Origin of the sequence: Bradyrhizobium sp. LB8.2 (assembly GCF_040548035.1) — a bacterium.
Taxonomy (GTDB): domain Bacteria; phylum Pseudomonadota; class Alphaproteobacteria; order Rhizobiales; family Xanthobacteraceae; genus Bradyrhizobium.
Window position 1 is genome coordinate 1 of record NZ_JBEPQV010000024.1, and the last position, 55454, is coordinate 55454.

Below are 55454 nucleotides of genomic sequence, written 5' to 3' on the forward strand. Positions count from 1 at the left end.
CGCCCATTGGGCGTCAGTCAAAACGAATCGGTCCATCCCAAGCTTGAATCACAACCAAGCCCCGATGAGAATCCTGAATCCCAACAGACCCTAGAGCATGATCCGGAGAAGTGTGCAGCGGTTCTCCGAAAAGATCATGCTCAGACGGTAGAGGCAAACGAAAACGGCGGGACGTGAGTCCCGCCGCTGTTGCATGTTGTTGCAAATCGTTACTTCGCGCCGTCAGACGGCTTCTGGGTATCCGGGGCCGGCTTGCTCGGCGCGGCGCCCGTGGTCACGCCAGGCCCGGTGTTGGTGCGCGGCGGCGTCACGTCGCGCATGCCGGGAGGTGCCGCCGGATTGGCCGACGGCGCCTGCTGCGCAGTCTGCGTCGCCGGCGCGTTGCTCGCCTCGTTGCCGGTGTGTGTGTTGTTCAGGCCGTAGAATACGGCACCCAGCACCAGCGCAATTGCTACTGCAAACATCGCAACCTTGCCGCTGGAGGCAGGGCCTTCACCAAGCTCGGGATCGGCCTGAAGCTGGGCATCCCGTCGCGCCGCGTTGCGATACTCATCATCGGCGAGATTCGGGCGATACGGATCGTTGGTAAAACGGTCGTCAGCCATCGATTTGGTCTCCTCGATTATTGCCCTCGGACAACCCTCAGGTGCGAGATTCTGTTCCATTCCCCATTATGCTTTCGTCGCATGTTTCGGGAACCTGTTCGCCTGGGAACCCGAAGCGTAAGTTCCGTGGCATAGGGAGGAACTGAACGATGTGGAGCTTGCCGCCGAGCGATAGCGTGCTGCACCTGCTGTCGCTGGTCGCGGTTGCAGCGCAAGGCATGAGCGCCGCGCTCGCAGCCGGCCGCCGCAGCATGGACTGGCTCGGCGTCTGCTTCCTCGGCTGCATCACGGCGCTCGGCGGCGGCACCTTGCGCGATCTCTTCCTGGGTCACTATCCGCTGGCCTGGGTGCAAAACCCAATCTACCTCGCGCTGGCTGGCGGCGCCGCTTTCCTCACCATCCTGATGGCGCGCCTCGTGCACCGGCTGAAGGTGGCCTTCATCGTGCTCGATGCCATCGGCCTCGTCGTCTTCACCATGACGGGCTGCGATATCGCCTGGCAGATGGACGCCACGCTGCCGATCGTCATCGTCTCCGGCATGGTGACCGGCTGCGCCGGCGGCGTGTTGCGCGACGTGCTCTGCAATGACGTGCCGCTGCTGTTCCGCTCCGAGCTCTACGCCAGCGTCTCGGTCGTTACCGGCTTGTTCTATGCGACCGCCTTCGGCCTCAAGCTCAACACCGAGCTCTGGACCATTTTGACCTTTATCCTCGGCATCAGCTTCCGCCTGCTGGCGGTGCGCTACAAATGGGAGATGCCGAAATTCGTCTTCACGGACGATGAGGAGCGAAAGCCCTGACTACGGCTCCTGCTTTCGCGCCTTGGCGACCTGTGACGCCGTCACCAGCGGCGCGGCATTGCCCCAGGAATTGCGGATGTAGTTCGTCACCGCCGCGATCTCTTCGTCGGACAATTGCTTGCCATAGGCCGGCATCTCGCCGGTGTTGGGCGCGCGCCGCGTTGTCACAGTGTGGGCGCCGTCGAGGATGATGCGCAAGGTCGAGGACGGATTGACCGATTGCAGCAGCGCGTTGCCAGGCAGCGGCGGATAGATGCGCGGCGCGCCGGAGCCGTCGGCCTCGTGGCAGGCAATGCAGAGTTTGGCGTAGACCGCCTGGCCGGCCTTCATCTCGGCATCGTCAGGCGGCGTCACGATCGTCTCGCGCCGTGCCGGCGGCAGGCCCTTCAGGTAAACCGCGATCGCACGCACATCGGCATCGCTCATCTTCGAGGTCGAGTTGACGACCACCTCCGCCATCAGCCCGCCGGCATGGCTCCTGGCGTTGCGCCCGCTCTGAAGATATTCGGTGATGTCCTCGACGCTCCACGACTTCAGCCCGGCGCGGGGAGCGCCATCGAGCCTTGGTGCGTACCAGCCGCCGACCTTGTTGCCCGAGAGTGCTTGCGCCTGCTTGTCCGCGCCAAAATAGTTCTTCGGCGTATGGCAGGCGCCGCAATGGCCGAGCCCGGTGACGAGATAGCCGCCCCGATTCCACGCCGCGCTCTGGCTCTGGTCCGGCTCGAACAAGCCGGGTTTGAAATACACCATGTTCCAGATCCGCATCAGGCCGCGATAGCCAAACGGCCAGCGTAGCTCAGGCGGCTTGTTCCGGCTCGTGACGGCCGCGAGCGTTCCGAGATAGGCCCGGATCGCCAGCGTGTCGTCTTTCGTCATCCGCGTGAAATAGGGATAGGGGAACGCCGGATAATAGTTCGAGCCGTCGGGTGCGACGCCGGTGCGCACAGCGCGGGTAAAATCGGCATCCGTCCAGGCGCCGATGCCGGTGTCGCGGTCCGGGGTCAGGTTCGGCGCGTAGATTGCGCCAAAGGGCGTGTCGATGCGCTTTCCGCCCGCGAACGGTTTTGCGGGATCGGCGGTGTGGCAGCCCGCACAATCGCCGGCCTCAACCAGCACTTTGCCGTAGGCGATCAGCTCCGGCGACGGCTCTGAAGCGAGGGCCGCGCTCGTAACCGCACTGCACAACGCCAGACCCACGAGAGCCAAGCCAGCCAGAATCGTCCGCATCGAAAGCCTCTCCTGCGACCCATCGACGCCGTCCCGCGTGACCGGGGCGTCAATTCGTTTCGCGACGGCGGGGGTATCGTGACACAAATTGACAATCGCCGATGCCATTGCAGCCACGAAATTGCGATTATCACCCGGCGCCGTCTCTGGGCCAGATTTGTGATGCGGAGCGTGAAATATCCGACATAGAGTGGCAAAGATGGTCGGCGCGCCCTAGCTAAAAACAACGGGCAGGCAACGGCTTAAGCAGCCAAGCGCTCAAAAGGGCGGAAGAGGACATAATGGGCATCAACCAGGGTCCGATCAGTCTCGATCAGAAATACACCCAGGACACGGGGCATATTTTCACAACCGGCATTCAGGCGCTGGTCCGCCTGCCGATGGCCCAGATCCGGCGCGACCGTGCCGCGGGGCTGAACACCGCGGGCTTCATCTCCGGCTATCGCGGCTCGCCGCTCGGCGGCTATGACCAGCAGCTCTTCGCCGCGCGCAAGCATCTCGAGCAGTACAACATCAAGTTCCAGCCCGGCGTGAACGAGGATCTGGCCGCGACCGCGGTCTGGGGCTCGCAGCAGCTCAACCTCTCGCCCGGCGCCAAGTATGACGGCGTGGTCGGCATCTGGTACGGCAAGGGCCCCGGCGTCGATCGCTGCGGCGACGTGTTCCGTCACGGCAATGCCGCTGGCTCCGCCAAGAACGGTGGCGTGCTGTGTCTCGCCGGCGACGACCACGGTGCAAAATCCTCCACCGTTCCGCATCAGTCCGACCACGCCTTCATGTCGGCGCTGATGCCCTATCTCTACCCCTCGAGCGTCCACGAGATGATCGAGATGGGCCTGCTTGGTATCGCGATGTCGCGCTACTCGGGCTGCTGGGTCGGCATGAAGGTGATCACGGAGACGGTGGAGACCACCGCCGAGATCGACCTCACGGACGAGATGACGCCGTTCGTGATCCCGACCGATTTCGAGATGCCCGAGGGTGGCCTCAATCTGCGCTGGCCCGACGACCGCTTTGCCCAGGACCGCCGGCTGCAGGACTACAAGGGCTTTGCCGCGATCGCCTTTGCGCGTGCCAACAAGGTCAACCGCATCACCATGGATTCGCCGAACGCCCGCTATGGCATCATGGCGTCCGGCAAGAGCTACGAGGATATCCGGCAGGCGCTGCGTGAGCTCGGCATCACACCCGAGGTCGCGGCCAAGATCGGACTTCGATTGTACAAGATCGGCATGCCCTGGCCTCTGGAGCCGGAAGGCGTCAGGCAATTCGCTGTAGGCCTCGAGGAAATCTTCATCATCGAAGAGCGCCGCGAGATCGTCGAGAATCAAGTGAAGCAGGAGCTGTTCAATTGGCGCGACGACGTCCGTCCCCGCATCATCGGCAAGATGGACGATCACGACAAGCGCTTCCTTCCCTTTGCCGAAGAGCTCAGCGTGGCCTCGTTGGCCAGTTCGCTGACCGAACGTCTGCTTCGACTTGATCTCAATCCCGAAATTGCAACGATGCTGCGTGCCAAGGCCGATTGGTTCAACGGCCGCCAGGCTTCGCAGATGCAGGCGACCGCGCCTGTCGCCCGCACCCCGTATTTCTGCTCCGGCTGCCCGCACAACACCTCGACCAAGGTGCCCGAAGGCAGTCGCGCCTTTGCCGGCATCGGCTGCCACTTCATGGCGTTGTGGATGGATCGCTCCACCGAGACCTTCACCCATATGGGCGGCGAGGGCGTGCCGTGGGTCGGCGTTGCCCCCTTTACCAAGGAAGAGCACGTGTTCGCCAATCTCGGCGACGGCACGTATTTCCACTCCGGCAGCCTCGCGATCCGCCAGGCGGTCGCCTCCGGCGCCAACATCACCTACAAGATCCTTTATAACGACGCGACCGCGATGACCGGCGGCCAGCATGTCGACGGCGAATTGTCGCCGCAGCAGATCACCTTCCAGCTCCACAGCGAAGGCATCCGCGAGATCTATCTGGTCTCGGAAAATCCCGACGCCTATCCCGCGAGCGAGATCGCGCCCGGCGTCAAGACCGCGCATCGTGACGAGCTCGACGCGGTCCAGAAAACGCTGCGCAAGGTCAAGGGCGCCTCCGCGATCGTCTTCGTGCAGACCTGCGCCGCCGAGAAGCGCCGCCGCCGCAAGCGCGGCACACTGGAGGATCCGGCGCGCCGTGTGCTCATCAATCCCGCGGTGTGCGAAGGCTGCGGCGACTGCTCGGTGCAATCGAACTGCATTTCGGTCGAGCCGCTGGAGACCGAGTTCGGCCGCAAGCGCGCCATCAACCAGTCGACCTGCAATAAGGATTATTCCTGCGTAAAGGGCTTTTGCCCGTCCTTCGTCACCGTCGATGGTGGCAAGATGCGCAAGCGCGCGCCGGCGCGCGTCGGCGATATCGGCGATCTGCCTGAGCCGGCGTCGCGCCCCAATTTGGACAAGCCGTACAACATTGCGGTCGGCGGCGTCGGCGGCACCGGCGTGCTGACGATCGGCGCGCTGCTCGGCATGGCCGCCCATATCGAGGGCAAGGCCTCGATGATCCTCGACATGTCCGGTCTCGCGCAGAAGGGCGGGGCGGTGCTCAGCCATGTGCGCCTGTCCGACCATCCGGCCGAGGTGACTTGCTCGCGCATCGTCACAGGCACGGCCGATGTCGTGCTCGCCGCCGATGAGGTGGTCGCGGTCGCCAAGGACACGATCTCGCTCTGCGACACCAGCCGCACCCGCGGCATCATCAACAGTCACGTCATTCCCACCGCCGACTTCGTCCTCAACCGCGACTTCAACTTCCAGACCCGCAAGTTGAATGGGTTGTTGGAAACGGCGCTGCACAAGGAGTCCGTGTTCTTCGACTTCACCAAGCCGGCAGAGCAGCTGCTCGGCGACAGCATCGCCACCAACATGATGATGATGGGCTACGCCTATCAGAAGGGGCTCTTGCCGTTGTCAGCGGAGTCGATCGAGCAGGCGATCGAGGTCAACGGCGTCTCGATCAAGATGAACAAGGAAGCTTTCCGCCTCGGCCGTCTCGCGGTCGCGGACCCCCAGCGTCTCGCCGATATGTTGAAGGGAACGGACGAGGTCATCGCGCCCAAGACCCTGGACGCAATGACGCTCGACGAGATCGTCGAGCACCGCGCCAAGCATATCACCGCCTATCAGAACGGCCGGATGGCCAAGCGCTACCGCAAGCTGGTGGACCAGGTCAGCGAAGCCGCCAGGCAGGGCGGCTATGACGAGGCGCTGACCCGCGCCGTCGCGGTCAACTATGCCAAGCTGCTGGCCTACAAGGACGAATACGAAGTCGCGCGCCTCTTCACCGACGGTGCTTTCGAAAAGCAGCTCCGCGACCAGTTCGAGGGCGACTTCAAGTTCAGCTTCAATCTGGCACCGCCGATCCTTAGCCGTGGCGTCGATGCGCTCGGCCGCCCGAAGAAGCGCGCGTTCGGCCCGTGGATGCTTCCGATGTTCCGCGTGCTTGCGAAATTCAAGGTGCTGCGCGGCACGCCGCTCGACATCTTCGGCCGCAGCGCCGACCGCAAGCTCGAACGCGACCTGATCACCGGCTACGAGAAGGACGTCGCCACTGTGCTCGGCCTGTTGTCGCCGCTCACGATCGACACCGCGGTGGAGCTGCTCTCGTTGCCCGACCGCATCCGCGGCTACGGCCTGGTCAAGGAGAAGGCCGTCGCGGACGCCAAGGCCCGCTACGCCCAGCTCGCCGCGGATCTTGCCAACCCGCCGCCCGCGCCGAGGCAGATCGCGGCGGAGTAGAACTTCGCAGGGTGGGTTCGCTTACCCACCCTGCGAAATCCTGTTTGAAATCAACCACCGTTCTACTGTGCATGGGGTTGTTTTCGATAAAAACAGGCTTTCGATAAAACGAAACCGCTTGTGCCGTCGGGCAAAACACCTTTACGACCTGGACCGAACGAAGCTCTCGTGCCCCGAGCGCGGCAACGTTGAGGCGTTGCAGCGCGTCCGGGACACCGGCGCATCATTTGCGCCAAGCCGCCACCCTCTCGCCCGACGGAATATTTCCGCGCTTGCCAATCAGGCCACCGCGGTTCAGAAAAACGGAGCAAGAAGAAACGCCAGCGGAGACCTGAAGTTTTGACCATCAAGGGCAAGGCCTACATTGCCGGGATTTTTGAACACCCGACCCGGCATGCGCCGGACAAATCCACCGCTCAGCTTCATGCCGAGGTCGCCAAGGGCGCGATCGAGGATGCCGGGCTCAGCAAGGACGATGTTGACGGCTATCTCTGCGCGGGCGACGCGCCCGGCGGCGCCTGGCCGATGGTCGATTATCTCGGCCTGAATACCAAGAAGCTCCGCCACGTCGATTCCACCGAAACCGGCGGCTGTTCCTACATCATCCATCTCGGCCACGCCGCCGAGGCGATCGCCGCGGGCAAGTGCTCGATCGCGCTGATCACGCTGGCAGGGAAACCGCGCACCGGGGCGATGCCGCCGCGTGCGGCCGGCGCCGAGGCCGATTTCGAGATGGCTTACGGCGCCACCACGCACAATGCCTACGGCATGTGTGCCATGCGCCACATGCACGACTATGGCACCACGAGCGAGCAGCTCGCCTGGATCAAGGTCGCGGCTTCGCATCACGCGCAATACAATCCGCATGCGATGCTCAAGGACGTCGTCACCGTCGAGGACGTGCTGAACTCGCCGATGATCTCAGATCCGCTGCATCGCATGGATTGCTGCGTCGTCTCAGATGGCGGCGGTGCGCTGATCGTGACCACGCCCGAGATCGCCAAGAGCCTGAAGAAACCGCTGGTCAGACTGATCGGACATGGCGAGGCCATGAAGGGCCCGCGCGGCGGCAAGGATCTCGACCTCACTTACTCCGCCGGGATCTGGTCCGGCCCGCGTGCGTTCGAGGAAGCCGGCATCACGCCGAAGGACATCAAGTACGCCTCGATCTACGACAGCTTCACCATCACCGTGCTGATGCAACTCGAAGACCTTGGCTTCTGCAAGAAAGGCGAGGGCGGCAAGTTCGTCGCCGACGGCAATCTGATCTCGGGCGTCGGCAAGCTGCCGTTCAACACCGACGGTGGCGGCCTCTGCAGCAATCATCCCGTCAACCGCGGCGGCATGACCAAGATCCTTGAGGCGGTCCGCCAGTTGCGCGGTGAGGCGCATCCGAAGGTGCAGGTTCAAAACTGCGATCTCGCGATCGCCCACGGCACCGGCGGATTGCTGGGCGTGCGCCACGCTGCCTCGACTGCTATTCTGGAGCGCGTGTGATGAACGAGACAAAGAAATATCCGGCCCCGGCGACGAACCCCGAGACCGCCGCGTTCTGGGACGCGGCCAAAGAGGGCAAGTTCATGATCAAGCGCTGCACCGCCTGCGGCGAAGCGCACTACTTCCCGCGCGCGATCTGCCCGTTCTGTTATTCGGACAAGACGGTGTGGGAGGAGAGTTCGGGCGAAGCCACGATCTACACTTACAGCTTGATGCGGAAGTCGCCGACCGGTCCTTACGCAATCGGTTACGTCACGCTGAAGGAGGGGCCTTCGCTCCAGACCAACTTCGTCGATTGCGATCTCGAGAAGCTGAAGATCGGCCAGAAGGTGAAGGTGGTGTTCAAGCCGACCGACGGCGCGCCGCTGCCGTTCTTTACGCCGGCGTAGGACGGTCCTCATCCTGAGGGCTTGCGAAGCAAGCGTCTCGAAGGATGGCCACGACAAAGAAAGCGTTTCGGGCATCCTCATGGTTCGAGACGGCGCAAGAGCGCCTCCTCACCATGGGAATGAGAACCATCCGGAAGGAAACACACAAAATGTCCGCCAGATACGAAGAGCTCAAAGGCCTGAAAAACATCGGCCAGAAATACGCCTACAGCGATCGCGAAGTCATGCTCTACGCCTACGGCATCGGCCTCGGCGCCGATCCGATGGACGAGAACGAGCTTGCCTTCGTCAACGAGGGCACGTTGACGCCGCGGCCGCTCAAGGTGGTGCCGACGTTCGCCTCCGTTGCGGCGTGGGGCGCAGGGCCCGGCGAAATGAGCCTCAATCGCGTGATGGTGGTCGATGGCGAGCGCGACATCACCTTCCACCAGCCGCTGCCGGTCGCCGCGCACATCACCGCCGATTCTTCCGTCGTCGAAGTCTACGACAAGGGCAAAGACAAGGGCGTAGTGATCAGTCACCAGACCGTGCTCAAGAACGAGAAGGGCGAGAAGCTGGCAACGCTGGTCGCCTCGCGCTTCGCCCGCGGCGATGGCGGCTTTGGCGGGCCGAATCTGACGCAGCCCGATCCGCACAAGATCCCGTCCCGCTCACCCGACAAGACCGTCGACATCGTCACGCGTCCCGACCAGGCGCTGGTCTATCGCCTCTGCGGTGACCGCAACCCGCTGCACTCCGATCCCGAATTTGCGAAGAAGGCCGGCTTCCCGCGCCCGATCCTGCACGGCATGTGCACCTACGGCATCACCTGCCGCGGCGTGCTCCAGACCTATGCCGATTACGACGCCTCCGCCTTCCGCGAGCACGTCGCGCGGTTCTCCTCGCCGGTCTATCCCGGCGAGACCGTGACAATGGACCTCTGGAAGGACGGCAACACGATCTCGTTCGAAGCCAAGGTGAAGTCGCGCGGCGTCACCGTGATCAAGAACGGCAAGACGGTGCTGGGTTAGGGCGGTCTCGTGCCCCGGACGCAGCGCAGCGCTTCTTCAGCGGTGCGCTGCAGAGCCGGGGGTCTAGCGAGCCCAAGCAAAGAAAGAGCTGGGTCCCGGCTCTGCGACGCAGCGTTGCACGCTGCATCGCGTCCGGGACACAAAAAAACAACAGGGAGACGCCACCATGGGACTACTCGACGGCAAGGTTGCGCTGATCACCGGCGCGGGCGGGGGGCTCGGTGAGGCCTATGCAAAGCTGTTCGCGCGGGAAGGGGCCTCCGTCGTCGTCAACGACCTCGGTGGCCCCCGTGACGGCTCCGGCGCCGACAAATCGATGGCGCAGCTCGTGGTGGATGCGATCAAGGCCGAAGGCGGCAAGGCCGTCGCCAACGGCGCCGACATCTCCACGATGGAGGGCGGCCAGTCGGTGTTCGACGACGCCATCAAGCATTTTGGCCGCGCCGACATCCTCGTCAACAATGCGGGCATTCTACGTGATCAGACCTTCTCCAAGGCCAGCGAGTCCGACTGGGACAGGGTCATCAAAGTGCATCTAAAGGGCACCTTTTGTTGCACCCTGCCGGTGTTTCGCTGGATGCGGGAAAACGGCGGCGGCGTCATCGTCAACACCTCCTCGACCTCGGGCCTGATCGGCAATTTCGGCCAGACCAATTACGGCGCGGCCAAGGGCGGCATCTGGGGCCTGTCCAACGTGCTGGCGATCGAGGGCCGGAAATACAACATCCGGATCTGGACGCTCGCGCCGGGCGCGCTGACCCGCATGACCGCAGACCTGCCCCGCTATAAGGAGAACCCCGGTGCGGCGCTGGGGCCGGACGGCATCGCGCCGGCCGTGCTATACATGGTCAGCGATTTGTCGGGCGATCAGACCGGCAAGGTGCTGGGCGTATCCGGGCCCCGCGGCGTGCGCGAAATGCGGATGATGGAAATGGACGGCTGGAAACCGCCGCACACGGGCTGGAACGCCCGGGACATCGCTGAGCATGCCAAGGAGATCTTCTTCTCCGAAGAGCAGATCAAGATGGGCGCGCGACGGTTTTAGGCCATGGTCTCCCGGAGCGCGCAACCCGCGAGCCCCGGGGATGACGAACAAAGGATACAGGGACTGATGAAACTTACTGCCGACGCCAAGGGCACCTTCGCAATCGCGCCGACGCCGTTCCACGACGACGGCCGGATCGACGAGCGTTCGATCGACCGCTTGACCGATTTCTACGAGGAGGTCGGCTGCGACGGCGTCACGGTGCTGGGCATCCTTGGTGAGGCGCCGAAGCTCGATGCCGCCGAGGCCGAGCAGGTGGCGGTGCGCTTCGTCAAGCGTGCCAAGAAGATGCAGGTGATCGTCGGCGTCTCCGCGCCGGGCTTTGCCACCATGCGCTCACTTGCGAAGGCTTCGATGGACGCCGGTGCGGCCGGCGTGATGATCGCGCCGCCGCCGTCGCTCCGCACCGACGACCAGATCGTCGGCTATTACAAGCAGGCGGCCGAGGCGATCGGTCCCGACGTGCCCTGGGTGCTCCAGGACTATCCGCTGACCTTGACGGTGGTGTTCACCCCCGCCGTGATCCGCAAGATCGTCATGGACAATCCAAACTGCGTGATGCTCAAGCACGAGGACTGGCCGGGCCTGGAAAAGATCTCGACGCTGCGCAGCTTCCAGAAGGACGGCTCGCTGCGACCGCTCTCGATCCTCTGCGGCAATGGCGGCACGTTCCTTGATTTCGAGATGGAGCGCGGCGCCGACGGCGCCATGACCGGCTACGCCTTCCCCGAGCTTCTGATCGATGTCGTGAACCTCTCGAAGGCCGGCAAGCGCGACGCCGCGCATGATCTGTTTGACGCGCATCTGCCGCTGATCCGCTACGAGCAGCAGCCGGGTGCAGGCCTTGCCGTGCGCAAATACGTGCTGCAGAAGCGCGGCATCATCGCCTCCAGCGCCCAGCGCAAGCCCGCCGCGACCATCACGCCGACGGCGAAGGCGGAGGTCGAGTACCTGCTGTCGCGCGTCGCCCGAATCGACAAGCGCGCCAATCTTGGGCCGCAATCCAGCGCCGCAGGTTAGTTGATGGTCGAGGCCTCAGCATCACGTCCCGCGTCGACGATCCTCCTGCTGCGCGACGGAGCAGCAGCGAAGGAAATCGAAGTCTTCATGATGGTCCGCCATCATCAGATCGAGTTCAATTCGGGCGCGCTGGTGTTTCCCGGCGGCAGCGTCGATGCCGGAGATCAGGAGATCGTCAAGCGCTCCGACCTGTATTCGGGCGGCGAGGGCCTGAGTGAATCGGACCGCGGATTTCGTATCGCCGCGATCCGCGAGACCTTTGAGGAGAGCGGCATTTTGCTGGCACGGTCCAAGGATTCGGGCACGCCTGTTGACGCCAGGCGCGCCGGCGAGATCGCCGATGCGCATCGCGTCGCGCTCAACGAGCACAAGGTCAGCTTCCTGAGCATTCTGGCCGACAACGGTCTCCAGCTCGCGCTCGATACGCTCTTGCCTTACGCGCACTGGATCACGCCCGAGGGCATGCCAAAACGTTTCGACACTTGGTTCTTCCTCGCCGCAGCCCCGCCCGACCAGCTCGGCGCGCATGACGGCCGGGAATCGACCGACTCGATCTGGGTCTCGCCGCGCGAGGCGGTGGAGGGCGGCGAGAGCGGCCGCTTCAAGCTGCCATTCCCGACCACACGTAATTTGATCCGGCTCGCCAAGCAGTCGAGCGTGAGCGCGGCGCTGGAGCACGCCCGCGGCATGTCCGTCGTGACGGTGATGCCTGTCATGACCAGGACCGAAACCGGCCGCCAGCTCCGCATCCCCCGCGAGGCCGGCTATGACGGCGAGGTGTTCGAGGTTGGGGCGGTCGGCTAGGACACTTCGATACACAACGAAGTATTGGCGAGGGCAGACGCGCTAGTTTCCGTCCCTGACAACGGAACGGAGCGCGCGACATGGACAACCGGCAGGACAACAATGTCGCCGTCGAGCTGGCGCTGCTGGTCGCGCTCGCAACGCTCTGGGGCGGCTCCTACACCTTCATCAAGCTCGGCGTTGCCACCATTCCGCCGATCACGCTGATCGCAGCGCGCACCACGATTGCGGGCCTGCTGCTGCTCGCGATCATGTGGGCGAGGGGCATCAGGATGCCGACAGACGGCGCGACCTGGCAGCGCTTTGCCTTCCAGGCCGTGCTCAACAGCGTCATTCCCTGGACGCTGATCGCCTGGGGCGAGCGCCATCTCGACGCGTCGCTCGCGACCATCCTCAACTCGGCCGCCCCGATCTTCACCTTCCTGCTCACAGCCATTGTGACCCGTCACGAGGCGACGACACCGCGAAAGCTGGTCGGTGTGGTCTCCGGCATGGCCGGCATCCTGTTGATCGTCGGCGTCGATGCGTTCCATGATATCGGCAGCGGTCTCGTCGCGGAGGCCGCGATCGTCGCCGCCACCATCTGTTATGCCTGCGCCGCGATCTTCGGCCGCAGCTTCAAGGACCTCGATCCCATGGCGCCCGCGGCCGGCTCGCTGCTGGCGGGGGCGGCTGCACTGATCCCGGCCTCGCTGATCATCGAACAGCCCTGGACGCTGTCTCCCTCCCAGAGCTCGGTGCTGGCGCTGCTCGCGCTTGCGACCTTCTCGACCGCCGCGGCCTTCGTGATCTATTTCCGCCTGATCCAGACCCTGGGCTCGGTCGGCACCACCGCGCAGGCCTATCTCCGCGTGCCCATCGGGGTTGCCATCAGCGTCGCCTTCCTCGGCGAGAGCCTGAGCCGGACCGCCTGGATCGGCCTTGCCTGCGTCGTCCTCGGCGTTGCCGCCATGACCATCCCGGCCCGGCGGCCGGCCAGCGTCAAAGCGTCATAAGCCGGGCCAACCGAGGCGGCAGGGGGCTGCAATATTAAGGATATTCCGCGGCTGACGCGTGTTCCCCCGGGGCCGCAATACGTCGTATATTGGGCCTCCAGCAGCCCGGTCCTCAAATCACGAATGTCCGCCGAATTGACGCCGACCCCTGAGAAAAAGCGAACATTCTCGCTCTCCATCGGCCAGCTCACCTTCGGCAGCTTCCTTCTGGTGCTGGCGGTGATCATCGTCACCTCGGCCGCGAGCGTGATCGCGATCCGGCACATCGACACGACCTTTGCCGAATTGCAGCGGCTCCAGAGCGTCGGCGACCTCGCCGAGGACATCGACCGCCGCATGAACGAGTTGCGGCTCGCCGCGCGCGATTTCGTCACCGACCCCGGCGCCGGCACCCAATTCAAGCAGGTGGGCGAGGCGGCCTCGACGCTCAGCGACATCCTGAAGAAGACCCGCATCGAGCTTGCGCCCGAGCAGCAGGACATGATCGACGGGGTCACCGAGCGGCTTGCGACCTATCGCAGCGGCCTGGAGCGGATCTCGACGCTGATTGATCGTCGCGCCCAGCTGCTCGCCGGCCTGCCGCCGCTGCGCGACCAATTCGATGTGGCGGTCGCGGGCACCGCCGACCGCGAGCTGGCCTCCCGCCTGTCGGAGGCGCAGAGCCGGATCGCGCTCGGACTGCTCGCGCGCAATCCGTCCGCGGCCGAGCAGGCGGCGCAGAGCATGCGGGCGATGGACATCGGCGATGCCAGGCTGAAATCGTCCGTCAATAATTATGCCGGTGCCATCATCGCGGTCGCCGTCCGTGAACGGCAGATCGCCGATATCGATCGCGAGGTGCTGGGAACCGAGGGCCGGCTGATCGGGCGCGTCACCGAATTGCTGCGCGAGGTCAGCGCCCGGCGCGGTCACGTGCTGTCGCGCGACTTCGCCCGGACGCTGACGGAGGCGCGCTGGCAGAGCATCGTGCTCGGCACCATCGGCGTGCTGATCGGCATTCTCGCGGCCGGCTTCGTGGTGCGGCGGACGGTCCGTCCGCTCGCCCAGATCGCACGGTCGATCCGCGCGCTCGCAGCAGGCGAGAAGAACACCTCGATCCCGTCCGCCGACCTCGACAACGAGATCGGCGACATCGCCCGCGCGGCCGAAGTGTTCCGCCGCGCGCTGGAGGAGGCCGACACGGCGCGCGAGGCAGCGGTGCGCGCGCTGACCGAGCAGCGCCTCGCCGAAGAGAGCTACCGAAAACTGTTCGAGGGCTCGGTCGACGGCATTTACGTGACGACACCGGCCGGTGATCTCCTCAACGCCAATCCGGCGCTGGCGCGGATGATGGGCTATGACAGCCCCAAGCAGCTCATCGACAGCATCGACGACATCGCCCACACCATCTACGTCAATCCCGAGGCGCGCGTCGAATATCAGCGGCTGATGGCCCGCGACGGCATCGTGCGCGAGTTCGAATACCAGGTACGCCAGCGCAGCGGTAACATCCTGTGGCTGTCCGACAGCGCCACCGGCGTCCCCGACGAGGCGGGCAACATCGTCCGCTACGAAGGCACGCTGCGCGACATCACCGACCAGAAGCGGGCGGAAGACGCCATCGCCGAAGGACGGCGCCTGCTCCAGCAGGTCATCGACACCGTGCCGGCAGTGATCAACGTCAAGGACCGCGACCTGCGCTACGTGCTGATGAACCGCTACATGGCCGGCATCTTCGGCATCGAGCCCGGCGATGCGCTCGGCCGCACCACGGCGGATCTGATGTCGCGCTACGGTGCAGCCAAGACCGACGAGAACGACAAGCGCGTGCTCACGCTTCGAAAAGGTCTCGGCTTCTACGAAGAGGAGTACAAGGATTCTTCCGGCCACATGCGCCAATGGCTGGTCAACAAGCTGCCGCTGCTCGATATCGAGGGCGAGATCGAGCGGATCGTCACCGTGGCGCTCGACATCGGCGAGCGCAAGCGCGGCGAGCAGGAGATGCGCAAAGCCAAGGAATCCGCGGAGACCGCGCTGCGCAATCTGCGCGAGACCCAGGCCTCGCTGATCGAGGCGGAAAAGCTGGCGGCGCTCGGGCGCCTCGTCGCCGGCGTCGCCCACGAGGTCAACAATCCCGTCGGCATCAGCCTCACGGTTGCCTCCGCGCTGGAGCGCAAGACCGCGATGTTCACCGCCGAGGTCGAGCGCGGCGAGTTGCGCCGCTCCACGCTCAACGACTTCCTTCACACCAGCCGCGACGCGTCCTCGCAGCTGGTCTCCAATCTCAACCGCGCCGCCGAGCTGATCCAGTCGTTCAAGCAGGTCGCCGCCGACCGCAACTATTCGGACCAGCGCAGCTTCGATCTCGGGGACCTCACCGAGCAGGTGGTGATGAGCCTGCGGCCCGGCCTGCGCAAGCACAATTTGACGCTCAATGTCGAGTGCCAGCCTGATCTGACCATGAACAGCTATCCCGGACCGTACGGCCAGGTGCTGACCAATCTGTTTCTCAACGCGGTGGCGCACGCCTTCCCGGACGGACGGCCGGGGACCATCGACATCCAGGTGCGCGAGTCCGGCAAGGACAATGTCGAGATCACCTTCTCCGACAATGGTTGCGGCATGTCGCTCGACGTTCGCCGACGTGCATTTGATCCGTTCTTCACGACGCGGCGCGACCAGGGCGGCACCGGTCTCGGGCTGCACATCGTCTACAGCATTGTCACGAACCGGCTCGGCGGACGGCTGGATCTCGATTCCGAGCCGGGCAGCGGCACACGCATCCAGATCATCCTGCCGCGCGTGGCGCCGCTCGAGCAGGCCGCGGAATAGCTGGAGCGCTTTCGGGCGAAGTGGATATCGGTTCGCGAAGAAAACGCTTCAAAACAAAATCTGGAGCTTCGGTTCTGATTCAATCAGAACCGATAATCCCCTAGTCGGCCTCTGCGAGCTTGTGCAGCGTCGCGCCGAAAATCTGGCTGGCCTTGCCGACCAGCGCGGTGCCGGTCATGTCCCCGCGCGTCTCCGTGAAGGTGCCGCTGACGCCGATGCCGACCGCGGCAGGGCCACCGAACAGCGGATTGTCGTCGCCCCGCGGCGAGGTGTGACGCTGGACCAGCACCTCGCCCTTGAAGGTGTTGTCCTTCACCGTGTAGCGGCCGGTGTAATAGAGGTAGGCATCGCCGCCAAGAATCTTGCCGTCGCGAAAAAGAATCACGCCGCTGCCCTTGCCGACTCGACCATCGAGCAGGTTCACGTGAATTGAATAGAGGCCGTTCTTCATAACGTCCCGAGGCCGGCCGCCATCGCCCAATGGCGTAACCGGTAGGGCATTTATGCCAAAGCGCATCCGCTCACGCAACGCGGGAGTTTGGCCGCCGGCCGTGCGGGCCTGCCCGTGAGCCGTAGTTGTCCCGGATTGTCTATGACACCGTCATGACGGTCTGATCATGAAGCGAGGCCTGTCGTTGCTAATCAGGTTGGCCCGCGAAATGCATAACTATCGTTGCACTGGCCGCGGGGTGCTGGAGCAAGACAAACGTGAGCAACTGGATCGATTCCGGCGGCGAATGAGCCGCGTCTGCACAGTGCGCGTCCCACGATTTGCGAAACACGACAACGGCGGATTGGCGGCGCGGCACGCTGGCGAAACGTGGCGAGCCTCCGCTTGCGCCTTGGCCCTGATTGCGCTCGCAGCCCCCTCCGCGCACGCGCGAGACCGCGACCAGTTCGTCAACACCAGTGCCGAATTGAAGGCCTGGTTCGACGGACTGCGCAGCGGCGAGGGGCCTTGCTGCTCCGATGCCGACGGCTCGGCGCTCTCGGACACCGACGCGCCGTTCAGATATATTTCTTGTCGCGCTCGAGCAGCTCGATGGAGATGCCTTCGGGGCCGCGGATGAAGCAGATGCGCACGCCGGGGCGGATCGTGGTCGGCTCGCGCGTGAAGGTGACGCCCTTGGCCTTGATCTCGGCCGCGACGGCGTCGATGTCCTTCACCGTGAGACCTAAATGGTCGAGGCCCTGGTGCGGGTGCGGCGGCGGGGGGTTGACCGCATTGTCGCCCTCGAGCGGTGCAATGAAGATTTTTGCGCCACCGAGATTCACGTCGATCCGTCCCGGTGCGTGCACGATCTCGCCACCGAGGATGTCCCGCAACCAGGCCGCCGTAGCCTCCGGATCGGGGCTGCGCAGATGGACGTGATCCCAAGTGACGACTGGCATGTCATGTTCTCCCGACGTGTCTTCGATGTTGCGGCGCATGTTAGCGGCCCCGGCCGGTGACCGCCACCGCTCTTGCCGATTCGATAGCTGCGCGGGAACCTTAGTTGGTCTTCCAGATTAAGGTAAACAGTGGCCGAGTCCGTCGTCGAACGTGCTTCCGCCGCTATCGGTGATGCAATCATGAATGCTGGGCTTGACCGCATCGGGTTGAGGCGTTTCGCCGGAACCGGCGAGCGACTGGCACGGGCCGTGACGATCGCGAGCGTCTCATTTGGGCGGGTCCTGCTGTGGACGTTGGCGGCCATGATCGTCGGTTGCGGCGTCTGGATGATGCTTCCACTCTCCAGAGGCAATAGTGCCGAGCCGGTGACGTCCGACGTGGCAGCGGTCGAGACGGCGCCTTCGGGCAAAGCGGCAGAAGCCGTGTCGCCGGCTTCCGAAGCTCAGATTCCGGCAATGGCAGAACTCGGTCGGATGAGGATTTCATCGCAGACCTGGCGCCGCGGCGGCCTTGGCTCGAAGGCGCTGGTGACGTTCACGTTGCGAAACGACAATGACTATGCCGTAAAGGATGTCGAGATCGTCTGCGCTTTTGCCCGGCGCGACGGCAGTCATCTCACCGACCGCAGCCGCGTTCTGGCGGACCCGGTCAGCATGAAGAGCCGCAAGACTTTTGCGCGCATTCCTGTCGGATTCGTCAACGTGAATGCCGATCAGGCGAAGTGTTCGGTTGTGGCAGCGCGTCGGGCGTGAGGGCGGCATTTTCTGATAGCGGAAAAGTTACTGGCCTTAGGCCTTGGACCAGAAACTTGGCGTCGCCATTTGAACCGAACGGCTGGGCCAGGAACCAATTGAATGATCGCCTGTTAAGACGGAGAGCCCTCGCGGGATGCGACGGGCGGAGCGCGGCCAATGCCCATCTTTCGGTATTTCATGTTTGTCGGTGGAGCTCTGCTCGCACTGCTGTTCACGGCGAACTACGTTCTGCCGGCTTCGCCTGTAGCTCAGGCCGTCGTAACCGCGAGCAACGAACAGCCATTGATCCGGATCCGGTCCGATCGCCACCTGCCAGAGCGCGTCGTGCTCGATACCAGTCAGCCGACGATTGCCGCGCCTGCGGTGGAGATCGCCGCTGTCGTGGCTCCCAAGCCGCCAGCGGAGGGCGTGTCGCCGGCTTTGGCCGAGATGTCGGCCAAGACACGGGTCCGCGAGACGTTCGCCCAATTTACGCCGGCCGGGAAGGCCGATACCCGCGGAGCCGGGAAGACCGATCCCAAGCTGCAGGCTCCAGCTCATCCCAGGCGCAAGGTCGCCAGAGCGCATCCGGCGCCGCAGCAGGGTCGGCCGATGATGGTAATGGCGCAGCAGCCGCATTTCGGTTTCTTCAACAGCACCTGGTAAGAGCCCGTCTGACCCGTCTCGAATCGGCACCGGAAGGGCTTTTTATTGGCCGGCCTCTCTGCTAATTCGAACTCATCCGAACGTCGTCCGGCCTGCTGGCTCGCAAGCAGCGGTCCTTGGCGTCTCGGTTGCGGCCCATTGCCTGGGCCAGGGCGCTCGTAGCTCAGCTGGATAGAGCATCGGATTTCGATTCCGAGGGCCGGGAGTTCGAATCTCTCCGAGCGCGCCACTTAAGCGACTGAGCGACGCGAGAACGCGCGTCAGTGAATTTTTGAAAGATCAGCGGTACAGGCCGCGGGTTCACGGCGATTACAGCCTGAATAGCCCGGTGGGCGTGACGAAGACGGATGCGGATCGCCTTTGGGCCTGAAGCGACAACCCGAAAATATGGTGACCCGCTTCACTTGGCGGTCCTAGCACTCCCGGCGCTCTGATCCGCAATTGAATCGGCAGCCGGGAGCATTGGGGCTGGAAAGCGAGCCGTGCCATGTTCGCCTCTTAACGACAATTGGTAGAAAGGCGGATTCCGGTAGTTGTACCGACTCCATTTTTGGAACGGGGTGTTCTACTGTGTGAACACCGGCGAGATTTAAGTACTCATCAATTTTCAGTTGTCCGGGATGGCCGCAGTGGGGGGCTGGAACCACCCTGCGGCCTTTCCCCATTGGTCCAAGCGTAACCCGGTGGCTTTTTTGTTCCAGAGCGGGAACTGAACTTACGTTCTTCCGTTTTGGAGTCGTCAATACGGCTCACGGAGTGCGACATGACTGAGCACCGCCGCAGAGTGAAGTAAACCCGCTCCCTGGAAGAACGAATGGCCGAACTGGCCGCCGAGCTGAAAGACCAAGCCAATCAATTGCCCGCTGGCGCGGAGCGCGAGCGCCTTCTCAGGAAGGCGCGGTTCGCGGAAACGGGCGCGCGCCTCAGTGATTGGGTTTCCTCGTCCGTTTGCGGCCTCCGGAGTAAGGCCGCATCTTCGGCGGCATGCCGGCTACGATCAATCTGCGGCTGTTGCGTCGTTCCTATTCTGGCATGGTTGGCGGCCTGTTTTGCGAGTGCAAGTTCAGGCTGGCGGGCCTATGACCACGTACTCGAACGCCACGCCCTCGGATCGTTCTCATCGAGCCAAGCCTTGGCGGCGTCCTCGGTCGAGAAGATTTTGATGTGCTCGACCTCGCCAACTTGCATGGCGGTGTTCACATAGACGAAGACGGTGGCATGACCCCGATACGGGTGAACAACGTCGTGCCGCCACCTTCCGCAATCAAGATCAGCGCCTCCATCGCGGCCTGCCACTCCGGCGCGGCGTGCTCTTTTGTTGGCAGATTGGCGATGTACTCGCCGGCGTCGACCAATGTCACGATCTGCCGGCCTTCGGGCAGCACGATCGCCGTGTCAAACGCGGCGGACCAGGTCATGCCTTCGCCAGCAAATCCTCGCCTGGCGTCAGAAGCCGCACATAGGTCCCGCTTTCGTGCAAATCTAACCAGCCCTTCTCGACCAGGTCTCTGAATTGGTGGCGATGAGGCCAAAGCGGTCTGCCGGTTCTTATACGATCTCTTAGTATCGGACGCGCCGGTGATGGATGCATTTGAACTGGCCATCGACGAGGCAATCGACTTCAATACTCAGCGGCCGAAGCTACTCAAAGAACGAGCTGACTTCATGGCGTACATGTTCAGCGATATACGAAATGCATTGCAGGTCCAGCATCAGGGGTGCGAGGCATATTCAATCATTCGTCCCCGAACCGGGGGCGATCTGGATGCGGTCGATTTTTCGCGCGCGAGGTCTTAGAGGGGGAGTCCCGCATCGTGAATTGGGCAGATCAAGATCAGAGGCAGAACTTTTTGTGAGAGCGGCGGCATGTAGCAGAAAGTTTAGAAGCCTATCATCTCGACCACGACGGCGCGCCGGCGATGGCTGGCGGCAGATCGTGCCCGCGCTCGTAGACAAGCCCCAAAGCGTACGTGCAACCATGTGGTCAGTTTGGGCCAGCTTCTTAGCGGCTTCATCGAAGTCGCTCCAAAAGGGCGGGTGCGACGGTATTATCCGATAGCCGCTGAGGCGGGGGCTGCGTCGGTGTAGCCATCGACGCATTGAGGCGAGTGCAGATATTGGAAGCTAATTCGTTAGCTCTGCGGGGGGCAACTTGGCGTCGTCTCGCAGCAATTGCGATATGATCCGCTCGATCCGGACGGCGTCCAATCTTATGTCAGCCATCGATTTCTCCGGTGCAACGTTCTGAACGTGCGAAATTCTCCAATGCCGTCAATGCGTGAACGGATCGGGAAAGTTCAGAACGTGCGTTGATTTTGCTGGTCGGCTGGGCGGAGTTCGATTCCGAGGGCCGGGAGTTCGAATCTCTCCGAGCGCGCGAATTCTCAGGCCAGAGTTTTTCGGATCTGGCCGCGGCCGGGAGCCGCCGCTACTTGCCCTGCGCATGGGGGCGCGGGGTGCATCGATACGCCTCGGGGCTGGCGGCGCACTGCGTTGACTGGGATAATGCTGGTTCCCCGTGCGGCTGGCGCCGCATGTGCAAGGCCGGAGCCGTGTCTGGTCAGTCTGCCGGCGAACCCGTGTGCCGGCCCCTTGCCAGCGTGTCCGAGGGCGACTCGCGAAATGTCGCGCGGTAAGCTGCGGCAAACTCGCCGAGGTGATGGAAACCCTGGGCGCGCGCGCATGAGGCGACGGTGGCGCCGCCGCCTTTGAGGAGCCGGGCGCGGGTGGCCCACAACCTTTTCAGGCGGATGTAGTGGTGCAGGCTCATGCCGCGTACCTTGCTGACGGCGCCGCCAAGCGTCCGGATCGAGACGCCAAATTCACCGGCAAGATCGGCTGTGTAGATCGGAGCAGTCGGATGTGCCGCGACGTAATCGTCGATCCGCTGCACGAGTTTGATCGATCGCTCGCCCTGGACCGAGGCACTCCGGTCGGAGAGCGGATCGATTCGAAACAGATCGTCGAGCGCGAGCAGCAGGCCTTCCTGGAGATGGCCGGCCACCTCGGTGGTCTCGAACAGCAACGGCTGCACCGACGCGGTTCGCAGAATGTCGAGCAGGAGTTGCCGTATGTGGAGCAAGGCGGGCCGGTTCGCGACATAGGCCCGCAAATCGTCGGCCTGATCGAACCAGCCCCGGTCTCTCAAGCCGGGTGAGAGGATGATCATCGCATGATGATTGGTCTGGGGCTCGACGAAATGGCATTCATCGTTGCCGCGGAGCGCAACGAAGAAGCGCGCGTCGAGATCCATTCCATTGGAATTGACCCGAAGGTCCTCCGTCATGGACAGGATCACCATCCCGCCGGGCATCCGATAGGCTGTGTCGAGGATGCGCGCGAACGAACGCATCAGGACGATGCGGCACGCCGGCAGGGAGACGACGGCACGGGCGGCGGCGAAGTTCGGGACGTCGAGCGGAATGCTTCTCGCATCCTCCATCGACTCGATCGGCCAAAATGCATCGACGTCGGCAAAGCCGATCAGTTGAAGCGCTGAGGATGGGGCAAGGCCGTCGAACAACATGTGTCTGGCCGGATGCTGCAATGTGACAATCAAATGAACGTCAGTACATCGCCATCAATGGCGAAACATCGCGCTTCAGTAAACCGGATTCCGGGCCGTAATATTGCGGACATCATGGCATGAAGCCCGGCAGATCGATGTCGTCGTCAACGGTCTCGGCTCATCGGCTGGCCGGAGGCGAGGTCGATGAAATGGAGCCGCGTGCAGGCGGGACAAGGTCCGGACCAACCGCGACCGCGACATCCATGATCTCGCAAAAGCGAAGGGGCCCGGAGGGCCCCTTTAAACTTACCAGCGGCGATAGCGTGGTCCGTAATAGCGCGGCCCACCATAATAGCGTGGCGCATATCGGCGACCGTAATAGGGGGCCGGCGCGCCGTAGTACCCATAGTAGTTCGGGCGCCAGAAACAGCGTCCCCAGGCGTCGCAGACCATGCGGACCTGCTCGACGTCCGAGACCTGCGGCGTCGCCGGAGCAGGCGCGATGGGCATGGCAGACGCCGCCGGTGATGCTGCCAAGGCACCCAACAAGGACGCGGCGACGAGGCCAATTCTAAGATTCATGATGTGTCTTCCTCCGCTTACGCAGTACAGGATATCGAAGTTTGTTTCTGATCAAATTGTGGCGGAACCAAAATGCAATGCTGATGAACAAGTCTTCAGCCAGTCCACCGCAGGCCAGACCGTTAGCTCCGCCAAGGCTATACGAGCCTCGAGCCCCCTAAATGTTGGGCTTGCATCGGCGCCGCCGCGACCTCGTCAAGCTGCCGGTCTACGAAATCGAGAAGCAATTGCTGCTGTCGAGCGCCGCCAAATAGCGGCACCCGCAGAGCACCTGCCGGGGCCCCTCAGAAGCAGGGATGCCGGCGGCGATCCTGGCCGACATAGGCGGCCGCGCTGCGGTAGCAATGGTTGGTCGACGGGCCGTCGTAAAAGGCGAAGGTACCGGGGGTGATGCCGGGCCCGTAATTGTGCAGGTAACTGATCGAGTAGGGCAGCGGGTTCGCGTGGTAGCGGTGATACCGGTGATGTCCCCGCGCCTCTGCGAGGCCAGGGGCAAGGATTGCGGCCGACAGGGCAGCAATCGCGGCTACAAGCTTCAACTTGCTCATCTCGAATCTCCGGAACCCGCACGAATAGGTCAGCCGTTTATAGCCATTTCGGGCCGCCGGAACACCCGTCAGGCACCCGGAAATCGAGGCTAACCCCACAGATTCCCGCGTGGGTGTGACACAATTGCCGGACATGGGGTCGAAGCCTGCCCATTTTTGGCCTTTTCGAGATGCTTAACGAATTTCCCACACAAGTATGACCAAAGAGAATTCGGTTAAGAATCTTGCCGCCGGCTCGAAGGATCATCATCTTTGGGATCCCACGAGGCCGGTCCCATTCCTGAAGGTTTTCGCCGTCACCTCGCCATGCGCATCACGCTTCTGAGCCTGCTGTTGCTCTCGGTCGTCGCCGCCACGCCGGCGCGCGCCGAGTTGCACATCACCCGCGACCACGGCGGCTATGTCGAGGAGTACAAGGCCAAGTACAAGCGCGTCCGCGAGAAGGGCGAGCGCGTCATCATCGACGGCATCTGCAACTCGGCCTGCACCCTGGTGCTCGGTATCGTGCCGATGAACAAGATCTGCGTGACGCCCCGCGCCAGCCTCGGCTTCCACCAGGCCTATTACGACAAGGCCTTCACCTTCGGGATCAAGGTCACCAGCGCGGAGGGGACGTCCGATCTGATGGCCTATTATCCCGACACGGTGAAGGACTGGATTCGCCGCAATGGCGGGCTCACCACCGACATGAAAAAGATCAAGAACGGTGTCGAGCTCTGGAAGATCATCGATCCCTGTCCCGAAGAATGGTGAGCGGCTGAGCCGTCACTGTCCGTCGCAGCGCAGCATCGTCCGTACGAAATTGGCCTAAATTCGCATTGCCGCATGGGCCGCCGGTGGGGCAATGAGGGCGGCAATGAATAACAATCAAGAAGCCCTGACCGCCCGCGCCGCGCCGATCCTGTTCGTCCTGCTCTGGAGCACCGGCTTCATCGGCACCAAATACGTCATCAACAACGCCGATCCCTTGACCTACCTCGCCATCCGCATGGCGATCGTGGTCGGCCTGATGGCGATCATCGCCGCAATCGCGCGACCGAAATGGCCGGACCGTATCGGCATCGCGCACAGCGCGGTTGCCGGCATTCTCGTCCATGGCTTCTATCTCGGAGGCACTGCGATCGCGATCGCGCACTCAATTCCGGCCGGGCTCTCTGCGCTGATTCCGGGCCTTCAGCCGATCCTGACCTCGACCATCGCCAACCGCTGGCTCGGCGAGAAGGTGACGCCGGTGCAATGGGCAGGCCTGATGCTAGGCCTCGGCGGCGTTGTGCTGATCCTGCACGGCCGTCCCATGACCGGCGAAGCCGGGCTCGGCTGGCTCGCCTCGGTGGTCTCGCTGATCAGCATCACGCTCGGCACGCTCTATCAACGCCGCTACTGCAACCACATCGACTGGCGTGCCGGCAATCTCGTGCAATATGTCGCCGTGACGATCTTCTTCGCGGCCGGTGCCTTCCTGTTCGAGGACCGCGTGGTGCATTGGACGCGGGAGTTCATGCTCGCGCTGGCCTGGCTCGCCGTGGCGCTCTCGATCGGGTCGATCGGGCTGCTGTACTGGCTGATCCGCAACGCCGCCGCTACGTCGGTTGCGAGCCTGTTCTACCTGGTGCCCGCCGTCACCGCGCTGATGGCCTATCTCCTGTTCGGAGAAAAGCTCGATGCGCTGGCGATCGCCGGCATGATGATGTGCGCGGCAGCGGTGTTCGTGGTCAACCGACGCTTCTAGCGCCGGCAGGCCGGGCCGCTGGAATACATCCCTGACGTGCGCGGCATGTTCGTGCTAGGGTCGGCGTATTTCAGTGTCCCTTTCACAGGTGGTTTTCCATGAAGAAGGCGAGACGCGCACTGCTCGGCAGGTCCCTGAAGCCGGTCCGGATTGCCTGCATCAACTACGCGGAGCCGACGATCAGCGGCCGCAAAATGGCCAAGCTCACTGCGGCGCTCCAGAAATGCTACGACAAGCACTTCCTGCCGGTGTGGGGCTATCCGGTCGACCTTTATGTCACCGAAAGGCCGAAGCCGAGCGATTGGCAGCTGGTCTATTTTGACGAGGCCTCCCACAAGAACATGCTCGGCCGCCATGAGCTGACGTATCGTCGTCAGCCGATCTCAAAGATCTTCGTCAAGGCGCTGGGCAGCGAGCCGGTCAGCGTGGCGGCCTCGCACGAGCTGTTCGAGATGGTGCTCGATCCTATGGCCAATCTCTGGGCCGACAAAAATCCGAACACCCAATATGCCTATGAGGTCTGTGACGCGGTGGAGGAGGATTCCTTCTTCGTCGCCGGCTTTGAGATGTCGAACTTCGTCTATCCGTCCTGGTTCGAACCGTTCAAGCATCCCCGGGGCACCAAGTTCGACCACAAGGGGACGCTGACCGAGCCGTTCTCGATGACCGAGGGCGGCTACGTCATCAAGCGGGTCAACGGCCGGAAGGTGATCAAGGCGTTCGGCTCGCCTGAGAAGCGGCGGAGCTTCGCCAAGGAGGACCGGCGCGGCCATCGCAGCGAATTTCGCGATCCGCAAGGCGAGCATCACCCCGGCCGGCGCGCAGCCAAGAGGCGAGGGTAGGGTATCGCTGGAGCTGTCTCCGGGCGCGTCCGCACCCGGAGACGTGAGCGTTGCGATCAGCGCTTGGCCTTCCTGGCCTTCTTTTTCGACTTGGCGGCTTTCTTCGTCGCCTTCTTTGCAGTTTTCTTGGCCGCCTTCTTCGACGACTTCTTTGCAGCCTTCTTCGAAGTCTTCTTCGCAGCCTTCTTGGCTTTCTTCTTGGAAGCCTTCTTCGGCGCTACTTTCTTCGTGACCTTTTTGGCGACTTTCCTGACCTTCTTCACCGCAGTGACAGCGGCGTCCTTGGTCGCTTCCACGGCGGCGGTGATCGTGTCCATCGCCTGTTCGGTGATCGGCTTGTCGTCGTCCATATCGTCCCCCACGGTTTGCATGGAGCGATGACGATAGCGAGTTTCATAGTTGTGTCAAAGCAACGCTCAACCGCCATCGAAATTCGCTTGGAGGTTTTGGGTGGCGAGATTGGGATGGTCGTGGAGCAGGTGCCGGCAGAACTCGCGCCAGCCAAGCTCGGTCAGACCAACCTCCTGGCGCTGAATGCCACCATCGAAGCCGCGCGCGCGGGCGATGCCGGCCGCGGTTTTGCGGTGGTGGCCCAGGAGGTCAAGACGCTGGCCGGCCAGACCGCCAAGGCGACCGACGAGATATCGAACCAGATCGCCAGCATGCAGCTTGCGACTGAGGAATCGGTTGTCGCCATCAAGGCGATCAGCCAGACCATCGAGCGCATCAGCGGTATCGCCGGCTCGATCCCGGCTGCGGTCGAGCAGCAGAAAGCGCGACCCACAACATCGTGGTCAGCGTTCGCGCGGCGGTATCGGGCACGGCCGATGTCGCCGTCAACGTCCGTGACGCCGCCGAGGGGGCGAACGAAACGGGCGAGACGTCCAGCCGGATGTTCGCTTCCGCCCAGGCGCTGTCGGGCGAGAGCCTGCATCTGAAGGCCGAGGTCGACGGCTTCCTCGACCGCGTCCACGCGGCGCGAGGGCTCTAACGTCGTCATTCCGGGTCGGTGCTGACGCATCGCCCGGAACGACGTTTGGGTTATTTCGGCTGCGGCACGATCCGGATGTAGGGCTTCGGTTCCTTCCAGCCCTGCGGGTAGATCGTCTTGGCCTCGTCGTTGGAGACTGAGCCCGCGATGATGACGTCGTCACCCTGCGACCAGTCGGCCGGGGTTGCGACGCGATGCTTGGCGGTGAGCTGGAGCGAGTCGATGACGCGCAGGATTTCCTGGAAGTTTCTGCCCGTCGTCATCGGATAGACCAGCACCAGCTTGATCTTCTTGTCCGGGCCGATCACGAAGACGTTGCGGACGGTCTGGTTGTCGGCGGCCGTGCGGATGAGGGGATCGCCGGAGATCGCGGCCGGCAGCATGCCGTACAGCTTGGAGACGTTGTAATCGGTGTCGCCGATCATCGGGTAGTTCGGAGCCGTGCCTTGCGTCTCCTTGATGTCCTCCGACCATTTGGAGTGACGGTCGACCGGATCGACCGAGAGGCCCATCAGCTTGACGCCGCGCTTGTCGAATTCCGGCTTCAGCTTGGCGAGCACGCCGAGCTCGGTCGTACAAACCGGCGTGAAGTCCTTCGGATGCGAGAACAGCAGCGCCCAGCTGTTGCCGATCCAGTCGTGGAACTTGATCTTCCCTTCGGTGGTTTCGGCTTCGAAGTCGGGTGCGGTGGCGCCGATCGGAAGTGTCATGGTTCTACCTCATCGAATTGAATTTACTTGAGAATTCATCCTTGGCCGTCACCATCAGTATAGGGTCTTCGCGACCTCAAGTGAACGCCAACTGAACCGCTTCAAGTAAAATGTGAATTCCTTCTTTGAAGGCCTGATGTCCTAGCACCTTTTTGTTACAGCGGCGCCTGCGGCGAAACATCTCCACCGGGGCCACACGGGCCCGATTGCCCCGATAAAGCCTTTTATGACTTCCATCACGCTCGCCCGGCGCTTCCTAGAACCTAAACGGTCTTGGCAGCGACCAATTGGCAACCATCTAGAAAAGTCGTGATCCCCGTATCGAATCATTAACCACCCCTTTACGCCGGCGTGAAAATGCTGGCCGATCAGAAGAAATCTGGAAGTGAACTATGTCTGCCGCTGCGCATACGTCTGTTGAGTCGCCGTCCCTCGAACCGTCCTGCCGCGATACTTCGGCCCACGCACTGACCATCGTGCGCGACGGCGTGATCACGGGCGAAGGCCCGACCACCAAGGGGAGGGTGCACTTCTCCCGCGCGCTCGATGCCGATGACACCGCCTGGTGCGCCCGCATCCTGACCGCCACAGCCGTCAACGACCAACCGATCAGCCGCGCGGAAGCCGAAGCGCTGTTTGAGATCAACGAAGCCGCAACCGAACGCACCGATGGCGGCCGGTTCGACGACCTGCTCGCCAAGGCGGTGGCCCATTATGCCGCGAGCGCCTCGGGCCTGAAGGTGCCGCCGCGCAGCGTCGCGCTGTCTGCCGAGTCCGATATCGAAGGCTGGGCGCCGTCCTATGCCTCCAAGGTTAACAGCGAAATGCTGGAGTGGATTGCCGGCCAGATGCGCGGCAAGCGCCAGAACAACCGTCGCCTGATGGCGATGGTGGCGACCTTCCTGGGCACCACCGCGCTGCCTCTGGCGGGCCAATTGCCGAACGTGTTCGACATCGGCATGTAAAGTCCGGGCATGTAAAGTCCGGTCATGTAAGATCCGGGCATGTAAAAGTGAGATGAGATTGTCGCGCCCCTTGCGAGGCGCGAGAGGCAACGGTGGGGTTATTTCCCCGCCGTTTTTTGTTTGCCGGTGTCCGGCTCGAGGCCGAGCGTGCGGCCCGGGAAACCGGCAGTGTCGAAATAGCGGTGGCTGCCGACGCGCTGGAAGTTGAGCACGGTCTGCAGGCCGTTCTCGGACCTCTTCGACTTTTCAACCGCCTTGTACGCCTTCGGAATGATGCCGTTGGGCAGGGCCTCCGACATCACCCGGCCGACCAGGCCGCCGTTCTGCGTGCCGCGCAGGCCCATCAGCCGGGCGGCCGTCATGCCGACGTCGGCATTGCTGACCGGAATCTCGCTGACGTAGCCGGCCTTGAAGTCCGGTCCGATGGCGGCCATGAAGTTCATGGTGTCGCCGCGGCTGAAGCTGCCATGCATGCCCTGGCCCTGGCGCAGCACGGTGTCGGCAACGTGCACCGAGCAGTTGGTCGGCGCCTCGCCGCAATCGCTGGCGTAGGAGCGGAAGTTGACGACGATTGCCGGCGTCGGCGTTGCCGCCTTGCCGCGCAGACTGACGCTCGACAGTGGCAGCGTGCCGGGGAAGCGGCCGAGGGAGTCGTCGACGAACAGGCCGGAGACGTAGTCCTGCTCGAGCAGCACCTTGACGGTTTTAGCCGCCAGCTTCTTGTCCTTGTTCGGCAAATAGATCAGGTCGGAGCCGCCATTGGTGGCGACGACGAGATCGGGCTTTTCCGGATCCTTGCCGAGCACGCCGTTGCCGGCCTTGGGATGCTTGTTGCCCTCGACCTTGGCATTCTTGTTGTTGGGGTCGAACAGCGGCAGGTCGAGCGCCTTGGCGAGGTCGAGCGCCAAAAAGCCCATCGGAAGGAAGTCCTTCGGCGTGTCGTCATAGCTGACCTTGGCCGAGGGGCTGGTCTTGCTTTCCTTCGAGATGGTCGAGAAGCCGTGGTCGGCCTGGACCATGATGTTGGTGTTGGCGGCAAGGCCGAGCTCGTCCAGCGCCTTGCGGAGCTGGGCGAGGTTGTTGTCGGCATTCTTGATGCCGGCCATCGAGGTCGGCCCGTTGATGCCGGGCATGATCTGGTTGAGGCTGTCGCCGGTGTTGTGCTGACTGCCGTCGGGGTCGCGCGACCAGAACACCAGCACGAACGGCTTGTTGCGCGCCTTGAACATCGGCAGCACGACCTTGGCAGCGACGTCGGCGAAATAGGCCTGCTGGGCGACGTTGGCGACCGTGGTGCCCGGCGTCTTGGCGTCGCCGGCCTTGCTGTTGTCGCCGCGTGGCGGCGTGGCGATGGGGAGGCCGGCCTTGGTCAGCGCAGCCTTGACCTCGTCGGACAGCGCCACGCCGTTCTTGGCACCGGTGGCATCGTCGAACACGATCGAATGCAGGCCGGCCTTTTCGGGTTTGTCAGTGTGATCGAACTGATAGGTCGGGCCATGCTTGCCAAGGGCCGCCGTGCTGTAGCCCTTGTCGCGGGCCAGCTTCAGGATCGTGTCTTCATTGAGATAGTCGCCCTTGAAATGCTCGTCGATGTCGCCGAGCACGGCGTCGTTCTCGATGAAGGGGACCACGGTGTCGCCGGCGGGGACGGACGTGTAGTTGGTCCAGATCGTGTTGGAGAACACACCGGTATCGCCGAGATAGTGCCCGGTCGACATCGCCGAGCCGTTGGCCATGGTGAAGGTCGGGAACAGCGAATGCGAGTTCTTGAAGTTGACGCCTTTGTCGCGGATTTCGGCCATGGCGGGGGCGGTCTCCGGTGTGACCTTCAGTGCCCGCAGACCGTCCGGAATGAACAGGATCAAATTACGAGGGGTGTTGTTCTCGGCGGAGGCACGCCCCGTCGAAAGCCCGGTGGACAGCAGTGTCAGTCCGGCTGACAGCAACACCAGTGAACGGCGCATAAAATCTCTCCCTGCGAGGCAGCTTGGCCGCCAACCGCGGCCCCCCGGCTTCGTTTAGTTTCGCTGTATGACGGTCTTGTTACAAGAGCGGAGCGGCATGCAAAGAAGGGCAGGGACCGTCCGCGTGTCCCGGACGCGGCGCGGCACGCAGTGACGCGCCGCAGAGCCGGGATCCAGGAAGCCACGCCGTTCGCTGTTGCATGGGCCCCGGCTCTGCAGCGCACCGCCAAGAGGCGCTGCGCTGCGTCCGGGGCACGAGATCGTTGTTGAATGCCTGACATAGGCTCGCATCCTCGCGGCGTGTTTCGCCCGAGCTTTGCTTCGTCGCCTCACCCTCGATTGAAAGAGAGCGCAGGGAAGACCGGGAGCCGGCTGGCTCCTATTGATCCGCTATGCCAGGAGCAGATTGCGCTACATTGCACAGCGGGAAACAGGGCAACCGGAGCATCCCGGCCTTCCCTGCGCAATGGTTGGAACGGCTTATGTCGTGTTCTCCCCGGGGAGCGATGCACTATTGCCCCCGTCGCCCTGCGGATGGCTGATGCGTGTGCCCGGTTGGGCTGCACACATCACCGCAAGACTTGGCGCACAGACCCCGGGCGCCAGGACGACACGATTTGGCCGTACGCCGATCACACCGGTCGTGCGCGCGACGCCTTCGCTCACGGTTGTCCGCCCTGCGAAGCCATTCGCGCCGATGTTATCGACGTCCACCGCCGCCCGGCCCGCGTTCGTGACGATCGCGATACGCCCCTCTTCCTTGGGCCGGAGTGAGCGGAAGATACGATAATTCCGAATTCTAATAAAGCGAAATATTTTGTCGTCGTTCCGTTGACTCTGCGCTTGGGATGTTTCGCCCGACGCGACGCAAGGGATTGTGGCCGGCAATCAATCCGACGGTTTATCGCCGCCGCGGTGGAAACAGTGCCATCGTGACACAGGGCACTGGAAATCCGGACTGGCTGCACAAGCAGCAGGACCATTGACGCACGATGGCCCATCGTCCGTCATGGGCGATGGGCCACATCGTGAGCGGGCGTTACCAGTTGCGATAGACACCGGTCAGGGTGCCGTTGTTGTTGCCCTCCGGGCCGACATCGCCCTGCGTCGAGCTCGGCGCCGGATGGTTGGTGCCGTTGAGCGCGCCGTACGGTCCGGCCGGATAGTACGCGCGTGGCTGAACCGGTTGGTAGCCGGGGGCGGTGCGGTCCCATCCCACGCGCGGTCCGTTCCAATCATAGCCCTGGGCCGAGGCGGCCGTCGTGCCCGCGACGAGCGAAGCCGTGATCAGGCAGAGGAGTTTTGAGTTGTTCCGCATTCGAGATGCTCCTTGCTTGTGTCGCGAGACAACGGCCGCAGTGCGGGAGCGTTCCGGACGTAATCGGCGGAAGCGATCAACTCCGATCAACTGGTTATGAAGTCCGCCTTCCGCGGAACAAGTGCGACATCAGCCGGGAATCCCGCGCATCTTGCCGCAGCTTGTTCCCTGTTAATCCCGTGCCTTAACCAACAATTAATTATACGTTTGCGGGTGGGCGACAGCCCGGCCTAGCGTGCGGTGGGGAGCCGTTTTCGCGAAGCCAAACGAGTTGGTGCGTATCATGATGTCCAAATCACAACACGGGGCCTTGCTTGCCTCGCTCAGCGCAGCCGCGCTGCTCCTTGCCCCCAGCGACAGTTTTGCCAGACCCGGCGGCGCCGTCGCGCACGCCGCCGCGCCGTCCGGCCCGGTGGCGCGTCCGCCGATTGCGCCAGGCGCCCGTTTCCGCGGCCGTAACACACCCTGGGTCTATTGGCCGGGCGGTGGCGGGTTCTTCTATGACAACGCAGGATACGGCCAGCCTTTCGCCGATTCCGGCCAACCGGTCTCCAACGACGTGCGCTACACCTATACGTACGACGTTCCCTGGGACTGGACGCATCGCTTCCCGCCGAACGTGGTGCCGTCCGACCGGCCCTATGTGCCGAGCTGTCCGACCGAGCAGGTGACTGTGCCGGGTCGCGGCGGCGGCGAGCATACTGTCAACATCATGCGCTGCTACTGAGCGGCGCATTTCCCTCAGCTAGCCCAGCTCAAAACTCGTCACGCCGAAGACGCGGTCGATCCGCAGCGGCGGGATCGGCCCTGTGTACATCCGCGCCGTCTCGAACACCGGCGTGAGGCCGAGCGATTCTGCGAGCGCAATCGCCTCGCGATTGACGGCGGGAACGTCGAGGAAGACTTCGCTGTCACCCGCACTTGCCAGCAAGGCCTGCGCGATCGCTTCCGCCGCCGCGCGGTCGTCGGCAACGAGCGGGCCGATCTTGCGGCCCGTCCGGCACGGCCGGATCACACCCCATGCCGCGAGCTTGCCGTCGCGCAGAAGCGCGCGACCGATATGTCCCGACGTGTCGATCCAGGCACGCAGGAAGCCGCCGCGCGGGGCCGGGAAGACGGTTGCATCGTCGCCTTCAACACGCGCGAACGGGATCGTGTCGAGCGCAATGACATCAGCGGGCGGGCTCAGTGGCGCGGCGACGATGCCGCCATAGCGGATATTGGCGTAGGCGAGCTGGAAGCCGGATTTTTTGTAATTATCCTGCTGCGCCACGACGCCATCGAGGCCGATGACGCGGGTGCCCGCATGCGCGATCGCGGCGTTCCAGATGCGCAGCCCGTGGCCTCTGTCGCGAAAATCCGATCGCACGATGTAGAAGCCCAGGAAGGCGAAGCGATCATCGTAGTTGACGCAGGAGACGGTCGCGACCGGCTCGCCGTCGATCTCGCCGACGAAGAAGCCTTTCGCGTCCGGGATCGCGAAACAGGCGGCATCGGAGAGGCCCGGATTCCAGCCTTCGGCCGCGGCCCAGTCGGCGGCGATGGATATCTCCTCCGGGCGCAAATTGCGGATCTGCAAATCGCTCATCTTTCAAATTGCTCGCGACGGTGGACCTGCCGGCCGGTCCGGCGGTAGAAGGCCTCATGATAGGCCGGGCCTGCGGCTCGCCTCAACGATATCACAGAGGATGATCGGTCATGGCAGCAGAGAAGGTCGCACTGGTTACCGCCGGCGGCAGCGGCATGGGGGCAGGGGTCGCGCGTCGGCTCGCAGCCGACGGCTTTCGTGTCGCCATCCTGTCCTCCTCGGGCAAGGGCGAGGCGCTGGCAGCCGAGCTCGGCGGGTTAGGGATCACCGGTTCCAACAAATCGAACGACGATCTGAACCGGCTTGTCGACGGGGCGTTGGCCAAATGGGGACGCATCGACGTGCTCGTCAACAGCGCGGGCCATGGGCCCCGCGCGCCGATCACGGAGATCACCGACGAGCAGTGGCATACCGGCCTCGACACCTATCTGCTCAACGTGATCCGTCCGACGCGGCTGGTGATGCCAATCATGCAGGCGCAGAAGGCCGGCGCCATCATCAACATCTCGACCGCCTGGGCGTTCGAGCCGAGCGCGATGTTTCCGACGTCCGCCGTGTTCCGCGCCGGCCTTGCCGCCTTCACGAAGATCTTCACCGACACCCATGCCGCCGACAACATCCGCATGAATAATGTGCTGCCGGGCTGGATCGACAGCCTGCCGCAGACCGATGCACGCCGCGACAGCGTGCCGATGCAGCGCTACGGCAAGGTCGAGGAGATCGCCGCGACGATCTCGTTCCTGGCGTCCGACGGCGCGGCCTACATCACCGGCCAGAACATCCGCGTCGATGGCGGACTGACGCGTTCGGTCTGAGACGCGGAGAATCGAATCGCGTTTCGCGCTGTTGTCGCGATGCGACATTGGCGTGCGTCGTACGCCACGGATGAGGGATCACGCGTGGCCCTTGGGTCACACCCGTCGCGCGTTCGCGCGCCGCACGGCTCACATTACGTCACAGTCCCCATGAACTTCGCCGCAGCCCAAGACGGCACGGGACCGGCGGCCTATGCCTGATCTGCGCCAGACGCGTTCCGCCTGTGCGCATTCGAAACGCGAGATCAATTGCGTGAGGCAAGGAGACTGGAATGAAGAAGTTTTTGCTGGCGGTTACTTCGGTTGTTTTGGGCTCCGCATCCGTGCAGGCGGCCGACCTCGCGGCGCAATACACCAAGGCGCCCATGATGGCGCCGGCGTACAACTGGACTGGTTTCTATGTCGGCGGCAATGTCGGCGGTGCATGGGGCAGCGCCGATCCGACCACCTCGACCGTTTTCGATCCGCCCGGCTATTTCGCGGCCAGCAGCGTCCCTGCCATCAACGCGGTCGGCGCCCAGGGCGTCAACAGCTCCGGCGTGACCGGTGGCCTCACCGCAGGCTACAACTGGCAGGTCAACCACGCCGTGCTCGGCCTCGAAGGCGACATCAACTATTTCGGCGTCAAGGGCAGTGCGACGGGTTCCGCGGTCTATCCCTGCTGCGCCCCAACCGGCTTCACCGTGTCCTCGCAGGTCTCGGCCGACTGGCTCGCCACGATCCGCGGCCGTATCGGCTTCCTCGCGGCGCCGACTTGGCTGCTCTACGCCACCGGCGGCGCGGCGATCGCCGAGGTGAAGGGTAATTTCAACTTCACCGACACGTTCGCTGCGGCGACGGAGTCGGCCGCGTTCCGCGACACACGCCTCGGTTGGACCGCAGGTGTGGGCACCGAATATGCCGTCGGCGGCGGCTGGTCGCTCAAGGCGGAATATCTCTATGTCGATCTCGGACGCAGCACCGTGACCAGCACCAATCTGCTTGGCGGCGCATTTCCGACCAACGTCTTCACCCACTCGGTCGATCTCAAATCGAACATCGTGCGCGTCGGCGTGAACTACAAGTTCGGCGGACCGGTCGTAGCCAGGTACTGAGCTTCCCGTTCCGATCCTGGCGCAGAAAGCCCCGGCCTGGCCGGGGCTTTCTGTTTTGGCGCTCAGCCTGCGTGCGAAGCCACGAGGCGCGCCAGCGCGGGCAGGATCTTGTAGCGCGCGATCTCGTGCGGATATTCGCCCCTGTTGGCGAGCAGGACGATGCCGATCCGCCGCGCCGGCACGAGGCCGATATAGCCAGAGGCGTTGTTGAGGCCGCCCGGCTTGTCGACGACGGTGACGCCCGGAAGACGCACCGTCTCCCAGGACATTCCCTGTCCGAACTTCTCGTCGATGCGGAAGATCTCGTGCTGTGTCATCCGCAATGCCTCGCGCAAGTGAGGGTCGATCGACCGCCCGTCGACGCAGGCCGCAACGAATGTCGCGAGATCCCGCGGCGAAGAAAACATCTGGCCCGTGCCAGGAAAATCGAAATAGCTTTGCTGGTCGCCGATCGGGCCGATCGCCATGCCTTGATCCGAATAGCCCTGGACCGCGCGGCGCATCCAGGCCTCGTCCATGACGGCACGGCTATCTTCGCCGCGTTCGGGCACGGAGGTCGCATTCATGCCGATCGGCTTGAGGATGCGCTGTTCGAACAGGGCCGCGATCGGCGTGCCGTAACAGCGCTCGAGCACGAGCTGAAGCAGCACGTAGCCGGCGTGGCTGTAGACGCGCTGCTTGCCGGGCATCTCGCCGGCCTGCGGTCTCCAATTGTTGAACATGTCGATGAACTGCGCGCGCGTAAAAGTCCCGTCCGGCCAGGGCGGATGGTCGGTCGGCAGCAGCATGCCCGAGGTGTGCGTGACGAGTTCGCCGACGGTGACGCGGCGGATATAGTCGCCGGTGAGTTCGGGGAGATGTTTCGGCAGATGATCGCCGAGCCGCAGCTCGCCGCGGAGGGTGCCGAGCGCGACCAGCGTCGCCTCGAACGGCTTGCGCAGGGAGCCGAGATTGAACAGCGTGTCCGGCGTGACCGGCCTCTGCGTGGCGTCGTCCGCAAAGCCGTAATTGAAGAACTCGACATGGCTGCCGGCATAAAGCGCGGCGGCAAGGCCGCCCGGCTGGTCCGGCGTCGCGGTCGGCGTCAGCTCGTTCGCGACGATGTCGCGCATCTGCGCGATCATGTCGGAATCTGCCGCGGCGCGGTGCGGCCACGCCAGCGCGACCGGAACAAGCGCCGCCCGGGCGAACGCCCGCCGGGTGAGGTGCGATGAGGTGACAACAGACGGCACGGCTCTGACGCAGGATGCGATGCGCCCCCGGTCTCTTTTAACGGGAAGGGCCGTGCCTCCCTATTCACGATTGCGCGTGTTGGGTTCCGCCTGTGGAGCCTCCGAAAAGATTACTTAGCTTATGAGCTAACAATTGTTGACGCCGGATGATGGCAGCCCTATAGTTAGCTCCATGGCTAACCAATTATCCCGGCTCGACCAAGTCTTTTCCGCACTCGCCGATCCCACCCGGCGGGCGATCGTGATGCGGCTCTGCGCCGGCGAGGCGTCGGTCGGCGAACTCGCCGATCCCTTCGAGATGGCGCTGCCGAGCTTCATGAAACACATCCATGTGCTGGAGACGAGCGGGCTCGTTCTGTCGGAGAAGTCCGGCCGCGTGCGCACCTGCCGTCTCAGCCCGGACACGCTCGTCGGAGCGGAGGACTGGTTCCAGCAGCAGCGCGCGATCTGGGAGGCGCGGCTCGACCGCTTCGAGGCCTACGTGATGAAGCTGAAGAAAGACAAGGAGAGGGCGGGCGCCAAACGGCCGTCCAACAAAACCAACAGGACAACCGGCAAGACAACCAAACGGAAAGGTTCCGAGTGATGACGAATTCTGCCAATCCCGCCCTGTCGCAATGGTCGCTCGACCGCGAGATCGTGATGTCGCGTGTGATCGACGCGCCGCGCGATCTGGTGTTCGAGGCGTGGTCCGACCCGAAGCATCTGCCGCAATGGTTCGGGCCGAAGGGTTTCAAGCTCGAGACCTTCGAGATCGACGTGCGCGTCGGCGGCGTCTGGCGCTTCAACATGATCGGCCCCGACGGCACCGTCTATCCGAACCGCATGCGCTTTCGCCGCATCGAGCGGCCGTCTTTGATGGAGATGGACCACGGCATCGACCAGGACGAGGATCCTGGCCTGTTCCGTTTCACCGTCACCTTCGCCGAACAGAGCAACGGCAAGACGGTTCTGATGATGCGGCAGCTGGCGTCGAGCACGGCGCAGCGCGACGGCATGATCAACTTCGGTGCGGTCGAATACGGCTACCAGACGCTGGACAAGCTCGCCGCGTATGTCGGTGGGCTGAAGAGCTGAAGGAGATCGCGCGGCCGCCTGCCGCGCGCTCACTCCTCATGGCCGGGGCTAAACCCGGCCATGAGGGAGATGACAGAATTGGGCCACCCCATACTGAACAGCGTTACTCCTTCGCCTCATCCGTCACGATGCCGCCGAGCTTCTGCCAGCGCTGGCCGTCGAATTGCACCATCTGGAACTGCTTGTTGACGCGATAGTCGGTCGGGCTTGTCGTCACGGAAATCCCTGGCAGGGTCAGGTCGAGCTCGACGTTCCGGAGATTGGCGGCCTGACGCATCACGTTCTCGCGGGTGAGATCGTCGCCGCATTGCTGCAGCACCTGCACCAGGAGCTGGGACGTGATGTAGCCGTAGACGTTCAGGTTCGAATCCTTGTCGCCGTCCGGATAGTACTTGGCCATGAAGGCGAGATAGCGTTTCATGCCAGGATCGTCCTTCCACTCGGGATCGGCGGAATCCTTGACATAGCCGACGCTGACAACGCCCTTGGCGTTGTCGAGTCCGGCGGGTTTCAGCACCGCGCTGACCGAGGAGGCATTGATGTCGATGATGTGCAGCGGCTTCCAGCCGATTTCGGCGACCTTCTTGATCGCCTGCGCGGCCTGTTTCGGCGTCGTCGCGCTGAACAGCACGTCGGCACCTGCATCCTTCAACCGCAGGATCTGCGAGTCGATGGTGGGCTCGGTGATCTCGTAGGACGTCTCGGCCACGATCATCTTCGCCTTGTCACCGAGACCTGCTTTGAAGCCGGCGAGGTAATCCTTGCCGAGATCGTCGTTCTGATAGAGCACGCCGATCCTGGCGTTCGGATAGTTCTTCAGAAGATATTGCGCGTAGATGCGGCCCTCAACGAGGTAGGAAGGGTTGAAGCCCATGGTCCAGGGGAAGTTCTTCGGATCGGTGAAGCGCGCCGCGCCCGTTGCCGCGAACAGCTGTGGGACCTTCTTGGCGTTGAGATATTTTTGCACGGCGACATTCGGCGCCGTGCCGATGATCTGGAAGGTCAGCAGCACCTCGTCGCTTTCGACCAGCTTGCGGGTCTGCTCAACCGTCTTCGGAGGCGAATAGGCGTCGTCATACTGAATCAAGTTGACCTTGCGGCCGTTCACGCCGCCCAGATCGTTGATCATTTTCATGTAGGCTGCCTGGGTCTTGCCGATCACGGCATAGGCCGAGGCCGGACCGCTGAGCGGGACGGTCTGGCCGACCTTGATCTCCGTGTCGGAGGCGCCGGGATCGTATTTCTTTTGCGCCTGTGCGGTCGGGATCGACAGCGCGAGAACGAGCGCGGATGCCGCGGCGCGTTTGATAAGTGCGTTTTTCATTTCCATTCCCTGTTCGTGACCGTCACTCGCCCTTGAGGCCCGCCTCGCGGATCAGCCCGGTCCATTTCTGCGTCTCGTTGTCGATGAACTGGCCGAACTCGGCCGCGGTGCCGGCGCGCACTTCGAGGCCCTGTGCGGTCAGCTTGTTCTTGATCGCCGGCTCGGCGAGCGCGCGCAAAACTTCGGCCTGCAGTTTGTCGACGATGGCGCGCGGCGTCGTCGATGGCGCCATGAAGCCGTACCAGCCGGCGGCAGCCACGTTGGGAAAACCCTGCTCACGCAGGGTCGGCGCTTGCGGATAGAGCGCGCTGCGTTCGGCCGAGGCGACGCCGAGCACGGTGAACTTGCCGCTCTGGATGTAGGGCAGGGCGGTCGGCAGCGCCGTCAGCGTGGCATCGACGCGGCCGGCGAGCAGCTCGGTGTAGGACGCCGCATCGCCACGGAAGGGAATGTTGAGACCCTTGACGCCGGCATCCCTGAACAGGAGTTCGCCGGCAAGATGCGGCTGCGAGCCGGCGCCGGGTGAGGCGAAGGTCAGTCCGTCCGGTTTCGATTTGCCGTAGGCGATCAATTCGGGAAGGGTCTTGAACGGCGCGTCCGCGCTGATGATCAGGAACAGCGGCGCGATCACCGCCATCGCGACCGGCTGCAGATCCTTGCGGTCGTAGGTCAGCTTGCCGAACAGCGCTTCGGCGGTGGCGTAGGGCGCCGCGACATAGAGCAGGGTGTAGCCGTCGCCCGGCGCATGCGCGACCGTGTCGTTGGCGATGCGCGTGCCGGCGCCCGGCTTGTTTTCGACGATGAATTGCTGGTGCAGGTTGCGGCCGAACTCTTCGGCCAGCAGCCGCAGCGAAATGTCGTTGGATCCACCCGGCCCGTAAGGCGAGATCAGCCGCACCATGCGCGACGGCCAGGCGTCCTCAGCGTGCGTGGAGAATGGAAGTGCGGATAGCGAAAGGGCGAGGGTGCCCAGGAATGTTCGCCGTGTGACGGTCATGATGGCCTCCCGGTGGAGCGCCAATTGTCGTGTTCATCGCCTGGCGCTCTTCTTGTTTTGCTTTGGTGTCTCGATCGGTCCCGCGGCGCCCACGATGGCGCGGATGCTGTCGGCAAGGGCGGCAATGCGCGGGCCGATCTCGCTCTCCAGCTGGCCGGGTTGGAGCCGGAACGCGGGAATGCCGCAATTGATCGAAAAGGCCTGCCTCGCCTCGCTCGCATGAAACAGCGGCGCGGCGACGGCATGGATCGAAGCCATATACTCGCCGAAGCAGGTGCAGAAGCCGCGGCTGGCGCATTGGGCGAGGCCAGCGCGGTATGTCCCGCGGAAGGCTGACCACAACTCGGTGTCTTCGCTCGCGATGCGCTCTTCGAGCAGCGCGGCATCAGCCTGCGGCAAGGTTGCCGCCGCTGCACGGCCCATCGCCGTCATCACCACGGAAATGGGCATGCCGATGTCGGGGACGTGCGGGCCGACGTCGCCGGCACGCGCGGTCTCGACATAGATCATGGAGGTCGCATCGAGCAGGCCGATCGAGACCGTGCCGCGCACGCTCTGCGCCAGCTCCTGCATCATGGGCCGCGCGACCTGACGGAACTGCATGTCGGCGAGCAGCGGATGCGCCATGCGAAGCGCCCGCGCGCCGACGCGATATTTGGCGCGTTCGGAATCGTAGCGGAGGTAGCCGAGCTCGGCGAGCGTATGCGTCAGCCGCGCCACCGTCGGCCGCGGAATCCCGGTCAGCGTCGACAGCTCCATGTTGCCGAGCTGCGTCGCCCCCGCCTTGAACGCCTCGAGCACCACGAGGCCTTTTGCCAGCGTCGTCGCAAACGCGGCGTCATCGGCGCTCGAAGCCAGCACGGCGGCGGCGGACGAGGAAGCGCGGATCGGTTTGGACGCGGTGCGAGCCATGCATGTTTAATGAACCTGGTTAGGCTTGTTGTCCAATAGATTCAGAAAATGCGTACTTGTGTCCACTATACGGACGACCGGCGATTGCTCCGGCCGGGACAAAATGGACGCGACGATCACTGCAGCAACACAGATTTTTGTCGTGATTCGGTGGCTTGTCGTGACAGGATTATTACGATCAGACGTCATATCGATTACGGCGGAGCGCTTCATGTTGCAGTGGCAGGCACGGTCAAATCCCCTCGCGTGGTGGTGGGGGTCCCTGACGCTGGTCAGTGCTGCCAACATTCTCGTCTGGTTGATGCTGTACCGCGAGTTCTACCCGACGCCTGCCGGCAGCATCAGTGGCGGCTCCGGCATCGGGCTGATGTTCCTGCTCTGCGCGGGTTATGTCTTTGGCTGCGCCTTCCGCTCGTTCCTGCCGCGCGCCGACGTGCAGCGCATCTGTCTGTTCGACACCTGGCTCTCCAGCATCTTCGTCGGCCGCACGGTCGCGACCGTGGCCGAACTGTGCTTCGTCGCGCAATGGGCGATCATCCTGCATCAGCTCGGGATCATGACGGGCGCCGAGACGGTCGTGAACATCGCGTGGGTGATCGTGCCCATCATCATCGTCGCGGAGTGCTTCTCGTGGTACGCGGTGGTGACGACCAACTTCCTCTTCAATGCGATCGAGAATTCATTGTGGGCGGTGACATTCTTCCTCGCGGGCATCGCGCTGTGCCGGCTGATGCCGGAATTCCAGGGGCCGGTGCGTTGGGCGCTGATTGCCGGCATCGTCGGCATCGCCTGCTTCCTGGCCTTCCTCGTCACCGTCGACGTGCCGATGTATCTCAGCCGCTGGCGGGCCGGGCATGAAGAGGGCAACCGATTGCTCGGCTTCCTCGAAGGCCTGCATGACGTCTCGACGCGCTGGGTCGTAACCCACGACATCGCGCACTGGAAGGGCGAGCTGACCTGGATGTTCCTGTATTTCACCGCCGCCGTGTGGTCGAGCCTCGCGCTCTGTGCGCTCTACGCGATGGAAGGCTATCTCACGCGCTATCTCGCTTGACGGCTTATTTGCCGACCAGGCCGCACTTGCTGCGTTCAAGCGGGCGGAAGGCCTGGTCGGGCGGGATGGTCGCGACCAGCTTGACGAAGTCCCACGGCCCTTTTGATTCCTCCGGCGTCTTGACCTGCACCAAGTAGAGATCGTGTATCATGCGCTGGTCCTCGCGGATGCGCCCATTGGGTGTGTAAGCGTCCGAAACGGGCGTCGCCTTCATCTTAGCCATCACCGTCGCGCTGTCGTCCGAGTCGGTATCCTTCACGGCCTGCAGATAGTGGCGCACGGCGGAATAGACGCCGGCCTGGATTTGCGACGGCATCGCTTTGCGGCGGACGAAGAAGGCATCGGAGAATATCCGGGCTGCCGGCGAGACGTCCTCGAAGAACGAGGTGACGATGAGATCGCCGCGCGTCGCCTTCAACCCGACGGCCTGGATATCGACGTTTTGGAACGACATCGGCACGATTTTCATGCCCTGGTCGGCAAGGCCGAATTCTTCGGCCTGCTTGATCGCGGTGGTGTTGTCGCCGGCGACGTTGATTGCCAGGATTTTTGCGCCCGAGGACTGCGCCTGGAGCAGGAATGAACTGTAGTCGGGCGTGCCGAGCTGCGCCTTGACGCTGCCAGCGACCTTGCCGCCAAGCGAGATGATGCGTTCGCGGGCGGTTGCCTCGATCGAGTGGCCGAAGGCATAGTCGCCGGTGATGAAGAACCACGGCTCCTTACTGGTCTGCATGACGCCGGAGACCACGGCGGTCGCGGTCGAATAGGCGTCCTGGGTCCATTGCACGCTGCTCGGTGCACAGGCTTCATCGGTGAGCTGGTTGGCGCCGGCGCCGGAGACGAGGAAGATTTTCCCGTTGCCGCGCACCAGTTCCTGCACCGCGAGCGCGGCACCGGAGCTGCCGCCGTCCGCGATCGCCTGCACGCCGTCGCTGAACCATTTGCGGGCGAGCGATGCCGCGAGGTCCGGCTTGTTCTGGTGGTCTGCCTGCAGGATCTCGATCGGTTTGCCGTTGATCTTGAAGCCGAACTCCTCCGCCGCCATCCGCGCCGCCTCGGCCGAGCCCGGGCCCATCGCGGTCGCGAATATCCCGTTCATGTCGGTGAGGACGCCGATGCGGACGACATCGCCCTTGATTTCCGCGTGCGCGGTGGCGCCTGCGAGCGCCAGCGCCATCAGCAGGATAGCAGTCGATGTCGTACGAAGCGTGCTCATGGCGTTCCCGATCCTGTTGTCGTTTTGATTGATTGGTGCCCGCGGTCAGGCCGGCTCGGCGATGACCTTGTTGCGCAAACTTCCGATGCCGGAGATCTCGACCTCGACGGTGTCGCCGGGACGCATCCACAGTGGCGGCGTGCGCTTGGCGCCGACGCCGCCGGGGGTGCCCGTGACAATGACGTCGCCGGGGACGAGCGGGCAGATCGCCGAGATGTAGGCGATCAGCTCGGGTATCGCGGTGATCAGGAGATCCGTGGTGGTGTCCTGCACAACGGCGCCGTTCAGGCGCGTCTGCAACGTCAGCTTCGACGGATCGGGGATCTCGTCCGTCGTCACCAGCCACGGGCCGAAACTGCCGCTCTCCGCAAAGGTCTTGCCGGAGAGGAACTGGCTCGTGTGCCGCTGCCAGTCGCGGACGCTGCCTTCGTTGTAGCAGGAATAGCCGGCGATGTGGTCGAGCGCGCGGCTCGCGGGGATGTGACGGCCTTCCTTGCCGATGACGAGCGCGAGTTCGCCTTCGTAGTCGAAATCGTCGCTGACTTTCGGCTTCACGATGGGCTGGAGGTGTCCGACCTGGCTGCAGGGAAAACGCACGAACAGCGCTGGCTTCTCCGTAACGGTGCGCCCCGTTTCGGCAACGTGGTCGCGATAGTTGAGGCCGACACAGATGATCTTTCCGGGATCGGGAATGACGGGCGCGAAGGTGATCTTGTCCAGTGGATGATCGGGCGCCGCGGAAACGGCGAGCTTTGCCGCCTCGGCAACGCGATTGGTTTCGAGCAACTGCCGCAGATTGGTGCAGCCTGCCATGCGTGCGCCGAGATCGACGACGCAATTATCCCTGACGGCTCCGAAGGAGGGATGTCCGTTGGCAATAAAAGAGAGCAGCTTCATGAGATGTCCTTGAGAGAAGTCGGTCAGGCCGCGGACGGCACGTGGGTTGGCGTGATGGCGGCAATGAGCCGGTCGAGCTCGGTGTCGTTCCGGGCGGTGCCACGGACGTAGCGGTCGGGGCGAACGAGCGCGGCAATGATGCCGTGCTCGCGCAGCCATGGCCCGACGCCGTCGGCGTCGTCGCTGATCAGGATGTCGATTCCTGCCTGCGACAGAGCTAGACGTGACGAGAGCGTGGCCGCGCTCTCGACGAGCAGCACGTGGCTGTAGCCGATCCGGTCGTCGCCGCGGCGGCCGTCTTTCAGCTCGAACTGCGGCGCCAGATGTCCGGCAAGAGCCAGATCGCCGAGCGCAAGGCCGGGGCCGAGCAGGGGCTTTTTGACGTGCAGTTTGACCGGTGCATTCTCGCGGGCTTCGCCGGCAGCAAGGCCCGCTTCAATCGCCTTGGTGTTGATGACGCCGCCGAGCCGGATAGCGAGCTCGATGAACTCGCGCACGTGCGGCTGGCGCTCGCGCTGATAAGTGTTGAGCAGATTTGCCTCCGCCCGTCCGTGCAGGACCGCGGCGAGCTTCCAGGCAAGGTTAGCGGCATCCCGGATGCCTGCGCACATGCCCTGGCCGAGGAAGGGCGGGGTCTGATGTGCGGAGTCGCCGGCGAGCAGCAGACGACCGCTCCGCCATTGCTGCGCAATGACGGAATGAAAGGTGTAGACCGCGGCGCGCTCGAGTTCGGCATCCTCGGGCGTGATCCAGCGCGACAGCAGCTCCCATACATGTGCCGGCTGCGCCACCTCGTGGGAGTCCTCGTCCGGGAGAACCGTGATCTCCCAGCGCCGCCGCGTGCCTGTGCCGCGAACATAGGTCGCCGGCCGGCGCGGATCGCAATGCTGGATACTGTAGTCGCCGAGATCGTCGCGGTCGTGCTTGAGCAGCACGTCGATCACGAGCCAGCGCTCGTGGAAGCCGAGATCGTCCATGGCTGAGCCGATGAAGCGGCGCACCAGAGATCGGGCACCGTCGCAACCGATGACGTAGCCGGCGCGGACTTCGCTTAGCTTCCCGTTGGAAAGGTCCTCGTAACGGACGCGCACGCCGGTCTCGTCCTGATCCAGCGCGAACACCTCGCAGCGGCTGCGCAAGGCGACGTGCGGCCAGCGCGCGAGACCAGCGATCAGCTCGTCTTCCAGGTCGGGCTGGTGGAAGCGATAGCTGAGATTCCATCCCATCGGCGTCAATGTCTGTGGCCGCGACCAGTCCAGCAGCATCCGGCCGTCGGCGTCGAGAAAGAGCATGCCGGGGCTGAGGATGACATGCGGAAGGATCGCCTCGGCGAGGCCGATGGTCTGGAACACCCGCATGCATTCGTCGTCGAAATGTACTGCGCGCGGCAGATGATAGGTCCGCGCCTCGCGCTCCAGCACCAGCGTCCGTACGCCGCACAAGCCAAGCAAGTTGGCGAGCGTGGCTCCGACCGGGCCGCGGCCGACGATCACCACGTCAAACTCTTCGGGGGCGGATTTATCTTGCATGGGGGTATCTCTTCCCCCAGCGATGCCGCCGCATCAACGTCGCCGTGCCAAGTGTCCGCCCAGCGGACGGCCTTGCCTAGATCTCGAGCGGAATGGTGGACGCCGCCTCCCGAAGTTGCGCCGCAAACTGTGCGACCGCCTCCTCAATCCCCAGCGCCGAGCGGATCCAGATGATCGAGATGCAGCCGAACACGGCGCCATTGCGCACGATAGGGACGGCGATCGAGGCGGTCTTGGGATTGTATTCGCCCTCGCTGCGGATCGCGTAGCCCCGCGCTTGCGTCTCGGCGATCATTCGGTCGAGGCGGACTTCGTCGAGGAAGGGGCGATCTTCGGCCTCGTCGATCCGGCGCAAATGATTGACGATTAGCTCGCACTCGCGCGCGGGGCATGCGGCGAGATAGGCGCGGCCCGCCGAGGTTCGCAGCATCGGCAGGCGCTTGCCGATCATGCCGCGGTCGATCGAGAGCGGGCTGCGCGAATGCGTGGTCTCCTGCACCACCATCGCGGCGTTCTCGTAAGTCGAGAGATCGGCCGGCCAGACCAGAGTCTTGCTCAACTCGGCGAGGAAAGGTGCCGCCGCCTGGCAGATCACCACGCCGGGATCGTAGCCGTCACCAAGGCTGAGCGCCCGCCGGGTTACGCGAAAACGGTCGTCGCTGGCGCTGCGGGCGACATAGCCCAGTTCCTCTAGTGTCGCGAGCAGGCGGTAGACGGTCGGGCGAGGCAGGTCGAGCGCGCGCGCCACGTCGCCAGCGCGGATGCCGCCGGAGCGGTTGACTTCATGCAGCACGTCCAGCCCGCGCTCGAAGGCGCGGACGCCCTCAGACTGCCGCGGCTGACCGTTCCGCGTCCGCTCCTTGGACACTTGGTATTTCCTCTCTTGTGGCCCGCAGCCTTGCGATTATCGTCTTCGCGAACACGAAGCGATTACGGGGCGCCACCGTAGGAGCGCGCGAGGCCGGTATCAAGTTCGCCGCAGTGCGGCGGACGCGATGCCCTCGGGAGGAATTCGATGGAAATCACCGCGCTCGGCTATATCGGGATCAACTCGTCGCAGCTCGACCAGTGGGACCGGATGGCGACCGGGCTGCTCGGCATGCAGCAGGTCGATCGCGGCGGCAACATGCGCGCCTTCCGCATGGACGATCGCAAGCAGCGGCTGATCGTCGATGGCAGCGGCGATGCCGGCCTTGCGGTGATGGGATGGGAGGTTGTGTCGACCGCCGAATTGAACCATTTGGCCGGCCGGCTGGAAAGCCATGGGGTCAGGGTGACGCGGGGATCGCGCGCGCTGGCCGACGAGCGGCATGTCGCCGAGCTGATTGTGTTCGGCGATCCCGCCGGAAACCGGCTCGAGGCCTTCTCCAAACCGGAGCTTGCGACCGAGCCGTTCAAGCCGGGACGGCCGATCTCGGGTTTCCGCACCGGTGTGCTCGGCATGGGGCACGTCGTGCTCAATGTCGAGGACGTCGAGCCGCTGGTGCCGTTCTATCGTGACGTGCTCGGCTTCCATGTCTCCGATTTCGGCCTCAAGCCCTACGGACTTTATTTCTTCCACGTCAACGGCCGCCACCACTCCTTCGCAATGGTTGGCTCGGGGCGGAAGGCGCTGCACCATTTCATGGTCGAGCTCGGCAGCCTCGATGATGTCGGGCAGGGCTACGACCTCGCGCAACTGGACGACGGCCGCGTCGCCTACACGCTCGGACGGCACACCAACGACCACATGACGTCATTCTACGTGAACACGCCGTCTGGCTTCTTCATCGAATATGGCTGGGGCGGGCGCGTGATCGAGCCTGCGACCTGGCAGCCGCACGAGACCTTTGACGGTCCGTCGCTGTGGGGCCACGAGCGGCTCTACATGCCCGAGGAGCAGCGCAAGCGCCTGCGCGACATGAGACTGGATGCAGCGTCGCGTGGCGTTCGTGTGGCCGACCCCCGCGTGCCGCCGCTGAACTGCGCGTGGCTGGATTCAGTGGTCGCGCGCGAATGATCCGCAGCCTCGCGGCAATGATGTGACATCCAAGAAAGGACAATATGTTTGGGACCCTCTCGAGGGCATGCTTCGTGCTGCTCGCATTCGCCTCAGCTGCCTCGGCCGACCCGATCAAGGTCACACTGCTGGGCACCGGCGTGCCGACGCCGCGGCCGACCAGCTTCAGTGCCTCGACGCTGGTGGAGGCGGGCAGCGAAAAACTGCTGTTCGATCTCGGCCGCGGTTCGACGATGCAGCTCTACAAGTTGAAGATTCCTCTTGGCGCGATCACCGCCAACTTCATCACCCATCTGCATTCAGACCATATCGTCGGCCTTCCCGATATGTGGCTGACCGGCTGGCTCGCCACGCCCTGGGCATCGCGCAAGGGGCCGATGAAGCTTTATGGCCCGAAGGGCACCGTCGCCATGACGGAGAACCTGACCAAGGCGTTCACGGATGACATCCGCATTCGTATCGACGACGAGCATCTCGATCCGGTTGCGGCCACTTTCACGGCAAAGGACATCGGGCCTGGGCTGGTCTATGAGAACAACGGCGTCAAGGTCACCGCCATCGAGGTCGATCACGGCGACAAGATCAAGCCGTCTTTCGGCTACGTCGTCGCGTATGGCGGTCACAAGGTCGTGCTCTCGGGCGACACCAGGTCCGATGAGCGCATCGCGACGGCGGCTGAAGGCGCCGATTTGCTGATACATGAGGTCGCGGTGATCGAGCCGGAGCTGTTGGTCAGGAATCCCGTCTACAAGGACATTCAGGCACACCACACCTCGCCCGAGGAAGCCGGCCGCATTTTTGCTTCCGCCAGGCCCAAACTCGCCGTGTACTCCCACATCGTGTTCGGCACGGTAAAGCCGGCGCCCGACATTCCGGAGGAGCCGCTGATCCTGCGCACGCGGACGGAATACAAGGGACCGCTCCTCGTCGGGCGAGACATGATGTCGTTCAGGATCGGCGACACGGTCGAGGCGTTTGCACCTGACGGAGCGAAGCTGGCGCCATAGCGCAGGGAGCGATCAGGCCTCGCCGAGATCGACTTCCGTCAATATTCCCTGGCGTAGCGCCAGCCGGACCAGCTCGATGTCGGAGCCGACGCCGAGCTTGTCCTTGATCAGGGAATGCAGGTTCGCCACCGTCTTCGGGCTGACATGGAGCGTCTCGGCGATCTCGTCCGTTGTGTTCTCGGCGAGCAGCAGCCGCAGCACCTCGAATTCGCGTGGTGTGAGGACGTCGGCGGCCGAGCTTTCCCCGGCGAGCCGGCTCAGTGCGAGTTCATGGTCGATGTCGGGGCTGATGGCGATCTTGCCGGCCAGCACGTCCATCACCGCCCGCACCAGCGTCTCCGGCGGACTGGTCTTGGTGACGTACCCCTTGGCGCCGGCGCGGATCGCTTGCACGGCAAAGCCGGCATTCCCATGCATAGTGAAGACGAGAATCCTCGCGCTCTTGTCCCACTGCCTGATGCGCCTGACCGCCTCGATACCGCCGATGCCGGGCATGCTCAGATCCATGATGACGAGATCGGGCGCCTCGGATTTGAACAGACGATAGGCCTCCGCGCCGTCGGCGGCTTCGGCGATGACGCGCAATCCCGGCTGCTTCTGGAGCACGGAGCGATAGCCCTCGCGGACGACGGAATGGTCGTCGACCAGCAAAATGGTCGCGTCGGCCGCGCTCATGCGGCGCGCTCCAGCGGCTGCCGATCGGCGGCTGCGAGCGGAATGACCACGCGCAGTGCGGAGCCTCCGTTCGGCGCGGCCTCGAAGCTCAATTGGCCGCGCAAGGCTGCGACGCGCTCACGCATGCCGAGCAGGCCCATTCCGGATTTCGCGACGGGATCGGTCGCGCGTCCGTCATCGTCGATCGCAAGCGCGATCTCGCTGGCCCCCATCGTCAATTCCAGGCTGACCCGCGTGGCGACGGCATGCTTGGCGGCGTTGGTGAGCGCCTCCTGCACGATGCGGTAAAGGCTGGCGCTGATCGTGGCCGGCAGCGTCTCGAAAGCCCCGTCGAACCGGATCGAGAAACGTGTCTCGCCGCGGCTGCGCCCGTTCCAGCCCGCGACCAGGCCTTCGAGGCTGGCGACCAGCCCGAGCTCCTCGACATCGGGTGGCCGCAGCCGGAACAGCGTGCCGCGCAGCGTCTCCATCATGCCGGTTGCGGTCCGCGCGATGCCGTCGCATTCCCCAAGCAGGGAAGGGCAGTCCTGCACGGCGGTCTGGCGGGCGGAGGAGGCGAGCGCGCGGATGGCGGCGAGCGACTGGCCGAACTCGTCATGCAGCTCGCGCGCGAGATGGCGGCGCTCCTCGTCCTGGAGCGCGATCAGCTTCCGCGTCAGCTCGCTGCGTTCGGCAAGCGCATTGTCGAGGCTTTCGGCGAGATGGTTGAATCCGTCGCCGATCGCGGAGAGCTCGGCAAGGTCGAACGGCGGCAGCCGTGTGGTGAGGTCGTTGGCGGCAATCCGCTCGAGGCCGGTGCGGATCATGCGGGTGGGGCGCAGCGCGCGTGCCAGCGCGGCGTAGACCAGCGCGCAGAGCAGCGGCAGCGCGATCGCCAGCGCCAGCATCAAGCGGCCGGCCTCGTGCCAGGCCTCCGCCGTCTGCACGGCCGGCTCGACCGAGACCACGGCCTCGCCGAGCTTCGCTCCGCGCACGATCACAGGCCGTGCGGCTTCGCGGCCGGGGTCGAACAGGCCGCGATAGAAGGCCGCGAAAACTTGCGGCGGCGGGCTCGCCGGGACCGGCGCGCCGCTACAGAAGCGCTGGAGGATGTCGCCGCTCGTGCCGCGGAACGCCAGGCACAGGCCGGGCGTCATCACATAGGCCGAAACGGGGTCGAGGTTGGGAAAGTCCGAGCGCGGACTGGCAACCCACTGGATCTTGCCCTGTTGCAGCTCCAGCGTCTTCGCCACAATGGCGGCGATATCGTCGAGGCGCGCATGCGCCGCGCGGTCGGCCGTAATCAGGAAATAGGCGGAGATCGCGGCGAAGCAGGCGGCCGATATCGCGGCCACGCGCAACGTCAGACGGACTTTGAGATCGAACCTCGGGCGGTTCCACATCGGCGGGCACCTGGTGCGAACGGGTTTGTCGCGCCCGCATTAAACGGCAGAACGCAACCGGCGGAAAGCCGCCAGGCGTGACTACGGTGCACCGTCGTGAAATTTTCCCGGCGATCGCCGGGACCGGCGCTGCTGCATGGCCTGATTCCGCCGTCCAGATTGGCGCGCCGCTCCGTCCCACGAGGCCCTTTCATGCACCTGCGCCGGTTGATCCACTCTGCTTGTTTCCTTGTCGTCCTCCCGGCGTCTTATGCGCTGGCCGGCGCCGAGACCGCGCTCGGCGTCGCCATGGACGACTTCAGCTATACCGATACATCGGCTGAGCCGGCCAACCAGACCGCCGCCCACGAGCGACGGCTGTCGGCCTTCATGGCCGCGCTGCGGCGAGACATCGGCGAAGACCGGCGCTACCGGCTCGTGCCGTCGGCGCAGGACGGCGCGGCGTTCAAGGTCATCGGCGGCATCCAGAAGACGAGCACGTTGGTGCAATGGGCCAAGGTCGCCGTCATTGACGTTGGCGCCAGGAAGGTCGTGATGGACAAGCTCTACACCTTCCGCGGCGACAATGATGAATCATGGGAGCGCGCCGAGACCTTCGTGTCCCGCGAGGTTATGGCCGCGCTCGGCACGCCCGCGCCGATCGCGCTGACGGTGTTCGAATTCGAGCTCGACGACAACACCGCGGCACCGGCCGCCGGCCTCGCGGCCGCAGATGCATCCTATCTGGCCGAAGTGACCGGCAGCGTCCGCGACGCCCTCGGCCAATCCGGCCGCTACCGCCTCGTCGATGTCGGCAGTGCAAACGAGGAGGCGGTGAAGGCGCGCGCGCTACGCGACTGCGGTGGCTGCGAGGCGGCGATTGCGCAAAGGCTCGGCGCGGATCAGTCGCTGATCGGGGTGGTGCGGCGGGTTAGCCGCACCGAATACACGCTCGGATTCCAGGTGCGCGATGCAAAGACGGGCGCCGTGCTCGCACGTGGCGACAGCGGCCTGCGCCTGGGCGCGGACTATTCGTGGAAAAGGGGCGCCGTGCGGCTGGTCAGCGATCGCATGATCGAGAACCAGCCGCGGCAATAGGCTTCAGGCGGCTTCAGAAGGTCAGCTGCACCTTCATCGACTGCGAGCGGTCGCTGGCGAGCTCGAATGCCGCGACCGCGTTCTCGAACGGCATCGTCGCCGTAATCACCGGTTTCACGTCGATCAGGCCTTCGCCCATCAGCCGCACCGCAAGCTCGAACTCGGGATCGAAGCGGAAGGTGCCGCGCAGCTGCAATTCTTTGGCGACGATGGAGTTGATCGGCAGCGTCATCTCGCCGCCGAGGCCGAGCTGCACCAATGTGGCGCCGGGCCTGAGCACGTCGAGCGCGGTGCGCAGCGCGGCCTGGTTGCCCGAGGCTTCGAACAGCGTGTCGAACACACCCTTGCCGGTGCGCCAGGGATCAAGCGCCGTGGCATCGGCCGCGACATTGATGGCGTGAGTGGCACCGAGCTTCCTCGCGACCGCAAGCGGCGCCTCCGCGACATCGGTAACCGCGATCTCGGCCGCGCCGCCGAAGCGCGAGACCAGGATCATCAGTGCGCCGATCGGGCCGCAGCCGGTGATCAGCACGCGCTTGCCGAGCAGGGGGCCGGCCTGCTTGCCGGCATGCAGGCACACCGCGAGCGGCTCGGCGACCGCGGCTTCCGCCAGCGACAGCTTGTCCGCGATGGGCACGGCCTGCGCCGCATCGACCGTGACGAACTCGCGAAAGCCGCCTTGCACATGGGGAAAGCGCATCGCGCTGCCGAGGAAGCGCATGTCGAGGCACTGGTTGCGCATGCCTTCCTGGCAATGCAGGCACCGCCCGCACGGCTTGCTCGGATTGATCGCGACACGGGTGCCCGACTTCACGTTGGTGACGCCGTCACCGACATCGGCGACCACGCCGGCGATCTCGTGCCCCAGTGCCATCGGTTGCTGGATGCGCACGACGCCAAAGCCGCCGTGATGATAGTAGTGCAGATCGGACCCGCAGATGCCGCCGTTCGCGATCTTGACGCGGACTTCACCCGGACCGGGTGCTGCATCCGGATAGAGGTCAATCCGCAAATCTTTCGGTGCGTGAATGACGACGGCGCGCATGGGTTCGTTCCTTGGTTCTTCGCGATCACATCGCGGCGATCATGCCGCCATCGACATAGATGATCTGGCCGTTGACATAGGTGGAGGCGTCGGACGCCAGGAAGATCGCGGCGCCCACCAGCTCGTCCGGTCTGCCCCAGCGCTTCGAGGGGACGCGGCCCATCAGCCAGCTATTGAAGTCGGTGTTGTTGACCAGCGCCTCGTTCATGTCGGTGAGCATGTAGCCGGGGCCGATCGCATTGGCCTGGATGCCGTGCTGGGCCCATTCCACCGCCATCGATCGGGTCAGATTCTTGATGCCGCCCTTGGCGGCGGTGTAGGGCGCGATCGTCGGACGCGCGAGCTCGCTGCCGAGCGAGCCGATATTGATGATCTTGCCGTGCTTGCGCGGGATCATGCGCTTGGCCGCCTCGCGGCCGATCACGAAGGCGCTGGTGAGGTTGGTCTCGATCACCTTGCGCCACTCGTCGGTGGTGAACTCCACGAGCGGCTTGCGGTGCTGGATCCCGGCATTGTTGACGACGATGTCGACCGCAATGCCTTGTCTGTCGAAGCCGTCGAAGGCTGCGACGATTGCGGGCTCGTCGGTGACATTGAAAGCGGCGCCTTCGGCCTGGTGGCCGGCGGCGCGAAATTCGGCGACGGCCTGCTCCACGCGCTTGGGATCGACGCCGTTGACGATGATCCTGGCACCGGCCTTGGCCATGCCCTCTGCGATGGCGCGGCCGAGGCCGCGGGAGGAGCCGGTCACGAGCGCGGTGCGGCCGGAAAGGTCGAAGAGGGCGGTGCTCATCTCAAATATCCCTAGGCGTTGGAACGGCGCACGGTCAGATCGGAGCGGTCGAATACGGCGGGCAGAAGGTCGACGCCGAGGCCGGGCCCTTCCATCGGATAGACAAAACCGTCCTTGATCGTGGGCATGGTGGTGACGAGCTCATTGTACCAGCCCTTGTAGAAGGCGCGCACCGATTCCTGGATCAGCGTGTTGGGTTGGCTGAACGACATGTGGATGGCGGCGATGAAGCCGATCGGGCCGATGCAGTCGTGCGGTGCGAAGGGCCGGTGATAGGTTTCGGCCATCGCCGCGATCTTGCGACCCTCGGTGAGGCCGCCGGTCCAGCACAGATCCGCCATCACCACATGCATGGCGTCGCGGTCGAGCATGTCCTTGTAGGGGAAGCGCGAGCCCAGCGTTTCGCTCGCGCAGACCCAGACGTCGGTGCAGCGGGCATATTCGGCCAGCGCCTGCGGCGAGTTCATCCGGATCGGGTCTTCGTACCAGGTCGGCTTGTAGGGCTCGAGCGCGCGCGCGATCTGTTTGGCGGTGGGCAGGTTCCAGAGCGAATGGAGCTCGACCATGATCTCCATCTTGTCGCCGACCGCTTTTCGGATCTTCTCGAACGGCTCGATCGCCTGCTTCATCTGCGCGGCGGTGATGTAGAGACCCTTGTTCTCTTGCGCCGCCGGATCGAACGGCCAGATCTTCATGGCGGCGATGCCGTTCTCCAGCAGGTTTTCCGCGAGCGCATCGGCGCGGTGCATGAAGCCGTCGAGATCCTCGTAAGGACTCTTGGAAGCACCGAGATTCCAGTTGGCGACCGGGCTGATATTGGTCGAGCGGACGTATTGGGTGCCGGCGCAGGTGTTGTAGATGCGCTGCTTGTCGCGGCAGAGGCCGCCGAGCATCTGGTGCACCGGCTGATTGCAGACCTTGCCGAACAGATCCCACAGCGCGATGTCGATCGCCGAGGCCGCGCGATATTCGACGCCGGTCGAGGACTGTGCCATCGGCAGGTTCAGCATGTCGCGATGGATCGCCTCGATGTGCAGCGGATTGCGGCCGAGCAGGCGGCCGGCAAAGGTGTCGTGAATCTGCGCTTCGACCGCGCCGGCGCCGTAGAAGGTTTCGCCGAGACCGATCATGCCCGTGTCGGTGTGGACGCGCACCCAGATAACGTTGGAGAATTCCTCGGTGCGCAGCGTCTCGATCGACGTGATCTGCACGGCAATACTCCTCCCATCGCGGGGCGCGCGCAGCGCCGTCCTGTTGTCATTCTGCACCGCAGCATGGTGCGGGCACGGACGGAATCTTACGCCTGGTTGTAATATATCACAACATGTTTTAAGGATATCACAAGCAAGGCGCCGCTCTTCAACGACTGCGCGGGCCGGGGGGAGGGACGACATGGCAACGCGCAAGCGCACGCTCAAGGTGGTGAGGAACGACGACGGCGAGGGCAAGCCCTCCCGCCGCAACCGCCTCAATTTCTTCGAGCTGGCCTATCAGAAGATCGAAGAGCTCCTCGTCCATTGCGAGCTCAAGCCCGGCCAGTTCATGACGATGCTGGAATTGCAGCACATCACCGGCTTCGGCCGCACACCGGTGCATCACGCCGTCAATCGTCTCTCCGCCGATACGTTGATCATCATCCGCCCGCGCCACGGTCTGCACATTGCGCCGATCGATCTGGCGCGCGAGCGCATGCTGCTGGCTTTGCGCCGCGACATGGAGCGTTTCGTGATCCGGCTTGCGGCCGATCGCGCCAGCCTCTCGCACCGCAATCAGGCGCTGCACATCGACAGGCTGCTGCGCGAGCGCCGCGCCAGC

55 protein-coding genes, 1 tRNA gene and 1 pseudogene (1 of these 57 running past the window's edge) are annotated in these 55454 nt (G+C 64.0%); 31 read left to right on the forward strand and 26 right to left on the reverse strand.

The annotated features are described in order from the left end of the window. Positions 1-209: 209 nt before the first annotated feature. Positions 210-605, reverse strand: a complete 396-nt coding sequence (locus ABIB06_RS25735) for a hypothetical protein (RefSeq protein WP_247341251.1) — start codon at positions 603-605, stop codon at positions 210-212. A gap of 149 nt (positions 606-754) precedes the next feature. Between ABIB06_RS25735 and ABIB06_RS25740 the strand changes: the two genes are divergently transcribed. Continuing rightward, positions 755-1405, forward strand: a complete 651-nt coding sequence (locus tag ABIB06_RS25740; protein ID WP_354052112.1) for a trimeric intracellular cation channel family protein — start codon at positions 755-757, stop codon at positions 1403-1405. On the opposite strand, the gene ABIB06_RS25745 is transcribed toward ABIB06_RS25740, so the two are convergent. Continuing rightward, the gene (locus ABIB06_RS25745) at positions 1406-2632 is read right to left on the reverse strand and encodes a c-type cytochrome (protein WP_354052114.1); all 1227 of its coding nucleotides are present in this window, start codon (positions 2630-2632) and stop codon (positions 1406-1408) included. It lies immediately after the preceding gene. A gap of 281 nt (positions 2633-2913) precedes the next feature. Here ABIB06_RS25745 and ABIB06_RS25750 point away from each other — a divergent pair, with 281 nt between their 5' ends. The 9 genes from ABIB06_RS25750 to ABIB06_RS25790 all read left to right on the forward strand — a co-directional run bounded on the left by ABIB06_RS25750 (position 2914) and on the right by ABIB06_RS25790 (position 15976). After that, positions 2914-6405 carry an indolepyruvate ferredoxin oxidoreductase family protein gene (locus ABIB06_RS25750; protein WP_354052116.1) on the forward strand — a complete coding sequence of 1164 codons (3492 nt, stop codon included), beginning with the start codon at positions 2914-2916 and terminating at the stop codon, positions 6403-6405. 339 nt (positions 6406-6744) lie between these two features. Further along, positions 6745-7902, forward strand: a complete 1158-nt coding sequence (locus ABIB06_RS25755) for a thiolase family protein (protein ID WP_354052118.1) — start codon at positions 6745-6747, stop codon at positions 7900-7902. Then, positions 7902-8291 carry a Zn-ribbon domain-containing OB-fold protein gene (locus ABIB06_RS25760; RefSeq protein ID WP_354052120.1) on the forward strand — a complete coding sequence of 130 codons (390 nt, stop codon included), beginning with the start codon at positions 7902-7904 and terminating at the stop codon, positions 8289-8291. The genes ABIB06_RS25755 and ABIB06_RS25760 overlap by 1 nt, the downstream gene beginning before the upstream one ends. Before the next feature lie 149 nt (positions 8292-8440). Beyond that, on the forward strand, positions 8441-9301 hold the full coding sequence (locus ABIB06_RS25765; protein ID WP_354052122.1) for a MaoC family dehydratase: 861 nt from the start codon (positions 8441-8443) through the stop codon (positions 9299-9301). A gap of 166 nt (positions 9302-9467) precedes the next feature. After that, positions 9468-10346, forward strand: coding sequence for an SDR family oxidoreductase (locus ABIB06_RS25770; RefSeq protein WP_354052124.1), 879 nt, complete (start codon positions 9468-9470; stop codon positions 10344-10346). 66 nt (positions 10347-10412) lie between these two features. After that, positions 10413-11366, forward strand: coding sequence for a dihydrodipicolinate synthase family protein (locus tag ABIB06_RS25775; protein ID WP_354069336.1), 954 nt, complete (start codon positions 10413-10415; stop codon positions 11364-11366). A gap of 3 nt (positions 11367-11369) precedes the next feature. Continuing rightward, entirely contained in the window at positions 11370-12170 is an 801-nt protein-coding gene (locus ABIB06_RS25780; protein WP_354052127.1) for an NUDIX hydrolase, read from the forward strand. An 80-nt stretch (positions 12171-12250) separates the two neighbouring features. Further along, the gene (locus ABIB06_RS25785) at positions 12251-13165 is read left to right on the forward strand and encodes a DMT family transporter (protein ID WP_354069338.1); all 915 of its coding nucleotides are present in this window, start codon (positions 12251-12253) and stop codon (positions 13163-13165) included. A gap of 123 nt (positions 13166-13288) precedes the next feature. After that, positions 13289-15976: a PAS domain S-box protein gene (locus ABIB06_RS25790; RefSeq protein WP_354052130.1), complete on the forward strand. Its 2688-nt coding sequence runs from the start codon at positions 13289-13291 to the stop codon at positions 15974-15976. 100 nt (positions 15977-16076) lie between these two features. Here ABIB06_RS25790 and ABIB06_RS25795 read toward each other — a convergent pair whose 3' ends face one another. Next, on the reverse strand, positions 16077-16427 hold the full coding sequence (locus ABIB06_RS25795) for a GrlR family regulatory protein (protein WP_354052131.1): 351 nt from the start codon (positions 16425-16427) through the stop codon (positions 16077-16079). A 257-nt stretch (positions 16428-16684) separates the two neighbouring features. Here ABIB06_RS25795 and ABIB06_RS25800 point away from each other — a divergent pair. After that, positions 16685-16977, forward strand: a pseudogene (locus ABIB06_RS25800) (hypothetical protein); the annotation flags it as partial. 7 nt (positions 16978-16984) lie between these two features. On the opposite strand, the gene ABIB06_RS25805 reads toward ABIB06_RS25800, so the two are convergent. After that, positions 16985-17368, reverse strand: coding sequence for a VOC family protein (locus ABIB06_RS25805; protein WP_354052132.1), 384 nt, complete (start codon positions 17366-17368; stop codon positions 16985-16987). Positions 17369-17548: 180 nt separating this feature from the next. Here ABIB06_RS25805 and ABIB06_RS25810 point away from each other — a divergent pair, with 180 nt between their 5' ends. From ABIB06_RS25810 to ABIB06_RS25825, 4 genes are all read left to right on the forward strand, one after another. Then, entirely contained in the window at positions 17549-18121 is a 573-nt protein-coding gene (locus tag ABIB06_RS25810; RefSeq protein WP_354052213.1) for a hypothetical protein, read from the forward strand. Positions 18122-18280: 159 nt separating this feature from the next. After that, positions 18281-18769, forward strand: a complete 489-nt coding sequence (locus tag ABIB06_RS25815) for a hypothetical protein (RefSeq protein ID WP_354052133.1) — start codon at positions 18281-18283, stop codon at positions 18767-18769. Positions 18770-18921: 152 nt separating this feature from the next. Further along, a tRNA-Arg gene (locus ABIB06_RS25820) sits at positions 18922-18998 on the forward strand. A gap of 585 nt (positions 18999-19583) precedes the next feature. Then, positions 19584-19973, forward strand: coding sequence for a hypothetical protein (locus tag ABIB06_RS25825; RefSeq protein WP_354052135.1), 390 nt, complete (start codon positions 19584-19586; stop codon positions 19971-19973). On the opposite strand, the gene ABIB06_RS25830 is transcribed toward ABIB06_RS25825, so the two are convergent. Beyond that, positions 19966-20187 carry a hypothetical protein gene (locus ABIB06_RS25830; RefSeq protein WP_354052137.1) on the reverse strand — a complete coding sequence of 74 codons (222 nt, stop codon included), beginning with the start codon at positions 20185-20187 and terminating at the stop codon, positions 19966-19968. The two genes, ABIB06_RS25825 and ABIB06_RS25830, sit on opposite strands and share 8 nt — an antisense overlap. A gap of 163 nt (positions 20188-20350) precedes the next feature. Here ABIB06_RS25830 and ABIB06_RS25835 point away from each other — a divergent pair, with 163 nt between their 5' ends. Beyond that, positions 20351-20566, forward strand: coding sequence for a hypothetical protein (locus ABIB06_RS25835; RefSeq protein WP_354052138.1), 216 nt, complete (start codon positions 20351-20353; stop codon positions 20564-20566). A 763-nt stretch (positions 20567-21329) separates the two neighbouring features. Here ABIB06_RS25835 and ABIB06_RS25840 read toward each other — a convergent pair. From ABIB06_RS25840 to ABIB06_RS25850, 3 genes are all read right to left on the reverse strand, one after another. After that, positions 21330-22295, reverse strand: a complete 966-nt coding sequence (locus ABIB06_RS25840; protein WP_354052139.1) for an AraC family transcriptional regulator — start codon at positions 22293-22295, stop codon at positions 21330-21332. Positions 22296-22583: 288 nt separating this feature from the next. Beyond that, on the reverse strand, positions 22584-22859 hold the full coding sequence (locus tag ABIB06_RS25845) for a hypothetical protein (RefSeq protein WP_247445921.1): 276 nt from the start codon (positions 22857-22859) through the stop codon (positions 22584-22586). 284 nt (positions 22860-23143) lie between these two features. After that, positions 23144-23407 carry a hypothetical protein gene (locus ABIB06_RS25850; RefSeq protein WP_354052141.1) on the reverse strand — a complete coding sequence of 88 codons (264 nt, stop codon included), beginning with the start codon at positions 23405-23407 and terminating at the stop codon, positions 23144-23146. A gap of 306 nt (positions 23408-23713) precedes the next feature. Here ABIB06_RS25850 and ABIB06_RS25855 point away from each other — a divergent pair, with 306 nt between their 5' ends. From ABIB06_RS25855 to ABIB06_RS25865, 3 genes are all read left to right on the forward strand, one after another. Further along, positions 23714-24160, forward strand: a complete 447-nt coding sequence (locus tag ABIB06_RS25855; protein WP_247445919.1) for a hypothetical protein — start codon at positions 23714-23716, stop codon at positions 24158-24160. A gap of 103 nt (positions 24161-24263) precedes the next feature. After that, positions 24264-25136 (forward strand): DMT family transporter, encoded by an 873-nt coding sequence (locus tag ABIB06_RS25860; protein ID WP_247348386.1) that lies wholly within the window; start codon positions 24264-24266, stop codon positions 25134-25136. A 98-nt stretch (positions 25137-25234) separates the two neighbouring features. Then, positions 25235-25978: a hypothetical protein gene (locus ABIB06_RS25865; RefSeq protein WP_354052143.1), complete on the forward strand. Its 744-nt coding sequence runs from the start codon at positions 25235-25237 to the stop codon at positions 25976-25978. A gap of 56 nt (positions 25979-26034) precedes the next feature. Here the strand turns inward: ABIB06_RS25865 and ABIB06_RS25870 are convergent, their stop codons facing one another. Continuing rightward, positions 26035-26328 (reverse strand): histone, encoded by a 294-nt coding sequence (locus tag ABIB06_RS25870; RefSeq protein WP_247348381.1) that lies wholly within the window; start codon positions 26326-26328, stop codon positions 26035-26037. Between the two features lie 129 nt (positions 26329-26457). On the opposite strand from ABIB06_RS25870, the gene ABIB06_RS25875 reads away from it, so the two are divergent. Continuing rightward, complete coding sequence (locus tag ABIB06_RS25875; RefSeq protein WP_502916562.1) at positions 26458-26916, forward strand: methyl-accepting chemotaxis protein; 459 nt, start codon at positions 26458-26460, stop codon at positions 26914-26916. Positions 26917-27019: 103 nt separating this feature from the next. On the opposite strand, the gene ABIB06_RS25880 is transcribed toward ABIB06_RS25875, so the two are convergent. Next, positions 27020-27679: a peroxiredoxin gene (locus ABIB06_RS25880; protein ID WP_247348376.1), complete on the reverse strand. Its 660-nt coding sequence runs from the start codon at positions 27677-27679 to the stop codon at positions 27020-27022. 392 nt (positions 27680-28071) lie between these two features. Between ABIB06_RS25880 and ABIB06_RS25885 the strand changes: the two genes are divergently transcribed. Beyond that, the gene (locus ABIB06_RS25885) at positions 28072-28644 is read left to right on the forward strand and encodes a hypothetical protein (protein WP_247348374.1); all 573 of its coding nucleotides are present in this window, start codon (positions 28072-28074) and stop codon (positions 28642-28644) included. Between the two features lie 98 nt (positions 28645-28742). Here the strand turns inward: ABIB06_RS25885 and ABIB06_RS25890 are convergent, their stop codons facing one another. Continuing rightward, complete coding sequence (locus ABIB06_RS25890; protein ID WP_354052146.1) at positions 28743-30608, reverse strand: alkaline phosphatase family protein; 1866 nt, start codon at positions 30606-30608, stop codon at positions 28743-28745. Positions 30609-31647: 1039 nt separating this feature from the next. Beyond that, positions 31648-31926, reverse strand: a complete 279-nt coding sequence (locus ABIB06_RS25895; protein ID WP_354052148.1) for a hypothetical protein — start codon at positions 31924-31926, stop codon at positions 31648-31650. Positions 31927-32209: 283 nt separating this feature from the next. Between ABIB06_RS25895 and ABIB06_RS25900 the strand changes: the two genes are divergently transcribed. Then, positions 32210-32653: a hypothetical protein gene (locus ABIB06_RS25900; RefSeq protein ID WP_354052149.1), complete on the forward strand. Its 444-nt coding sequence runs from the start codon at positions 32210-32212 to the stop codon at positions 32651-32653. 18 nt (positions 32654-32671) lie between these two features. On the opposite strand, the gene ABIB06_RS25905 is transcribed toward ABIB06_RS25900, so the two are convergent. Beyond that, positions 32672-33514 (reverse strand): GNAT family N-acetyltransferase, encoded by an 843-nt coding sequence (locus tag ABIB06_RS25905; RefSeq protein ID WP_354052150.1) that lies wholly within the window; start codon positions 33512-33514, stop codon positions 32672-32674. Positions 33515-33624: 110 nt separating this feature from the next. Here ABIB06_RS25905 and ABIB06_RS25910 point away from each other — a divergent pair, with 110 nt between their 5' ends. Together ABIB06_RS25910 and ABIB06_RS25915 are read left to right on the forward strand one after the other, a co-directional pair. Continuing rightward, the gene (locus ABIB06_RS25910; protein WP_354052152.1) at positions 33625-34329 is read left to right on the forward strand and encodes an SDR family oxidoreductase; all 705 of its coding nucleotides are present in this window, start codon (positions 33625-33627) and stop codon (positions 34327-34329) included. Positions 34330-34601: 272 nt separating this feature from the next. Continuing rightward, the gene (locus ABIB06_RS25915; protein ID WP_354052154.1) at positions 34602-35423 is read left to right on the forward strand and encodes an outer membrane protein; all 822 of its coding nucleotides are present in this window, start codon (positions 34602-34604) and stop codon (positions 35421-35423) included. Between the two features lie 62 nt (positions 35424-35485). Here ABIB06_RS25915 and ABIB06_RS25920 read toward each other — a convergent pair whose 3' ends face one another. Further along, the gene (locus tag ABIB06_RS25920) at positions 35486-36655 is read right to left on the reverse strand and encodes a serine hydrolase (RefSeq protein WP_502916561.1); all 1170 of its coding nucleotides are present in this window, start codon (positions 36653-36655) and stop codon (positions 35486-35488) included. Between the two features lie 172 nt (positions 36656-36827). On the opposite strand from ABIB06_RS25920, the gene ABIB06_RS25925 reads away from it, so the two are divergent. Both ABIB06_RS25925 and ABIB06_RS25930 read left to right on the forward strand, forming a co-directional pair. Next, a complete protein-coding gene (locus ABIB06_RS25925) occupies positions 36828-37241 on the forward strand; it encodes an ArsR/SmtB family transcription factor (protein WP_354052155.1) in 414 nt (137 codons plus the stop codon). Then, entirely contained in the window at positions 37241-37732 is a 492-nt protein-coding gene (locus ABIB06_RS25930) for an SRPBCC family protein (RefSeq protein ID WP_354052156.1), read from the forward strand. The genes ABIB06_RS25925 and ABIB06_RS25930 overlap by 1 nt, the downstream gene beginning before the upstream one ends. A gap of 103 nt (positions 37733-37835) precedes the next feature. Here ABIB06_RS25930 and ABIB06_RS25935 read toward each other — a convergent pair whose 3' ends face one another. Genes ABIB06_RS25935 through ABIB06_RS25945 form a run of 3 tightly spaced genes read right to left on the reverse strand, consistent with a single transcriptional unit; the run spans position 37836 to position 40965 of the window. Beyond that, positions 37836-39056: an ABC transporter substrate-binding protein gene (locus ABIB06_RS25935; RefSeq protein ID WP_354052158.1), complete on the reverse strand. Its 1221-nt coding sequence runs from the start codon at positions 39054-39056 to the stop codon at positions 37836-37838. A gap of 22 nt (positions 39057-39078) precedes the next feature. Beyond that, on the reverse strand, positions 39079-40053 hold the full coding sequence (locus tag ABIB06_RS25940; protein ID WP_247340791.1) for a Bug family tripartite tricarboxylate transporter substrate binding protein: 975 nt from the start codon (positions 40051-40053) through the stop codon (positions 39079-39081). 33 nt (positions 40054-40086) lie between these two features. Then, positions 40087-40965: an IclR family transcriptional regulator gene (locus tag ABIB06_RS25945; protein ID WP_354052161.1), complete on the reverse strand. Its 879-nt coding sequence runs from the start codon at positions 40963-40965 to the stop codon at positions 40087-40089. Between the two features lie 211 nt (positions 40966-41176). On the opposite strand from ABIB06_RS25945, the gene ABIB06_RS25950 reads away from it, so the two are divergent. Next, positions 41177-42019 (forward strand): hypothetical protein, encoded by an 843-nt coding sequence (locus tag ABIB06_RS25950; RefSeq protein WP_354052163.1) that lies wholly within the window; start codon positions 41177-41179, stop codon positions 42017-42019. A 4-nt stretch (positions 42020-42023) separates the two neighbouring features. Here the strand turns inward: ABIB06_RS25950 and ABIB06_RS25955 are convergent, their stop codons facing one another. The 4 genes from ABIB06_RS25955 to ABIB06_RS25970 all read right to left on the reverse strand — a co-directional run bounded on the left by ABIB06_RS25955 (position 42024) and on the right by ABIB06_RS25970 (position 46529). Next, positions 42024-43235 (reverse strand): ABC transporter substrate-binding protein, encoded by a 1212-nt coding sequence (locus ABIB06_RS25955; protein WP_354052164.1) that lies wholly within the window; start codon positions 43233-43235, stop codon positions 42024-42026. A gap of 45 nt (positions 43236-43280) precedes the next feature. Continuing rightward, positions 43281-44132, reverse strand: a complete 852-nt coding sequence (locus tag ABIB06_RS25960) for a fumarylacetoacetate hydrolase family protein (protein ID WP_354052166.1) — start codon at positions 44130-44132, stop codon at positions 43281-43283. A 23-nt stretch (positions 44133-44155) separates the two neighbouring features. Then, positions 44156-45661 (reverse strand): bifunctional 3-(3-hydroxy-phenyl)propionate/3-hydroxycinnamic acid hydroxylase MhpA, encoded by a 1506-nt coding sequence (mhpA, locus tag ABIB06_RS25965; RefSeq protein ID WP_354052167.1) that lies wholly within the window; start codon positions 45659-45661, stop codon positions 44156-44158. A 76-nt stretch (positions 45662-45737) separates the two neighbouring features. Then, positions 45738-46529: a DNA-binding transcriptional regulator gene (locus ABIB06_RS25970; protein WP_354052169.1), complete on the reverse strand. Its 792-nt coding sequence runs from the start codon at positions 46527-46529 to the stop codon at positions 45738-45740. 147 nt (positions 46530-46676) lie between these two features. Here ABIB06_RS25970 and ABIB06_RS25975 point away from each other — a divergent pair, with 147 nt between their 5' ends. Beyond that, positions 46677-47660, forward strand: a complete 984-nt coding sequence (locus ABIB06_RS25975; protein ID WP_354052171.1) for a VOC family protein — start codon at positions 46677-46679, stop codon at positions 47658-47660. Positions 47661-47704: 44 nt separating this feature from the next. After that, positions 47705-48667: an MBL fold metallo-hydrolase gene (locus tag ABIB06_RS25980; RefSeq protein ID WP_354052172.1), complete on the forward strand. Its 963-nt coding sequence runs from the start codon at positions 47705-47707 to the stop codon at positions 48665-48667. A 12-nt stretch (positions 48668-48679) separates the two neighbouring features. Here the strand turns inward: ABIB06_RS25980 and ABIB06_RS25985 are convergent, their stop codons facing one another. Together ABIB06_RS25985 and ABIB06_RS25990 are read right to left on the reverse strand one after the other, a co-directional pair. Further along, positions 48680-49342, reverse strand: a complete 663-nt coding sequence (locus tag ABIB06_RS25985) for a response regulator (protein WP_354052174.1) — start codon at positions 49340-49342, stop codon at positions 48680-48682. Then, on the reverse strand, positions 49339-50724 hold the full coding sequence (locus tag ABIB06_RS25990) for a HAMP domain-containing sensor histidine kinase (RefSeq protein WP_354052175.1): 1386 nt from the start codon (positions 50722-50724) through the stop codon (positions 49339-49341). Before ABIB06_RS25990 ends, ABIB06_RS25985 begins: the two co-directional genes overlap by 4 nt. A 192-nt stretch (positions 50725-50916) precedes the next feature. Here ABIB06_RS25990 and ABIB06_RS25995 point away from each other — a divergent pair, with 192 nt between their 5' ends. After that, positions 50917-51801, forward strand: coding sequence for a DUF3280 domain-containing protein (locus tag ABIB06_RS25995; protein ID WP_354052176.1), 885 nt, complete (start codon positions 50917-50919; stop codon positions 51799-51801). A 13-nt stretch (positions 51802-51814) separates the two neighbouring features. Here ABIB06_RS25995 and ABIB06_RS26000 read toward each other — a convergent pair whose 3' ends face one another. The 3 genes from ABIB06_RS26000 to ABIB06_RS26010 are packed head-to-tail and all read right to left on the reverse strand — an operon-like array spanning position 51815 to position 54850. Then, positions 51815-52846: an L-idonate 5-dehydrogenase gene (locus ABIB06_RS26000; RefSeq protein WP_354052178.1), complete on the reverse strand. Its 1032-nt coding sequence runs from the start codon at positions 52844-52846 to the stop codon at positions 51815-51817. 25 nt (positions 52847-52871) lie between these two features. Continuing rightward, entirely contained in the window at positions 52872-53639 is a 768-nt protein-coding gene (locus tag ABIB06_RS26005) for an SDR family oxidoreductase (RefSeq protein WP_354052179.1), read from the reverse strand. An 11-nt stretch (positions 53640-53650) separates the two neighbouring features. Beyond that, the gene (locus ABIB06_RS26010; RefSeq protein WP_354052181.1) at positions 53651-54850 is read right to left on the reverse strand and encodes a mandelate racemase/muconate lactonizing enzyme family protein; all 1200 of its coding nucleotides are present in this window, start codon (positions 54848-54850) and stop codon (positions 53651-53653) included. Between the two features lie 181 nt (positions 54851-55031). On the opposite strand from ABIB06_RS26010, the gene ABIB06_RS26015 reads away from it, so the two are divergent. Continuing rightward, positions 55032-55454, forward strand: the 5' portion of a protein-coding gene (locus tag ABIB06_RS26015) for a GntR family transcriptional regulator (RefSeq protein ID WP_247340773.1). The gene runs 342 nt beyond the window's last position; the window shows 423 of its 765 coding nt (coding positions 1-423); its start codon is at positions 55032-55034; its stop codon lies beyond the right edge, outside the window.

Bases quoted from the DNA above. Each gene is read 5' to 3' on its own strand.
- ABIB06_RS25735 (WP_247341251.1), bottom strand. From the start codon at position 605: ATGGCTGACGACCGTTTTACCAACGATCCGTATCGCCCGAATCTCGCC.
- ABIB06_RS25740 (WP_354052112.1), top strand. From the start codon at position 755: ATGTGGAGCTTGCCGCCGAGCGATAGCGTGCTGCACCTGCTGTCGCTG.
- ABIB06_RS25745 (WP_354052114.1), bottom strand. From the start codon at position 2,632: ATGCGGACGATTCTGGCTGGCTTGGCTCTCGTGGGTCTGGCGTTGTGC.
- ABIB06_RS25750 (WP_354052116.1), top strand. From the start codon at position 2,914: ATGGGCATCAACCAGGGTCCGATCAGTCTCGATCAGAAATACACCCAG.
- ABIB06_RS25760 (WP_354052120.1), top strand. From the start codon at position 7,902: ATGAACGAGACAAAGAAATATCCGGCCCCGGCGACGAACCCCGAGACC.
- ABIB06_RS25765 (WP_354052122.1), top strand. From the start codon at position 8,441: ATGTCCGCCAGATACGAAGAGCTCAAAGGCCTGAAAAACATCGGCCAG.
- ABIB06_RS25770 (WP_354052124.1), top strand. From the start codon at position 9,468: ATGGGACTACTCGACGGCAAGGTTGCGCTGATCACCGGCGCGGGCGGG.
- ABIB06_RS25775 (WP_354069336.1), top strand. From the start codon at position 10,413: ATGAAACTTACTGCCGACGCCAAGGGCACCTTCGCAATCGCGCCGACG.
- ABIB06_RS25780 (WP_354052127.1), top strand. From the start codon at position 11,370: ATGGTCGAGGCCTCAGCATCACGTCCCGCGTCGACGATCCTCCTGCTG.
- ABIB06_RS25785 (WP_354069338.1), top strand. From the start codon at position 12,251: ATGGACAACCGGCAGGACAACAATGTCGCCGTCGAGCTGGCGCTGCTG.
- ABIB06_RS25790 (WP_354052130.1), top strand. From the start codon at position 13,289: ATGTCCGCCGAATTGACGCCGACCCCTGAGAAAAAGCGAACATTCTCG.
- ABIB06_RS25795 (WP_354052131.1), bottom strand. From the start codon at position 16,427: ATGAAGAACGGCCTCTATTCAATTCACGTGAACCTGCTCGATGGTCGA.
- ABIB06_RS25805 (WP_354052132.1), bottom strand. From the start codon at position 17,368: ATGCCAGTCGTCACTTGGGATCACGTCCATCTGCGCAGCCCCGATCCG.
- ABIB06_RS25810 (WP_354052213.1), top strand. From the start codon at position 17,549: ATGAATGCTGGGCTTGACCGCATCGGGTTGAGGCGTTTCGCCGGAACC.
- ABIB06_RS25815 (WP_354052133.1), top strand. From the start codon at position 18,281: ATGCCCATCTTTCGGTATTTCATGTTTGTCGGTGGAGCTCTGCTCGCA.
- ABIB06_RS25825 (WP_354052135.1), top strand. From the start codon at position 19,584: ATGGCCGAACTGGCCGCCGAGCTGAAAGACCAAGCCAATCAATTGCCC.
- ABIB06_RS25830 (WP_354052137.1), bottom strand. From the start codon at position 20,187: ATGACCTGGTCCGCCGCGTTTGACACGGCGATCGTGCTGCCCGAAGGC.
- ABIB06_RS25835 (WP_354052138.1), top strand. From the start codon at position 20,351: ATGGATGCATTTGAACTGGCCATCGACGAGGCAATCGACTTCAATACT.
- ABIB06_RS25840 (WP_354052139.1), bottom strand. From the start codon at position 22,295: ATGTTGTTCGACGGCCTTGCCCCATCCTCAGCGCTTCAACTGATCGGC.
- ABIB06_RS25845 (WP_247445921.1), bottom strand. From the start codon at position 22,859: ATGAATCTTAGAATTGGCCTCGTCGCCGCGTCCTTGTTGGGTGCCTTG.
- ABIB06_RS25850 (WP_354052141.1), bottom strand. From the start codon at position 23,407: ATGAGCAAGTTGAAGCTTGTAGCCGCGATTGCTGCCCTGTCGGCCGCA.
- ABIB06_RS25855 (WP_247445919.1), top strand. From the start codon at position 23,714: ATGCGCATCACGCTTCTGAGCCTGCTGTTGCTCTCGGTCGTCGCCGCC.
- ABIB06_RS25860 (WP_247348386.1), top strand. From the start codon at position 24,264: ATGAATAACAATCAAGAAGCCCTGACCGCCCGCGCCGCGCCGATCCTG.
- ABIB06_RS25865 (WP_354052143.1), top strand. From the start codon at position 25,235: ATGAAGAAGGCGAGACGCGCACTGCTCGGCAGGTCCCTGAAGCCGGTC.
- ABIB06_RS25870 (WP_247348381.1), bottom strand. From the start codon at position 26,328: ATGGACGACGACAAGCCGATCACCGAACAGGCGATGGACACGATCACC.
- ABIB06_RS25880 (WP_247348376.1), bottom strand. From the start codon at position 27,679: ATGACACTTCCGATCGGCGCCACCGCACCCGACTTCGAAGCCGAAACC.
- ABIB06_RS25885 (WP_247348374.1), top strand. From the start codon at position 28,072: ATGTCTGCCGCTGCGCATACGTCTGTTGAGTCGCCGTCCCTCGAACCG.
- ABIB06_RS25890 (WP_354052146.1), bottom strand. From the start codon at position 30,608: ATGCGCCGTTCACTGGTGTTGCTGTCAGCCGGACTGACACTGCTGTCC.
- ABIB06_RS25895 (WP_354052148.1), bottom strand. From the start codon at position 31,926: ATGCGGAACAACTCAAAACTCCTCTGCCTGATCACGGCTTCGCTCGTC.
- ABIB06_RS25900 (WP_354052149.1), top strand. From the start codon at position 32,210: ATGATGTCCAAATCACAACACGGGGCCTTGCTTGCCTCGCTCAGCGCA.
- ABIB06_RS25905 (WP_354052150.1), bottom strand. From the start codon at position 33,514: ATGAGCGATTTGCAGATCCGCAATTTGCGCCCGGAGGAGATATCCATC.
- ABIB06_RS25910 (WP_354052152.1), top strand. From the start codon at position 33,625: ATGGCAGCAGAGAAGGTCGCACTGGTTACCGCCGGCGGCAGCGGCATG.
- ABIB06_RS25915 (WP_354052154.1), top strand. From the start codon at position 34,602: ATGAAGAAGTTTTTGCTGGCGGTTACTTCGGTTGTTTTGGGCTCCGCA.
- ABIB06_RS25925 (WP_354052155.1), top strand. From the start codon at position 36,828: ATGGCTAACCAATTATCCCGGCTCGACCAAGTCTTTTCCGCACTCGCC.
- ABIB06_RS25930 (WP_354052156.1), top strand. From the start codon at position 37,241: ATGACGAATTCTGCCAATCCCGCCCTGTCGCAATGGTCGCTCGACCGC.
- ABIB06_RS25935 (WP_354052158.1), bottom strand. From the start codon at position 39,056: ATGAAAAACGCACTTATCAAACGCGCCGCGGCATCCGCGCTCGTTCTC.
- ABIB06_RS25940 (WP_247340791.1), bottom strand. From the start codon at position 40,053: ATGACCGTCACACGGCGAACATTCCTGGGCACCCTCGCCCTTTCGCTA.
- ABIB06_RS25945 (WP_354052161.1), bottom strand. From the start codon at position 40,965: ATGGCTCGCACCGCGTCCAAACCGATCCGCGCTTCCTCGTCCGCCGCC.
- ABIB06_RS25950 (WP_354052163.1), top strand. From the start codon at position 41,177: ATGTTGCAGTGGCAGGCACGGTCAAATCCCCTCGCGTGGTGGTGGGGG.
- ABIB06_RS25955 (WP_354052164.1), bottom strand. From the start codon at position 43,235: ATGAGCACGCTTCGTACGACATCGACTGCTATCCTGCTGATGGCGCTG.
- ABIB06_RS25960 (WP_354052166.1), bottom strand. From the start codon at position 44,132: ATGAAGCTGCTCTCTTTTATTGCCAACGGACATCCCTCCTTCGGAGCC.
- mhpA (WP_354052167.1), bottom strand. From the start codon at position 45,661: ATGCAAGATAAATCCGCCCCCGAAGAGTTTGACGTGGTGATCGTCGGC.
- ABIB06_RS25975 (WP_354052171.1), top strand. From the start codon at position 46,677: ATGGAAATCACCGCGCTCGGCTATATCGGGATCAACTCGTCGCAGCTC.
- ABIB06_RS25980 (WP_354052172.1), top strand. From the start codon at position 47,705: ATGTTTGGGACCCTCTCGAGGGCATGCTTCGTGCTGCTCGCATTCGCC.
- ABIB06_RS25985 (WP_354052174.1), bottom strand. From the start codon at position 49,342: ATGAGCGCGGCCGACGCGACCATTTTGCTGGTCGACGACCATTCCGTC.
- ABIB06_RS25990 (WP_354052175.1), bottom strand. From the start codon at position 50,724: ATGTGGAACCGCCCGAGGTTCGATCTCAAAGTCCGTCTGACGTTGCGC.
- ABIB06_RS25995 (WP_354052176.1), top strand. From the start codon at position 50,917: ATGCACCTGCGCCGGTTGATCCACTCTGCTTGTTTCCTTGTCGTCCTC.
- ABIB06_RS26000 (WP_354052178.1), bottom strand. From the start codon at position 52,846: ATGCGCGCCGTCGTCATTCACGCACCGAAAGATTTGCGGATTGACCTC.
- ABIB06_RS26005 (WP_354052179.1), bottom strand. From the start codon at position 53,639: ATGAGCACCGCCCTCTTCGACCTTTCCGGCCGCACCGCGCTCGTGACC.